The organism is Paenirhodobacter ferrireducens (genome assembly GCF_004022265.1).
Taxonomy (GTDB): domain Bacteria; phylum Pseudomonadota; class Alphaproteobacteria; order Rhodobacterales; family Rhodobacteraceae; genus Rhodobacter; species Rhodobacter ferrireducens.
This window is the reverse complement of record NZ_SAVB01000015.1, coordinates 54,635-109,092: the sequence shown is the minus strand read 5'-3', so window position 1 is coordinate 109,092 and position 54,458 is coordinate 54,635. Positions and strand designations below refer to the sequence as shown.

General features: G+C 69.3%; 55 protein-coding genes and 1 tRNA gene (2 of these 56 running past the window's edge). 23 read left to right on the top strand and 33 right to left on the bottom strand.

The features are described 5' to 3' along the window. Positions 1-45: the end of an NADP-dependent malic enzyme gene (locus tag EOW65_RS11965; RefSeq protein WP_128149716.1), read on the top strand. It extends 2,223 nt beyond the left edge of the window; 45 of the gene's 2,268 nt are visible here — the last part of the coding sequence; its start codon lies beyond the left edge, outside the window; the stop codon is at positions 43-45. A gap of 69 nt (positions 46-114) precedes the next feature. Beyond that, positions 115-1,002: a ribokinase gene (locus EOW65_RS11960; protein ID WP_128149714.1), complete on the top strand. Its 888-nt coding sequence runs from the start codon at positions 115-117 to the stop codon at positions 1,000-1,002. Here the strand turns inward: EOW65_RS11960 and phoB are convergent. The 11 genes from phoB to tsaD all read right to left on the bottom strand — a co-directional run bounded on the left by phoB (position 987) and on the right by tsaD (position 10,935). After that, positions 987-1,679, bottom strand: coding sequence for a phosphate regulon transcriptional regulator PhoB (gene phoB / locus EOW65_RS11955; RefSeq protein WP_128149712.1), 693 nt, complete (start codon positions 1,677-1,679; stop codon positions 987-989). The genes EOW65_RS11960 and phoB overlap by 16 nt on opposite strands. 3 nt (positions 1,680-1,682) lie before the next feature. After that, positions 1,683-2,390 carry a phosphate signaling complex protein PhoU gene (phoU, locus tag EOW65_RS11950; protein WP_128149710.1) on the bottom strand — a complete coding sequence of 236 codons (708 nt, stop codon included), beginning with the start codon at positions 2,388-2,390 and terminating at the stop codon, positions 1,683-1,685. An 11-nt stretch (positions 2,391-2,401) separates the two neighbouring features. Further along, positions 2,402-3,199 (bottom strand): phosphate ABC transporter ATP-binding protein PstB, encoded by a 798-nt coding sequence (pstB, locus tag EOW65_RS11945; protein WP_121530916.1) that lies wholly within the window; start codon positions 3,197-3,199, stop codon positions 2,402-2,404. A gap of 12 nt (positions 3,200-3,211) precedes the next feature. Next, positions 3,212-4,558: a phosphate ABC transporter permease PstA gene (gene pstA, locus EOW65_RS11940; RefSeq protein ID WP_128149708.1), complete on the bottom strand. Its 1,347-nt coding sequence runs from the start codon at positions 4,556-4,558 to the stop codon at positions 3,212-3,214. Beyond that, entirely contained in the window at positions 4,555-6,015 is a 1,461-nt protein-coding gene (gene pstC, locus EOW65_RS11935) for a phosphate ABC transporter permease subunit PstC (RefSeq protein ID WP_128149706.1), read from the bottom strand. Before pstC ends, pstA begins: the two co-directional genes overlap by 4 nt. Before the next feature lie 64 nt (positions 6,016-6,079). After that, complete coding sequence (locus EOW65_RS11930; RefSeq protein ID WP_128149704.1) at positions 6,080-7,132, bottom strand: substrate-binding domain-containing protein; 1,053 nt, start codon at positions 7,130-7,132, stop codon at positions 6,080-6,082. A 123-nt stretch (positions 7,133-7,255) separates the two neighbouring features. Further along, positions 7,256-7,939, bottom strand: a complete 684-nt coding sequence (locus EOW65_RS11925; RefSeq protein WP_128149702.1) for a CbiX/SirB N-terminal domain-containing protein — start codon at positions 7,937-7,939, stop codon at positions 7,256-7,258. Positions 7,940-8,197: 258 nt separating this feature from the next. Beyond that, positions 8,198-8,617 (bottom strand): EVE domain-containing protein, encoded by a 420-nt coding sequence (locus EOW65_RS11920; RefSeq protein ID WP_128149700.1) that lies wholly within the window; start codon positions 8,615-8,617, stop codon positions 8,198-8,200. Continuing rightward, entirely contained in the window at positions 8,617-8,886 is a 270-nt protein-coding gene (locus tag EOW65_RS11915) for a YciI family protein (RefSeq protein ID WP_128149698.1), read from the bottom strand. Before EOW65_RS11915 ends, EOW65_RS11920 begins: the two co-directional genes overlap by 1 nt. A gap of 1 nt (position 8,887) precedes the next feature. Then, a complete protein-coding gene (locus EOW65_RS11910; protein ID WP_128149696.1) occupies positions 8,888-9,844 on the bottom strand; it encodes an NAD(P)H-dependent glycerol-3-phosphate dehydrogenase in 957 nt (318 codons plus the stop codon). Then, positions 9,841-10,935, bottom strand: a complete 1,095-nt coding sequence (gene tsaD, locus EOW65_RS11905) for a tRNA (adenosine(37)-N6)-threonylcarbamoyltransferase complex transferase subunit TsaD (protein ID WP_128149694.1) — start codon at positions 10,933-10,935, stop codon at positions 9,841-9,843. Before tsaD ends, EOW65_RS11910 begins: the two co-directional genes overlap by 4 nt. A gap of 72 nt (positions 10,936-11,007) precedes the next feature. Here tsaD and EOW65_RS11900 point away from each other — a divergent pair, with 72 nt between their 5' ends. From EOW65_RS11900 to EOW65_RS11840, 13 genes are all read left to right on the top strand, one after another. After that, on the top strand, positions 11,008-11,745 hold the full coding sequence (locus EOW65_RS11900) for a uroporphyrinogen-III synthase (RefSeq protein WP_128149692.1): 738 nt from the start codon (positions 11,008-11,010) through the stop codon (positions 11,743-11,745). A 78-nt stretch (positions 11,746-11,823) separates the two neighbouring features. Then, complete coding sequence (locus tag EOW65_RS11895) at positions 11,824-13,029, top strand: COG4223 family protein (protein ID WP_128149690.1); 1,206 nt, start codon at positions 11,824-11,826, stop codon at positions 13,027-13,029. A 10-nt stretch (positions 13,030-13,039) separates the two neighbouring features. Further along, on the top strand, positions 13,040-14,485 hold the full coding sequence (locus tag EOW65_RS11890) for a heme biosynthesis protein HemY (RefSeq protein WP_128149688.1): 1,446 nt from the start codon (positions 13,040-13,042) through the stop codon (positions 14,483-14,485). A gap of 47 nt (positions 14,486-14,532) precedes the next feature. After that, positions 14,533-14,608 (top strand) — tRNA-Thr (locus EOW65_RS11885). Between the two features lie 266 nt (positions 14,609-14,874). After that, the gene (atpD, locus tag EOW65_RS11880; protein ID WP_164880081.1) at positions 14,875-16,281 is read left to right on the top strand and encodes a F0F1 ATP synthase subunit beta; all 1,407 of its coding nucleotides are present in this window, start codon (positions 14,875-14,877) and stop codon (positions 16,279-16,281) included. Beyond that, entirely contained in the window at positions 16,278-16,724 is a 447-nt protein-coding gene (locus tag EOW65_RS11875) for a F0F1 ATP synthase subunit epsilon (protein ID WP_128149684.1), read from the top strand. Before atpD ends, EOW65_RS11875 begins: the two co-directional genes overlap by 4 nt. Further along, positions 16,721-17,002: an AtpZ/AtpI family protein gene (locus tag EOW65_RS11870; protein ID WP_128149682.1), complete on the top strand. Its 282-nt coding sequence runs from the start codon at positions 16,721-16,723 to the stop codon at positions 17,000-17,002. The genes EOW65_RS11875 and EOW65_RS11870 overlap by 4 nt, the downstream gene beginning before the upstream one ends. Continuing rightward, positions 16,999-17,271: an N-ATPase subunit AtpR gene (locus EOW65_RS11865; RefSeq protein WP_128149680.1), complete on the top strand. Its 273-nt coding sequence runs from the start codon at positions 16,999-17,001 to the stop codon at positions 17,269-17,271. The genes EOW65_RS11870 and EOW65_RS11865 overlap by 4 nt, the downstream gene beginning before the upstream one ends. Next, the gene (locus tag EOW65_RS11860; RefSeq protein ID WP_128149678.1) at positions 17,268-17,969 is read left to right on the top strand and encodes a F0F1 ATP synthase subunit A; all 702 of its coding nucleotides are present in this window, start codon (positions 17,268-17,270) and stop codon (positions 17,967-17,969) included. The genes EOW65_RS11865 and EOW65_RS11860 overlap by 4 nt, the downstream gene beginning before the upstream one ends. Continuing rightward, positions 17,966-18,211 (top strand): F0F1 ATP synthase subunit C, encoded by a 246-nt coding sequence (locus EOW65_RS11855; RefSeq protein ID WP_113898359.1) that lies wholly within the window; start codon positions 17,966-17,968, stop codon positions 18,209-18,211. The genes EOW65_RS11860 and EOW65_RS11855 overlap by 4 nt, the downstream gene beginning before the upstream one ends. A gap of 1 nt (position 18,212) precedes the next feature. Next, positions 18,213-18,929 carry an ATP synthase F0 subunit B gene (locus EOW65_RS11850; protein WP_128149676.1) on the top strand — a complete coding sequence of 239 codons (717 nt, stop codon included), beginning with the start codon at positions 18,213-18,215 and terminating at the stop codon, positions 18,927-18,929. Next, the gene (locus tag EOW65_RS11845; RefSeq protein ID WP_128149674.1) at positions 18,926-20,431 is read left to right on the top strand and encodes a F0F1 ATP synthase subunit alpha; all 1,506 of its coding nucleotides are present in this window, start codon (positions 18,926-18,928) and stop codon (positions 20,429-20,431) included. Before EOW65_RS11850 ends, EOW65_RS11845 begins: the two co-directional genes overlap by 4 nt. Next, entirely contained in the window at positions 20,428-21,261 is an 834-nt protein-coding gene (locus tag EOW65_RS11840; RefSeq protein WP_128149672.1) for a F0F1 ATP synthase subunit gamma, read from the top strand. The genes EOW65_RS11845 and EOW65_RS11840 overlap by 4 nt, the downstream gene beginning before the upstream one ends. 51 nt (positions 21,262-21,312) lie before the next feature. Here the strand turns inward: EOW65_RS11840 and EOW65_RS11835 are convergent, their stop codons facing one another. After that, positions 21,313-21,486, bottom strand: a complete 174-nt coding sequence (locus tag EOW65_RS11835; RefSeq protein ID WP_121530877.1) for a DUF1328 domain-containing protein — start codon at positions 21,484-21,486, stop codon at positions 21,313-21,315. A gap of 173 nt (positions 21,487-21,659) precedes the next feature. Between EOW65_RS11835 and EOW65_RS11830 the strand changes: the two genes are divergently transcribed. Further along, on the top strand, positions 21,660-21,863 hold the full coding sequence (locus EOW65_RS11830) for a PLD nuclease N-terminal domain-containing protein (RefSeq protein WP_164880080.1): 204 nt from the start codon (positions 21,660-21,662) through the stop codon (positions 21,861-21,863). Between the two features lie 66 nt (positions 21,864-21,929). On the opposite strand, the gene EOW65_RS11825 is transcribed toward EOW65_RS11830, so the two are convergent. From EOW65_RS11825 to EOW65_RS11810, 4 genes are all read right to left on the bottom strand, one after another. Beyond that, the gene (locus EOW65_RS11825; RefSeq protein ID WP_128149670.1) at positions 21,930-23,144 is read right to left on the bottom strand and encodes a phospholipase D-like domain-containing protein; all 1,215 of its coding nucleotides are present in this window, start codon (positions 23,142-23,144) and stop codon (positions 21,930-21,932) included. Positions 23,145-23,215: 71 nt separating this feature from the next. Continuing rightward, positions 23,216-24,982: a sensor histidine kinase gene (locus EOW65_RS11820; protein WP_128149668.1), complete on the bottom strand. Its 1,767-nt coding sequence runs from the start codon at positions 24,980-24,982 to the stop codon at positions 23,216-23,218. Next, a complete protein-coding gene (locus tag EOW65_RS11815; protein WP_128149666.1) occupies positions 24,979-25,554 on the bottom strand; it encodes an RNA polymerase sigma factor in 576 nt (191 codons plus the stop codon). Before EOW65_RS11815 ends, EOW65_RS11820 begins: the two co-directional genes overlap by 4 nt. Then, positions 25,551-25,697, bottom strand: coding sequence for a NepR family anti-sigma factor (locus EOW65_RS11810; protein WP_113898661.1), 147 nt, complete (start codon positions 25,695-25,697; stop codon positions 25,551-25,553). The genes EOW65_RS11815 and EOW65_RS11810 overlap by 4 nt, the downstream gene beginning before the upstream one ends. Positions 25,698-25,795: 98 nt before the next feature. Between EOW65_RS11810 and EOW65_RS11805 the strand changes: the two genes are divergently transcribed. Continuing rightward, positions 25,796-26,593 (top strand): response regulator, encoded by a 798-nt coding sequence (locus EOW65_RS11805; protein ID WP_128149664.1) that lies wholly within the window; start codon positions 25,796-25,798, stop codon positions 26,591-26,593. A gap of 83 nt (positions 26,594-26,676) precedes the next feature. Here EOW65_RS11805 and EOW65_RS11800 read toward each other — a convergent pair whose 3' ends face one another. Further along, on the bottom strand, positions 26,677-27,516 hold the full coding sequence (locus tag EOW65_RS11800; protein WP_128149662.1) for a universal stress protein: 840 nt from the start codon (positions 27,514-27,516) through the stop codon (positions 26,677-26,679). Positions 27,517-27,641: 125 nt separating this feature from the next. Here EOW65_RS11800 and EOW65_RS11795 point away from each other — a divergent pair, with 125 nt between their 5' ends. Next, entirely contained in the window at positions 27,642-28,505 is an 864-nt protein-coding gene (locus EOW65_RS11795) for a YihY/virulence factor BrkB family protein (protein ID WP_128149660.1), read from the top strand. On the opposite strand, the gene EOW65_RS11790 is transcribed toward EOW65_RS11795, so the two are convergent. Continuing rightward, on the bottom strand, positions 28,490-29,698 hold the full coding sequence (locus tag EOW65_RS11790) for an acyl-CoA dehydrogenase (RefSeq protein ID WP_121530861.1): 1,209 nt from the start codon (positions 29,696-29,698) through the stop codon (positions 28,490-28,492). The genes EOW65_RS11795 and EOW65_RS11790 overlap by 16 nt on opposite strands. 92 nt (positions 29,699-29,790) lie before the next feature. On the opposite strand from EOW65_RS11790, the gene EOW65_RS11785 reads away from it, so the two are divergent. After that, on the top strand, positions 29,791-30,681 hold the full coding sequence (locus EOW65_RS11785) for a LysR family transcriptional regulator (RefSeq protein WP_113898372.1): 891 nt from the start codon (positions 29,791-29,793) through the stop codon (positions 30,679-30,681). On the opposite strand, the gene EOW65_RS11780 is transcribed toward EOW65_RS11785, so the two are convergent. From EOW65_RS11780 to EOW65_RS11760, 5 genes are all read right to left on the bottom strand, one after another. After that, positions 30,675-34,292, bottom strand: coding sequence for a translocation/assembly module TamB domain-containing protein (locus EOW65_RS11780; protein WP_128149658.1), 3,618 nt, complete (start codon positions 34,290-34,292; stop codon positions 30,675-30,677). The genes EOW65_RS11785 and EOW65_RS11780 overlap by 7 nt on opposite strands. Beyond that, on the bottom strand, positions 34,292-36,070 hold the full coding sequence (locus tag EOW65_RS11775; RefSeq protein ID WP_240664653.1) for an autotransporter assembly complex protein TamA: 1,779 nt from the start codon (positions 36,068-36,070) through the stop codon (positions 34,292-34,294). Before EOW65_RS11775 ends, EOW65_RS11780 begins: the two co-directional genes overlap by 1 nt. Before the next feature lie 134 nt (positions 36,071-36,204). Beyond that, complete coding sequence (gene idi, locus EOW65_RS11770) at positions 36,205-36,735, bottom strand: isopentenyl-diphosphate Delta-isomerase (protein WP_128149654.1); 531 nt, start codon at positions 36,733-36,735, stop codon at positions 36,205-36,207. Between the two features lie 110 nt (positions 36,736-36,845). Further along, positions 36,846-37,349 carry a protein-export chaperone SecB gene (secB, locus tag EOW65_RS11765; protein ID WP_128149652.1) on the bottom strand — a complete coding sequence of 168 codons (504 nt, stop codon included), beginning with the start codon at positions 37,347-37,349 and terminating at the stop codon, positions 36,846-36,848. Positions 37,350-37,401: 52 nt separating this feature from the next. Further along, on the bottom strand, positions 37,402-37,902 hold the full coding sequence (locus tag EOW65_RS11760; protein WP_128149650.1) for an FxsA family protein: 501 nt from the start codon (positions 37,900-37,902) through the stop codon (positions 37,402-37,404). Between the two features lie 94 nt (positions 37,903-37,996). Between EOW65_RS11760 and EOW65_RS11755 the strand changes: the two genes are divergently transcribed. The 3 genes from EOW65_RS11755 to EOW65_RS11745 are packed head-to-tail and all read left to right on the top strand — an operon-like array spanning position 37,997 to position 40,128. Next, positions 37,997-38,656, top strand: coding sequence for a Tim44/TimA family putative adaptor protein (locus EOW65_RS11755; protein WP_128149648.1), 660 nt, complete (start codon positions 37,997-37,999; stop codon positions 38,654-38,656). Positions 38,657-38,659: 3 nt separating this feature from the next. Next, on the top strand, positions 38,660-39,532 hold the full coding sequence (gene mltA / locus EOW65_RS11750; protein WP_128149646.1) for a murein transglycosylase A: 873 nt from the start codon (positions 38,660-38,662) through the stop codon (positions 39,530-39,532). After that, positions 39,529-40,128: a Smr/MutS family protein gene (locus EOW65_RS11745; protein WP_128149644.1), complete on the top strand. Its 600-nt coding sequence runs from the start codon at positions 39,529-39,531 to the stop codon at positions 40,126-40,128. The genes mltA and EOW65_RS11745 overlap by 4 nt, the downstream gene beginning before the upstream one ends. Here EOW65_RS11745 and EOW65_RS11740 read toward each other — a convergent pair. Genes EOW65_RS11740 through hslV form a run of 3 tightly spaced genes read right to left on the bottom strand, consistent with a single transcriptional unit; the run spans position 40,125 to position 43,132 of the window. Then, positions 40,125-41,216: an alpha/beta hydrolase gene (locus EOW65_RS11740; protein WP_164880079.1), complete on the bottom strand. Its 1,092-nt coding sequence runs from the start codon at positions 41,214-41,216 to the stop codon at positions 40,125-40,127. The genes EOW65_RS11745 and EOW65_RS11740 overlap by 4 nt on opposite strands. A gap of 57 nt (positions 41,217-41,273) precedes the next feature. Then, positions 41,274-42,578, bottom strand: a complete 1,305-nt coding sequence (gene hslU / locus EOW65_RS11735; protein ID WP_128149640.1) for an ATP-dependent protease ATPase subunit HslU — start codon at positions 42,576-42,578, stop codon at positions 41,274-41,276. Further along, positions 42,575-43,132, bottom strand: a complete 558-nt coding sequence (gene hslV, locus EOW65_RS11730; protein WP_128149638.1) for an ATP-dependent protease subunit HslV — start codon at positions 43,130-43,132, stop codon at positions 42,575-42,577. Before hslV ends, hslU begins: the two co-directional genes overlap by 4 nt. 91 nt (positions 43,133-43,223) lie before the next feature. On the opposite strand from hslV, the gene EOW65_RS11725 reads away from it, so the two are divergent. Further along, positions 43,224-44,129 (top strand): hypothetical protein, encoded by a 906-nt coding sequence (locus EOW65_RS11725; protein ID WP_128149636.1) that lies wholly within the window; start codon positions 43,224-43,226, stop codon positions 44,127-44,129. Positions 44,130-44,176: 47 nt separating this feature from the next. Here EOW65_RS11725 and trxA read toward each other — a convergent pair whose 3' ends face one another. The 7 genes in view from trxA to EOW65_RS11690 are tightly spaced (at most 54 nt apart) and all read right to left on the bottom strand, a layout consistent with a single transcriptional unit that may run on beyond the window. Continuing rightward, a complete protein-coding gene (gene trxA / locus EOW65_RS11720; RefSeq protein ID WP_121530835.1) occupies positions 44,177-44,497 on the bottom strand; it encodes a thioredoxin in 321 nt (106 codons plus the stop codon). A gap of 54 nt (positions 44,498-44,551) precedes the next feature. Beyond that, positions 44,552-47,938 (bottom strand): double-strand break repair helicase AddA, encoded by a 3,387-nt coding sequence (gene addA / locus EOW65_RS11715; protein ID WP_128149634.1) that lies wholly within the window; start codon positions 47,936-47,938, stop codon positions 44,552-44,554. Beyond that, entirely contained in the window at positions 47,935-50,865 is a 2,931-nt protein-coding gene (addB, locus tag EOW65_RS11710; protein WP_128149632.1) for a double-strand break repair protein AddB, read from the bottom strand. Before addB ends, addA begins: the two co-directional genes overlap by 4 nt. After that, positions 50,858-51,544: a nucleotidyltransferase family protein gene (locus EOW65_RS11705; protein WP_128149630.1), complete on the bottom strand. Its 687-nt coding sequence runs from the start codon at positions 51,542-51,544 to the stop codon at positions 50,858-50,860. Before EOW65_RS11705 ends, addB begins: the two co-directional genes overlap by 8 nt. After that, the gene (locus tag EOW65_RS11700) at positions 51,541-52,521 is read right to left on the bottom strand and encodes an aminoglycoside phosphotransferase family protein (protein ID WP_128149628.1); all 981 of its coding nucleotides are present in this window, start codon (positions 52,519-52,521) and stop codon (positions 51,541-51,543) included. The genes EOW65_RS11705 and EOW65_RS11700 overlap by 4 nt, the downstream gene beginning before the upstream one ends. After that, positions 52,514-53,011: a tRNA (adenosine(37)-N6)-threonylcarbamoyltransferase complex ATPase subunit type 1 TsaE gene (gene tsaE, locus EOW65_RS11695; RefSeq protein ID WP_128149626.1), complete on the bottom strand. Its 498-nt coding sequence runs from the start codon at positions 53,009-53,011 to the stop codon at positions 52,514-52,516. Before tsaE ends, EOW65_RS11700 begins: the two co-directional genes overlap by 8 nt. Positions 53,012-53,051: 40 nt before the next feature. Beyond that, positions 53,052-54,458, bottom strand: partial view of a PAS-domain containing protein gene (locus tag EOW65_RS11690; protein WP_128149624.1) — the 3' portion only. 156 nt of this gene lie beyond the right edge of the window; 1,407 of the gene's 1,563 nt are visible here — the last part of the coding sequence; the start codon falls outside the window, past its right edge; its stop codon occupies positions 53,052-53,054.

Here is a 54,458-nt window from a genome sequence, read left to right as displayed (position 1 = left end):
AACATGGCCTCGATCGCCGCCTGCAAGCTCGGCCAGCGGCGCTGACCCCGACCCCGGGGGCGTCGCGCCCCCGGACCCCCGCGAGGTATTTCGACCAAGAAGAAAGGCCGCCGCGTGACCGTCTACACCTTGGGCTCGATCAATGCCGATCATCTCTACCGGCTGCCGCATCTGCCGGCGCTGGGAGAGACGCTGGCGGCGCTGTCCTATTCCGTCGGTCTTGGCGGCAAGGGCGCGAACCAGTCGGTGGCGCTGGCCCGCGCCGGGGCCACGGTGCGCCATATCGGCGCGGTCGGGGCCGACGGGCTGTGGATGGTGGCGCGGATGACCGAGGCGGGCGTCGATTGCGCGGCGGTGTCCGAGGTCGAAGGCGCCTCGGGCCATGCGATCATCGCGGTCGATGCGGCGGGCGAGAACGCGATCTTGCTGCATCCCGGCGCAAACCGGCAGATCGACGCCGCGATGGTGCGCGCGGCGCTCACCGAAGCCCGCGCGGGCGACATGCTGATCTTGCAAAACGAGACTTCGGCTCAGGTCGAGGCGGCACGGATCGGGCAGGAACAGGGTCTGTTCGTTGTCTATTCCGCCGCGCCCTTCGAGGCGGAGGCGGTCGAGGCGGTGCTGCCTTACCTGTCGCTTCTGATCATGAACGAGGTCGAGGCGGCACAGCTTTGCTCGGCGCTGTCGCTGACCTTCGAGGCGCTGGAGGTGCCGCATGTGGTGGTGACCCGCGGCGCGCGCGGGGCCGAGTGGCATGACCGGGCGGGGGCGGTGGTGCACCGCGCGCCGGCCTTTGCCGTGACGCCGGTCGACACCACCGCGGCGGGGGACACTTTTGCGGGCTATCTGGTCGCGGGGTTGGCTGAGGGGCTCGGCCCCGAGGCCGCGATGCGGCTCGCCTCGGGCGCTGCGGCGCTGAAGGTGACACGGGCGGGAACGGCCGATGCCATCCCCGCCCGCGATGAGGTCACGCGCTTTCTGGCCGCTCAGCCGAGCGAATAGCCGGTGCCGCGCACGGTGCGCACCGGATCCGCCCCGCCATTCGCCATCAGCGCCTTGCGCAGCCGTCCGACATGGACGTCGATGGTGCGGGTGTCGACGTAGATGTCGCGCCCCCAGACCCGGTCGAGCAGCTGATCACGGGTCCAGACCCGGCCGGGCTTTTCCATCAGGGTCGAGAGCAGCCGGAATTCGGTCGGGCCGAGTTTCAGCGGCGCGCCGTCGCGGAAGACGCGGTGCTCGGCGGCGTCGAGGATGATGTCCTCGAACTGCAGCCGCTCGCCCATCGTCGCCGGGCGGGTGCGGCGCAGCTGAGTGCGCAGCCGCGCCATCAGCTCAACGACCGAATAGGGTTTCACCACGTAATCATCGGCGCCGGTCTCGAGGCCGCGCACGCGGTCGGCCTCTTCCGAGCGGGCCGAAAGCATGATGATCGGGATCGAACGGGTCTCGGGGCTGGCTTTCACGCGCCGGCAGATCTCGATTCCCGAGACATTGGGCAGCATCCAGTCGAGCACGATCAGGTCGGGCTTTTCCTCCCGAACCATCAGCAGCGCCTCGTCGCCATTCACTGCCATGGCGACGCGGAATCCCTCGGCCTCGAGGTTGTATTGCAGAACCTCACGCTGGGCCGATTCATCCTCGACCACCAGCACACAGGGCTGTTGGGCGGGGCTCATGCGTCAGTCCTCCACCTTGTCCAGCGTCACGCTGTCCGACTTCGGCCGGTCCTCATCGGGCATCTCGCCGGTGACGAGATAGATCACCTGCTCGGCGATGCCGGTGGCAAGATCCCCCATCCGCTCGATGTTCTTGGCGATGAAATGCAGGTGCATGCAGGCGGTGATGTTGCGCGGATCTTCCAGCATGTAGGTCAGGAATTCGCGAAACAGCGCATTGTACATCTGGTCGACTTCGATATCGCGCGAGCGGACATCGGCGGCCAGCTTTTCATCGCGCTGGATATAGCTGTCGATGGCATCCTTCAGCATGCCTTCGACCGCCTGCGCCATGCGCCGGATCGCGCCGGCCGAGCCGCTGATCGTCGGCATCTGCGACAGCACCTGAGTGCGCTTGGCGATGTTCTTGGAATAATCGCCGACGCGTTCAAGGCTGCCCGAGATCTTGATCACCGAGAGCGCGACACGCAGGTCCGAGGCGGCCGGCGAGCGCAGCGCGATCAGACGCGCGGCCTCTTCGTTGATCTGCTCTTCGAGCTTGTCCACCGCCTTGTCGCGGCCGCGGACAGTCTCGGCAAGTTCCTCGTCGCGGGTTTCGAGGGCCTGAGCGGCGTCGAGAAGCTGTGCTTCGACAAGGCCGCCCATCTTCACGACCATCGCCTGAACGGCCTCGAGGTCGCGGTCGAAAGAGGAAACGATATGCTGGCTCATGTGTCTCTCCGTCAGCCGATCCGGCCGGTGATGTAGCTCTCGGTGCGGGGATCCTTCGGGTTGGTGAAGATCTGCCCGGTCTCGCCGTATTCGACGAGATTGCCGAGGTGGAAGAAGGCGGTGCGCTGGCTGACGCGCGCGGCCTGCTGCATCGAGTGGGTGACGATCACCACCGAAAAATTCTCGCGCAGCTCGTCGATCAGCTCCTCGACCTGCGCGGTGGCGATCGGGTCGAGGGCCGAGCAGGGCTCGTCCATCAGCAGCACTTCGGGCGAGGTTGCGACGGCGCGGGCGATGCACAGGCGCTGTTGCTGACCACCCGACAGGCCGGTGCCCGGCGCGTCGAGACGGTCCTTGACCTCGTTCCACAGCGCCGCCTTGCGCAGCGAGCTTTCGACGACCGCGTCGAGCTCGGCCTTGTTCTTGACGAGGCCGTGGATCTTCGGGCCGTAGGCGACGTTGTCATAGATGGATTTCGGGAAGGGGTTCGGTTTCTGGAACACCATCCCCACCCGGGCACGCAGCTGCACCGGGTCGACCTTCTTGTCATAGATGTCCTCGCCGTCGAGCAGGATCTCGCCCTCGACCCGGCAGATGTCGATGGTGTCGTTCATCCGGTTCAGGCAGCGCAGGAAGGTCGACTTGCCGCAGCCCGACGGCCCGATGAAGGCGGTGACCGTCTTGTCGAGGATGTCGATGTGCACATCCTTGATCGCGTGCGAGGCGCCATAATAGACCTGCACGTCATGTGCGGCGATCTTGATGTCCTTGGTCTCCACGGCTCTCTCCGTCAGTCGCATGTCGTTCATGGTGGTCACTCCTCACCAGCGCCGCTCGAACTTGCGGCGCAGAACGACCGCGAGCGAGTTCATCACGAGAAGGAAGACGAGCAGCACGATGATCGCCCCCGAGGCACGCTCGGTAAAGGCGGGATCGGCCCGCTGCGTCCAGCTGTAGATCTGCACCGGAATGGCCGAGGCAGGGTCGAAAAAGCCCTCGGGCGGGGCGGCGGGATAGTCGCGCACGAAGGCCACCATGCCGATCAGCAGAAGCGGTGCGGTCTCGCCGAGTGCCTGGGCAAGGCCGATGATCGCGCCGGTCAGGATGCCCGGCATGGCAAGCGGCAGCACGTGGTGGAAGATCGTCTGCGTCTTCGAGGCGCCGACGCCAAGGGCGGCGTCCTTGATCGAGGGCGGCACCGATTTCAGCGCGGCGCGGGCCGGGATGATGATCCGCGGCAGCGTCATCAGCGTCAGCACCAGACCGCCGACCACCGAGGAGGACTGCGGCAGGCCGCCGAAGTTGATGAAGGCGGCGAGGCCGAGGATGCCGAAGACGATCGAGGGCACAGCGGCGAGGTTGGCGATGTTCACCTCGATCAGGTCGGTGAAGCGGTTCTTCGGCGCGAATTCCTCGAGATAGATCGAGGCGGCGACGCCAATGGGCAGCGACAGCACCAGCACGATCAGCATCATGTAGGCCGAGCCGAGGATCGCGACACCAAGGCCCGCGGCCTCCGGGCGCAGTTCCGAGGCGTCGGGGCTGAAGATGAAGCCCGGGTTGAACTTCAGCGCCAACAGACCGGCGTCGCGCATTGCCTGGGCAAGCTCGAGCTGCACCGGCGAGACGTTGCTGTCGAGCTTGGCGCTCTCCATCGTCACGCGGCCCTTGAAGAAGCCGTCGATGCGGCCGTTCGCCAGCGCGTCGAAGCTGACGGTGGTGCCGATCAGATCAGGATTGGCCAGCACCAGATTGCGCAGCTGCGCCGGCGCTTCCTTCGAGATCATGCCGCCGACGTCCTTCGGTTTCATCCCGGCGGGAAGCAGCGCCTTTTCGGTCAGCTCGGCGGTCAGCGCGTCCTGCAGCAGCTTGCCATAGGCGATGGTCGTCACCTTGGCGATCGCGGCGGGGTCGCGGGTGCCCTCCTTGTCGAGCACGGCGGCATCAAGCGGCACCTGCATCGTCAGCACGCTCTGGCGGAAGGCGCCAAGGCCCGAGCCGAGCACCGAGCTGAGCAGCACGACGAGCGCGAGCAGGCCGAAACCGACCGCGGCGACGCCATACAGGCGGAAGCGCTTCTCGGCGGCATTGCGGCGCTTGGTGCGGGGATCGATGGCGTAAAGCGAGGGGCGGGCCTTCGCGGGCATGTTCGTGGCCTCGGCGGTCATTCGTATTGCTCCCGGTATTTGCGCACGATGACGAGCGCCAGGATGTTGAGCCCGAGCGTGAAGACGAAAAGCGTCAGGCCGAGCGCGAAGGAGACGAGGGTTTCGGGGCTGGCGAATTCGGTGTCGCCGGTCAGCTGGCTGACGATCTTCACGGTAACGGTGGTCATTGCCTCGAACGGGTTGAGCGACATCTTCGCCGCGGCGCCCGCGCCAAGCACCACGATCATCGTCTCGCCGATCGCGCGCGAGGCGGCCAGAAGGATCGCGCCGACGATGCCGGGAAGCGCGGCGGGCAGGATCACCTGTCGCACGGTCTCCGACTGCGTCGCGCCAAGGCCGTAGGAGCCGTCGCGCAGCGACTGCGGCACGGCGTTGATGATGTCGTCCGACAGCGACGAGACGAAGGGGATCAGCATGATGCCCATGACGAGGCCCGCGGTCATCACCGAGCTCGACGAGGTGCCGAGGCCGAGCGGCTGGGCGAACCAGTCGCGCAGCACCGGGCCCACGGTGATCAGGGCGAAGAGGCCGTAGACGATGGTCGGGATGCCGGCGAGCACTTCGAGCAGCGGCTTGGTCATCGCGCGCACCTTCTTGCTGGCATATTCGGCCAGGAAGATCGCGGCGAAGATACCCACCGGCACCGCGACGACCAGCGCGATCACCGAGATGTAGAGCGTCCCCCAGATCAGCGGCCAGATGCCGAGATCGGAGCCACCACCGAATTTCGGGTTCCAGGTGGTGCTCAGGAAGAACTTGCTGGCCGGATAGAGCCGGAAGAAGTGGATCGTCTCGAACACCAGCGACAGCACGATGCCGACGGTGGTCAGGATCGCGACGAGCGAGGCGGCGATCAGCAGCACCCGCACGAAGCCTTCGGAGACGTTGCGGGCGCGGAACTCGGGGCGGATGCGCGAGAGCGCATAGCCAAAGCCCGCGAGCGCCAGCGCCAGCACCGCGACGGTCAGCGCCAGATGGCCGCTGTGCGACAGATCGCGATAGGCCTTGGCGGCCTCGAACACGCCGGGCTTCACATTGGTGCCGACAGCGACGCCGACCTCGGCTAGACGGCTGCGCACGTCGGCCAGATCGGCGCGCATCGCGGCGATGTCGGTTTCGCCCAGTTTGCCCCGGGCGAGGATCAGGTCGATGCCCTCGGCGATGCGACGCACGTCGGTCATCACCAGGCTGGCCGAGCTGCCGTCGGGAATGTCGGTGGCCGAGATCATCGAGGTCACGCGGGTCTCGATCAGCAGCGGCTGCACCAGAAGCCACAGCAGCATCAGCAGAAGGGCGGGAACGGCAGTGAAAAGAAAGACGGTCTGGCCGTAATAGCCGGGAAGGGAATGCAGGCGCCGGATGTCACCCCCGGCCTTCGACAGTGCAAGCTGCCGACCGATGAGGAAGCCGGCGGCAGCAAGGGCGATCACGATCAGGGTAAGAAGGCCGATGCTCATGGGAAATTCCAGCTGAGAAGGGAAAGGTGGCGCCCGAAGGCGCCACCGAAGGTCTTGCGGAGGATCAGTTCAGCGGACCCATCGCGACGTCGTTCTTCACCATCTCCTGGGTCTTGGCCAGTTCCGGATCGGGAACCAGACCATAGGCCGCCAGCGGGCCGTTCGGGCCGGCCATGTCGTCCGAGACGAAGAAGTCGATGTATTCCTGCAGGCCCGGGACCACGCCGATATGCGCCTTCTTCACGTAGAAGTAGAGCGGACGCGAGACCGGGTAGTCGCCCTTGGCGATGGTCTCGACCGACGGCATCACGCCGTCCATCGTGGCGACGCGCAGCTTGTCGGTGTTGTTCTGGTAGAACGACAGGCCGAAGACGCCGATGGCGTTCTTGTTCGCGTCGATGCGCGACAGGGTTTCGGTGTAGTCGCCGTCGATGTCGACCGACACGCCGTCGGTGCGCAGCGTGTTGCACTGGGCGACAGCGGCCTTTTCCTTCGCCTTGTCGTCGCCTTCGGCGGCGGCGAGGAACAGGTCATAGGCGCCGGTGGCCTTGCAGCCGGCCTCGATCACCTTGGTGTCGAAGACTTCGCGGGTGCCGTGCTTGGTGCCCGGGATGAACATCAGGATGTCCTGCGCCGGGAAGTCGGCCTTGACGTCGGCCCAGGTCTTGGCGGTGTTGGCGACGACCTTGCCGTCCTTCGCCACGTTCGCACCGATCGCGCCGTAGATGTCGGCCGGGGTGAAGGCGAATTCGGCGCCGTTGATGTCGCTGGCGAAGACGATGCCGTCATAGCCGAAGCGGACTTCCATGATCTCGTTGACGCCGTTCGCCTTGCAGGTGTCGATGTCCGACTGCTTGATGCGGCTCGACGAGTTGGCGATGTCGATGGTGTTTTCGCCAACGCCTTCGCACAGCTTCTTGCGGCCGGCGCCCGAACCACCCGATTCCACGACCGGGGTCGGGAAGCTGAAGTTCTCGCCGAAGGCTTCGGCAACGATGGTCGCGTAGGGCAGCACGGTCGAGGAACCGGCCGACTGGATCTGGTCACGGGCGAGGGCACCCGAGGCCGAGGCAGCCACGATGGCCACGGCCGAGACGGTGAGTTTCACGGACTTCATGGAACACTCCTGATGAGTTCACTTGCGGGGCCGGTCGCGGCCTCGGGCTTCTCCTAGGGTCTGCCCGTGACGCTTATGCAAAACATATGTGACAGTTGCGTGACAAAGCCTGTCAGGCAAGTCTCATCGTGTCAGGGAACGGGCGATCAGCGCCGCTGCCTCGGGGTGTTCGCCGATCGCGGGCAGAAGCGGGCCGGTGAAGCCCGCGGCGGCCAGAGCCTCGGGAATGTCCTCGGCGACATGGCCGGCACGCTGGGCGAAGAAGGGCAGGCACAGGCCGGAAAGGCTTTCGGCCGCGACATCGGCCAGAAAGGGGGCCTCCTCGATGAAGGCGGTCCGGATGCGCCAGAAGCGGGTGAGGGGACGCAACCGCCGCGCCATCGCCTGCGCCGTATCCTTCGAGCGCCGCGCCACCTGCGAGCCATGCGCCACCAGGATCAGATCGGCACTTTCAGGCTCGATGCCTGCGCTTTTTGACGCTTCGGTGACAGTTTTCGCAATCAGGCCCGGCAGCTCCGGCTCGGTGCCGAAGGGCGGCAGGATCCGCGACGTCACCCCGGCGCGCGTCAGCCGGCGCGGCAGCTCGCGCCGGGTGAACCAGCCCTCGGCCATGAAGAACGGATAGATCTCGGGCGCGTCAAATCCGCTCAGCGCCGCCTCGAGCGCGCCCGGCAGCGCCAGCGTCGCGCCGCGGATCTGATGCGCTGGGCACAGCGCCTGCACCTGCGCGGCAATCGCCTTCAGCCCGGCATCAAGCGGGGCCGGGTCGGAGGGAGAACCATGAGAGACGAGGACGATCTGACGCATGACGGGCAAGCTAGCAGGCGGCGGCGAAACGGCAACGGGTGGGGTGTTCCCGGGGGCCGGTCCAGCAGGATTGAATCAAATTGAAACTGTTACATCGTTGAGGCGAATCGCCCGTCGACCTAACCCGGGCAGGACCGGCTGACAGGGCCGGTGGTCCGGACCGGGCCGGCAGGAGCAGACCTCCGGCCCGGGGCTTTCGCGGGCACATGCGGGGTGAAGGAAGGGCCGGCAGCCCCGGCCTTCACTTCGCGGCCGCACTCAGGGCTCGATGCCGCCGAGCGCGCAGACGATCCGCCATTCCTCCTCGGTCACCGGCTGCACCGAGAGCCGCATCGAGGTGACGAGCGACATCTCGGTCAGCCGCGGGTCGGCCTTCACCTCGGCCAGCGTCACCGGCCGGGCAAGTGGCTTCACCGCGCGGATGTCGACGCAGTCCCACCGCGGGTCCTCGGTGGTGCTGTCGTGATGCGCCTCGGCGCAGACCTCGGCGATGCCGACGATCTCCTTGCCGATGTTGGAATGGTAGAAGAAGCCGCGATCGCCGACCTTCATCTCCCGCATGTTGTTGCGGGCAAGGTAGTTGCGCACCCCGTCCCATTCCTCGCCGGCTGCGCCCTTCGCCACCAGCATCTCCCAGGAGAACTTGTTCGGCTCGGACTTGAACAGCCAGTATGCCATCAGCCGACGACCTTCTTCCATTCGGTGATCGAGACGCTGTCGAACAGGCCCGCCTTCGCATAGGGGTCGTTCGCCGCCCAGTCCTGCGCCGCAGCCAGGCTGTCGGCGTTCAGGATCACCAGCGAGCCGACCATCTGGCCGTCCTCGAGGAAGGGGCCGGCGACGAAGACGATGCCGGTTTCCTCGATATAGGCGAGGTGGGCGGCGCGATTGTCGAGGCGGGTCTGCAAGGCGCCGGGCTTGTCGCGGCAGATCACGGCATAGGGCATTTCATTCCTCCTTCAGGGGGCGGGACAGCAACGCCTGCGCGGCGTCGGAAACGGTGATGCGGTGTTCGCTCAGCGCCGCGACCATGGTCGCGATCGGCATCTCGACACCGCGCTTTTGGGCCAGAACAGAGACGGCTTTCGCGGTGGCGACGCCCTCGACGGTGGTGGTCGGGTCGAACTCTTCGCCGGCGCCAAGCGCCTGACCGAAGCGGAAGTTGCGCGACTGCGCCGAGGTGCAGGTGAGCACCAGATCGCCAAAGCCGGAAAGACCCGCCAGCGTCTCGGCCCGCGCGCCAAGGCGCAGCGCCAGCCGGCTCATCTCGGCAAAGCCGCGGGTCATCAGCGCGGCGCGGGCGGAATCGCCAAGCCCCGCGCCGATCACCACGCCGGCGGCAATGGCGATCACGTTCTTCAGCGCTCCGCCCAGTTCCGCGCCAAGCGGATCGGTGCTGCGGTAGAGCCGCAGAGTCGGGGTCGACAGCCGGGCCTGCAGTGCCTCGCAGTCCTCGGTGCAGGCAAGGGTGAGGGCCGTGGGCAGGCCGCGGGCAATGTCGGCGGCAAAGCTCGGCCCGGTCAGGATCGCGGCCGTCGCATCGGGGCAGGCGGCCGCGATCAGCCCGGTCGGGCCCCGGCCCGTCGTCAGGTCGATCCCCTTCGAGCAGGCGACGAGGGTCTTGCCGGCAAGGCGCGCGGCATGGGCCGTCAGAAAGCCGCCCATCTGCTGCATGGGCATTGCCAGAAGCAGCACCGGCGCCTGCGTCGCCGCCTCGATTTCCGCCGTGACAGAGACGTTTTCGGGCAGTTCGGCCATCGGCAGGCGGCGGTCATTGCGCCGGCTGGCCTGCATCTCGGCGACATGGGCGGCGTCGCGGGCCCAAAGCGTGACCGGGCCGTTCTGCGCCAGCGTCACCGCCAGCGCCGTGCCGAAAGCCCCCGCGCCCAGCACCGCAACCGTCATGCCTTCGCCCCCTTCTTGCCCGAGCCGAGCATCGCCGGGGCGGAACGGTCAAGCGGCCAGCGCGGCCGGGCCGACAGGTCCATCCCGTCCTGCGCGCCGGTCTCGAACCGCGCGATCCCGGCATAGGCGATCATCGCCGCGTTGTCGGTGCACAGCTTCAGGGGCGGCGCGGCGAAGGTTGCACCGACTTCGGCCGCCACCTGCTCGAGCCGCGCGCGGATGGTCGCATTCGCCGCCACCCCGCCCGCCACGGCAAAGGCCGGGTGTTCGGGGGCATGCGCCAGATACTCGCGCAGCGCGCGGCGCGATTTTTCCGCCAGCACATCGGTCACCGCGGCCTGGAATCCGGCGCACAGGTCGCGTCGCGCCTGCCGGCGCAGACCGCCGTGTTCGGCCACCTCGGCATCGCGGGCACGCAGAAGGGCGGTCTTCAGCCCGGAAAACGACATGTCGCAGCCTGGCCGGTCCAGCAGCGGACGCGGGAAGTGGACGGCCTTCGGATCGCCGCTCATCGCCTCGGCCTCGACCGCCGGGCCGCCCGGCTGCGGCAGGCCCAGAAGCTTTGCCGTCTTGTCGAAGGCCTCGCCCGGGGCGTCGTCGATCGTGCCGCCAAGGCGGGTGAACTCTTCGGGCCCGTGTGCGATCAGGAACTGGCAATGCCCGCCCGAGACGAGGAGCAGCAGATAGGGGAAGGCGAGCCCCTCGGTCAGCTGCGGCGTCAGCGCATGGCCCGCAAGATGGTTCACGCCGACGAGCGGCAGACCAGCGCCGGCGGCGATGCCCTTCGCGCACATCACCCCCGACATCACCCCGCCAATCAGCCCGGGCCCGGCCGTCACCGCCACCCCATCGAGATCGGCGAGCGTCACGCCGGCCTCGGCCAGCGCCTCCTCGACGCAGAGGTCGAGCTTCTCGGCATGGGCGCGGGCGGCGATCTCGGGCACCACGCCGCCATAGGGGGCGTGCAGCGCCGTCTGACCGGCGACGACCGAGGCGAGGATGCGCGGCCCGGTCTCTTCCATCCGCACCACGGCGGCGGCGGTGTCGTCGCAGCTCGACTCAAGTCCGAGGAAGGTGAGGGTGCGGGTCATGGCGCCTCGGTTGCACGGTGCTTTCTTCGCAGGTAACACCGGGGCACAGACCCTGCAATCCCGGGACGTGCCGTGACCGAGGCCAATTCCCCCCGCCCGCCCCTGCTGCTGACCCGCCCCCGCGCGGGATCGGAGCGGTTCGCGGCGCTGTTCCGCGCCCGCTTCGGGGCGGACTGGCCGGTGCTGATCTCGCCCTTGACCGAGACCCGCCCGACCGGGGCCGAGCTGCCCGCGGCCGAGGCGCTGATCTTCACCTCGGAGCAGGCGGTGGCGCCGGTCATTGCGGCCGGCCCCGCGGCGGGGCGGCGGGCCTATTGCGTCGGCGCGCGCACGGCCGGGGTGGCGCGGGCGGCGGGGTTCGAGGCGGTCGCGGGGCCGGGCGAGGCGCGGGGCCTTGCCGCATTGATCCTTGCGCAGCACCGCGGCGGGCGCTTGCTGCATGCGCGCGGCCGCGAGGTGGTGGCGCCGCTGGCCGACTGGCTGAATTCCGCCGGAACAGAGACGATCGAGGCGGTGGTCTACGCGCAGGAGGCGCTGCCGCTGTCCGAGGCCGCGCGCGATCTGCTGGCCCGGGCGCCGGTGGTTCTGGCCCCGGTGTTCTCGCCGCGCAGCGGACGCCTTCTGGCACAGGCGGTTTCTGGGGCGCGGGCGGCGCTGTGGCTGGCACCGATCTCTGCCGCGGCGGCCGAGGGTTGTGCCGGGATCGCCGCGCGGATCGAGGTTGCGCCGACCCCGGATGCCGCGGGGGTGCTGAGCGCGCTTGCGCGGCTTCTTGGCGCGGAGACGGCCGGGGCGGACAAGGCGGGTTGAGCCATGCCGACCGGGCCACTAGACTGCCGCTGACAAACGTTGGCCGCGCATCGTCGCGCCGGGACTGGAGGAGCTGCCGTGGCACATACCGAACACGAGAAATCCGAAACGGCCGAGGCCAACGTGGCACAGGACACCCCCGAGACGGTGGCGCCCGTCGAAGAGGCCGAGGTCGTCGAGGCGACGGTGGAAGAGCCCGCCACGCCCGCTGCGAGCGCGGCGAAATCCGAGCCCGCGCCTGTGGCACCGGCACCGCGCCGGGGCGGCTTCGTGCCGCTGTTCCTCGGCGGTGTGATCGCCGCGGCGCTGGGCGCCGGCGCGACGGTCTGGGCGCTGCCGAACCTGCCGCCGCAGCTTGCCGCGATGATCCCGATGGGGACCGACCGCACCGCCGCGCTCGAGGCCGAGATCGCTGCCTCGAATGCCAAGCTCGACACCCTGACGGCCGAGTTGAAGGCGCTGAAATCTGCCACCCCGCCGCCGCCTGACCTGTCGGGCGTGCAGGCAGCGCTGGACGAGACGGGTTCGGCCACGCGTGCGGCGCAGGAGACGCTGACCGCGCTCGAGGCGCGGGTGACGGCGCTGGAAAACCGCCCCGCGGCGCCCGTTGCGGGGAGCAGTGCGCCGGTCGATCTGAGCGGGATCCAGGCGCAGATCGACACGTTGCGTGCCGAAATGGCGACGGGTGGTCCGGCCGAGGCGGCTGCACGCGCGCAGATCGCGGCGGCGGTGGCCGAGGCACAGGCACAGATCGGCGCCGCGCGCGACGAGGCTGGCAAGCTGAGCGCCGGGGCCGAGGCTGCGGCGCAGCGCGCGGTGGCACAGGCCGCCGTCGCCCGCGTGGCTGCGGCCTTCGAAAGCGGCGCGCCGATGGCGCCGTCGCTCGCTGATGCGCAGGCCGCCGGCCTGACCGTTCCGGCTGTTCTTACGGGCGATGTGCCGACGCTTTCGGCGCTGCAGACCGCCTTCCCCGAGGCGGCGCGGGCGGGGCTTGCCGCCGCGCGCAAGGCGGCGCCGGGGCAGACGCTGGGCGCGCGGTTCAAGTCCTTCTTCATGGCGCAGACCGGGGCGCGGTCACTGGAACCGAAGACGGGCGAGGATGCCGATGCGGTGCTGTCGCGGGCGCAGGCGGCAGTCAATGCCGGCGATCTGGTCACCGCGATGACCGAGATTTCGGCGCTGCCGCAGGCGGGGCAGGCGGTGATGACCGGCTGGCTCACGCAGGCGCAAAAGCGGCTCGATGCGGCCCGTGCGGTGAGTGATCTCGCGAAGTCGGTGAAGTGAGGAGGGGGCGATGATCAGATCCTTCGTGAAAGTCGCGCTCTTCCTCGTTCTGGTGGCGGCCGTCGCCCTTGGCGCTGCGCATCTCTCCGACAGCGGCGAGGGCGTGCGGGTGATCGTGCTGGGCACCGAATACAGCTTCGGCCCGCTGCAGGCGGCGATCGGGCTTGTGGTGGTGCTGGCGGTGCTGTGGCTGGTGATGAAGCTGGTGGGCCTTCTGGTCGCCTTCCTGCGCTTCCTGAACGGCGACGAGACCGCGGTCAGCCGCTATTTCGACCGCAACCGCGAGCGCAAGGGCTATCGCGCGCTGGCCGAGGGGATGCTGGCCGTCGCCTCGGGCGAGGGGCGGCTTGCGCTGACCAAGGCGACAAAGGCGCAGCGGCTGCTGCAGCGGCCCGAACTGACGAACCTTCTGGCGGCGCAGGCGGCCGAAGTGGCGGGCGACCGGGTGAAGGCCACCCGCGCCTACAAGAAGCTGCTCGAGGATGACCGCACCCGCTTCGTCGGCATTCGCGGGCTGATGCGGCAGAAGCTGGCCGAGGGCGACACCGAGACGGCGCTGAAGCTCGCGCAGAAGGCCTATGCGCTGAAGCCTGCGCATGAAGAGGTGCAGGACACGCTGCTGAAGCTGCAGGCGGAAAAGGGCGACTGGAAGGGCGCGCGCGAGGTGCTGAGCGCGAAACGCGCGCAGGGCCAGCTGCCGAAGGATGTGCACCGCCGCCGCGACGCGGTGATGGCGCTGCAGGAGGCGAAGGGTGTTCTTGAAGAAGGCGCGACCGTCGAGGCCCGCGAGGCGGCGATTGCGGCGAACAGGGAATCGCCCGACCTGATCCCCGCCGCGGTGATGGCCGCGCGCGCCTATATCGAGGCCGGCAGCCCGAAGAACGCCGCGCGGGTGCTGCAAAAGGCCTGGGAGGCGCAGCCGCATCCGGACCTTGCCGCGGCCTATGCCGAGATCGCCCCCGACGAGACGCCGGCCGACCGGCTGCGCCGCTTCGAGAAGCTGTTGTCCCTGCGCCCCGACCACGAGGAAACGCGGCTTCTGCGCGCCGAGTTGCTGATCGCGGCCGAGGATTTCCCGGCGGCGCGGCGCGCGCTGGGTGATCTGGTCACGACCCATCCGACCGCGCGCGTGCTGACCATCATGGCGGCGATCGAGCGCGGCGAGGGCGCCGAGGATGCCGTCGTGCGCGGCTGGCTGACCCGGGCGCTGACCGCGCCGCGCGGGCCGCAATGGTGCTGCGACAAGTGCCAGAACATCCAGGCGGAATGGACGCCGATCTGCGACAATTGCGGCGGTTTCGACACGCTGAGCTGGCGCGAGCCGGCGCAGGCCGAGATGCCGCTGCCGCATGGCGCCGAGATGCTGCCGGTGATCGTCGGCAAACCGCAGGTGCGGCCCGGCGACATTCCCGATGCCGATCCGGCGCAGGCTTCTGGCGCGAAAGACGAAAATTAGGGCTACACATCGGCGCGCGGGCATGCTAGGTGCGCGCCACCCACCGTGCCGGTGTAGCTCAGCTGGTAGAGCACGTCATTCGTAATGATGGGGTCGGGGGTTCGAGTCCCTTCACCGGCACCACCATCCTTCCCGGGATGGTGGTTTTTTCTTGCCCGATCCCCTTGACGATCTGCCGCCCTGGCATCGGAAGCATGCGCCCATGCCCAGGGTGCGGGATGCAATGTCCCCGGCATCGTGATGTGCATCCGCGGATTTTCATCGTAAGATCAAGCGAATCACATTTTCCTGCGGTTGATTGCGGTCGGGCGCGGGGTCGACAAAAGGGAACCGACGATGGCGGGCATTTCCCCTTTCTTGCGAGATCTCCGGCCGGCGCGGGGCTGGCGATGAGTCAGGCGGTGGTCACGGCGGTGCGCGGCCCGGTGCTCGACCTGCGGGTCGAAGGCGAGCTGCCCGCAATCAATGACATCCTCGAGATCCCCGGTCCTGCCGGCACGGTGGTGGCCGAGGTGCAGGCCCATCTCGACGCCGAGCACGTGCGGGCGATCGCGCTGCAATCGACGCAGGGCGTGGCGCGGGGGGGCACGGCGCGGATCCCCGGCGGGCCGCTGTCGGTGCCGGTGGGCGAGGCGGTGCTCGGCCGGTTGCTGAACGTGCTCGGCGCCACCGGCGACAACGGCCCGGCGCTGCCCGCGGACGCGCCGCGCGCCCCCATTCACCGCGCCGCGCCGCCGCTTGCCGCGCAAAGCGCGCAGACCAAGGTGTTCTCGACAGGCATCAAGGTGCTCGATCTGCTGGCGCCGCTCGCGCAGGGCGGCAAGTCGGCGATGTTCGGCGGCGCGGGGGTGGGCAAGACCGTGCTGGTGATGGAGCTGATCCGCGCCATGGTCTCGGGCTATGACGGGATCTCGGTCTTCGCCGGCGTCGGCGAGCGGTCGCGCGAGGGGCACGAGATGCTGAACGAGATGCGCGATTCCGGCGTGCTCGATCAGACCGTGCTGGTCTATGGCCAGATGAACGAGCCGCCGGGCGCACGCTGGCGGGTGCCGCTGACCGCGCTGTCGATCGCCGAGCATTTCCGCGATGTCGAGGCGAAGAACGTCCTGCTGCTGATGGACAATGTCTTCCGCTTCGTTCAGGCGGGCTCGGAAGTGTCGGGGCTTCTGGGCCGGATGCCCTCGCGCGTGGGCTATCAACCGACGCTCGAGACCGAGGTGGCCGATCTGCAGGAACGCATCGCCTCGGTCGGGCAGGCCTCGGTCACCGCGATCGAGGCGGTCTATGTGCCGGCCGACGATTTCACCGATCCGGCCGTGGCCGCGATCTCGGCCCATGTCGACAGCACCGTGGTGCTGTCGCGCGCACTGGCCTCGGAAGGGATCTATCCGGCGATCGACCCGATCTCGACCACCTCGGTGCTGCTCGATCCGGGGGTGGTGGGGGTCGAACACGCCAGCGTTGCCGGCCGGCTGCGCGAGGTGATCGAGCATTATCAGGAGCTGCGCGACGTCATCGCGCTTCTGGGCGTCGAGGAGCTGGGCCGCGAGGAGCGCCTGCTGGTCGGCCGGGCGCGGCGGCTGCAACGCTTCCTGACCCAGCCGTTCTTCGTCGCTTCCGCCTATACCGGGATGGAGGGGCGCTCGGTGCCGATCGCCGAGACGGTGAAGGGCTGCAAGGCGATCCTTGACGGCGACTGCGACGACTGGGACGAGGGCTCGCTCTACATGATCGGCACGCTCGACGAGGCGCGCGCGCGCGAGGAAGCGCGCCGCGCCAAGGGGAAGGCCGCATGAGCGGGCTGCACCTCACCGTGACCACGCCGCTTGCCGTGGTGCTGGACGAGGGCGAGGTTGCCTCGATCCGGGCCGAGGACGAGAGCGGGGGGTTCGGCCTGATGCCCGGGCACGCCGATCTGCTGACCGTGCTGCGCCCCTCGGTGCTGCACTGGCGGCGGGCGGAGGGCAGCTGGCATCACGTCGCGCTGCGCGGCGGGGTGATGCGGGTCGCGGGCGATGCCGTGCGGGTTGCCTGCCGCGAGGCGGTGGCGGGCGACGATCTCGACCGGCTTGAGGCGCTGGTGGTCGAACAGGCCGCTGCGCAGGAAGATGCCGCCCGGCGCGCGCGCGGTGAACAGCTGCGCCTGCACACCGCGGCGATCCGCAACCTGATGCGCAAGCTGGGCCCCGGTGGCGGGCCCGAGCCCGAGTTCGACGAGATCGGGGAGGCGTTCCGATGACGGAGGATGCCGCCGATCCGAAACTGCGCCATGCCGTCGAGGAGGCGCGCAGCCGGCTCGAGGCCGGCCAGAAGGACCCAGAACCGCCGCTCGCGCGCCGTTTCGGCCAGATCGGCGTGCTCGGCTGGGTGATCGTCGGGCCGACGCTGGCGGGGCTGGCGCTTGGCCATTGGGTCGACGGGGGGCTGAACTCCGGCATCACGGTGAGCGCGGCGCTGACCATGCTGGGCGCGGGGCTTGGTCTTTATCTCGCTTTCAGATGGATGCATCAGCAATGAGCCAGAGCACGCAGATCCTTCTTTCGCTTGCGGCACTCGGGCTTGGCACCGGCGCGGGCTGGCTGCATTTTCGCACGCTGCGCGCGGTGTCGGACCGGCTTCTGGCGGGCGATCTGACCGCCGTGGCGCTGCAGGTCGGCCGCTTTGCGGTGCTCGGCCTCTTCCTCTTCCTGTGCGCCTGGGCGGGCGCGGCGCCGCTTGTCACCGGGGCGGCGGGGGTGCTGATCGGGCGGCGCGTCGCGCTGAAACGGATGGAGGCCGCGGCATGATCCAGTCACCGCTGTCGGGCGATATCCTGTTCTCGATCGGCCCGCTCGGCATCGACAAGGCGGTGGTCACCACCTGGGTGCTGATCGGCGCGCTCGGCTTCGGATCCTGGACGGTGACGCGGCGGCTGACCCTGCGCCCGGGCAAGGTGCAAGCGGTGGTCGAGCTGGTGGTCACCACGCTTGATGCGCAGATCCGCGCCACCATCGCGGGTGAGCCCGCGCGCTTCCGCCCGCTGATCGGCACGTTGCTGCTCTACATCCTGACAGCGAACTGGTCCTCGCTGATCCCCGGGGTCGAGCCGCCAACGGCGCGGCTGGAAACCGATGCGGCGCTCGCCCTGATCGTTTTCGTCGCCACCATCGGCTACGGTATCCGCGCGCAGGGGCTGGGTGGCTATCTCGCCAGTTTCGCGCGGCCAAGCTGGGTGATGATCCCGCTCAATCTGGTCGAGCAGGTGACGCGCAACTTCTCGCTGATGGTGCGCCTCTTCGGCAATGTGATGAGCGGGGTCTTCGTCATCGGCATCGTGCTGACGCTCGCGGGCCTGCTGGTGCCGATCCCGCTGATGGCGCTCGATCTGCTGACCGGCGCCGTGCAGGCCTACATCTTTGCCATCCTCGCCCTTGTCTTCATCGGCTCTGCCGTCGAGGGCGAAGGCGACAAGAATCCTCCCCGAAAACAGGAGAAAGACGCATGAACTGGGTCGAAATCGTCAGCATTCTTGGCGCTGCGCTTGCCGTGTCCTTCGGCGCGATCGGGCCGGCACTGGGCGAGGGCCGCGCCGTCGCCGCCGCGATGGAAGCGATCGCGCGTCAGCCCGAGGCGGCGGGGACGATCTCGCGCACGCTCTTCGTCGGCCTCGCGATGATCGAGACGATGGCGATCTATTGCCTCGTCATCGCGCTGCTTCTGCTCTTCGCCAACCCCTTCGTTCACTGACATGAGCTTCGACTGGGTCACATTCGGCTTCCAGCTGGTGAACGTTCTGGTTCTGCTGGCGATCTTGCAGCACTTCCTGTTCCGCCCGGTGGCCGAGATCATCGCCAAGCGTCAGGCGGAAACGCAGGAGGCGCTGCGCCGTGCCGAGGCCGCCGAACAGGACGCCGAAGCGGCCGAGCGCGCCGCCGAAGAGGCCCGCCATCAGACCGAGGCCGCGCGCCACGATGTGCTGACCGCGGCCCAGGACGAGGCCGAGGCACAGCGCAAGGCGATCCTCGATGCGGCGCGGGCCGAGGCGGCGTCACTGGTGCAAAAGGCCACGGCGCAGGCGCAGGCGACCGTCACCGGCGCGGCGGCCGAAACGCTGACGCGCGCGCGCGATCTGGCCGAGGTGATCGCGCGGCGCGCGCTGTCGGCGCAGCCTGACGGCGCGGGCTATGCCGCGCGGCTGGCGCAGGCCCTTGCGGCGCTGCCCGATGACCAGCGCGCGGCAATCCTGTCGGGCGCGAACCTGCGGCTTGCCGCCCCGGCGCCGCTGAGCGCCGCAGATCGGGCCGCGGCGCTGGCCACACTCGGCCTTGAAAGTGCGGGTTTCGAGCAGGATCAGAGCCTGATTGCCGGGCTCGAACTGCGCTCGGACACCGGGCTGGTGCACAACTCGCTGGCGCATGATCTCGACCGGATCGCGCGGGCCCTGACGGCGGAGGCGGCGGCATGAGCGACGCCCCCCTCGACGGGCTGAAGGCGAAGGTGGCCACGGCCGAGCTTGGCCCCGAGGCCGAGGAGATCGGCACCGTCACCCATATCGCCGATGGTCTGGCCGATATCTCGGGCCTGCCCGACGCGCAATTCGGCGAGATCCTGATCTTCGACACCGGCGCGCGCGGCTTCGTGCAGATGCTTGACACCGAGAGCGTCAAGGCGGCCTTTCTCGACCCGATGACCGGGGTCGAGGCGGGCTCGGTGGTGCGCCGCTCGGGGCAGCTTCTGTCGGTGCCGGTGGGCAAGGGGTTGCTGGGCCGCGTCGTCGATCCGCTCGGCCGGCCGCTCGACGGGCTCGGGCCGATCGTGGCCGAGGCGATGATGGAGACCGAACGTCCCGCCCCCGAGATCATCGAGCGCGATTTCGTCGCCGAGCCGGTCGAGACCGGGATCCTCGTCGTCGACGCGCTCTTCGCGGTTGGGCGCGGCCAGCGCGAACTGATCATCGGCGAGCGGCAGACCGGCAAGACCTCGATCGCCATCGACGCCATCGTGAACCAGAAGCGTTCCGACATCATCTCGGTCTATGTCGCGATCGGGCAGCGCAGCACCGCGGTGCGCCGGGTGATCGAGGCGGTGCGCGAGAAGGGCGCCTTCGAACGCACGATCTTCGTCGTCGCCCCCGCCACGGCCGAGCCCGGGCTGCGCTGGCTTGCGCCCTTTGCCGCGACGACGATGGCGGAATGGGTGCGCGACAGCGGCGGGCATGCGCTGATCGTTTATGATGATCTCACAAAACATGCCGCCGTGCACCGCGAGCTGGCGCTGCTGTCGCGCCAGCCGCCGGGGCGCGAGGCCTATCCGGGCGACATCTTCTATCTGCATTCGCGGCTGCTGGAACGCTCGGCGAAGCTGTCGAAGGAGAAGGGATCGGGCTCGCTCACCGCGCTGCCGATCGCCGAGATCGAGGCCGGGAACCTGTCTGCCTATATCCCGACCAATCTGATCTCGATCGCCGACGGGCAGATCGTCACCTCGGCGGCGCTGTTCGCTGGCAACCAGCGGCCGGCAGTCGATATCGGCCTGTCGGTCAGCCGGGTCGGCGGCAAGGCGCAATGGGGGGCGCTGAAGGCGGTTTCGGGCCGGGTTCGGCTCGATTACGCGCAATATCTGGAAATGAAGATGTTCTCGCGTTTTGGCGGGTTCGGCGATGCGGCGATGAAGGCGCGGTTGGCGCGGGGCGAGCGGATCGGCGCGCTGCTGACCCAGCCCCGGTTCGAGCCGCTGTCGACGCCCGCGCAGGTGGCGCTGCTCGCGGCGCTGGATGCGGGGGGGCTCGACACGATCGAGCCCGGGCAGATCGCCGCGGTGAAACAGGCGCTCGAGCCGCTGATCGCGGCCGAGCCGAGGCTCGCCGCCTTCCGCGAAAGCCCGGCGAAACTCGACGACGAGTTGCGCGCGGTGCTGGTCGCCTGCGTGAAATCGGCGGTCGGGCGGATCACCGGGGGGGCGACGTGAGCCGGCCCGAGGAGATCCGCGACCGGCTGGCGAATGTTCACCAGATCGGCTCGATCATCTCCACGCTGCGGGCGATTGCCGCCGCGCATCAGGCCGAGGCGAAGGCGCATCTGCAGGCGATCCGGGCGCAGGAGGCCGCCGTGGCCGAGGCGCTGTCGGCGGCGCTGGCGCTTGGCGGGCCGACTGGTGCCGGCGCGCCGGCACCTGGCATCACCATCGTCATCGGCGCGGCACAGGGGTTTTCGGGCACCTATGGCGAGCGCATGGCCGAGGCGGCGCAGGCCGCCGTGCAGGCGGGCGACCGGCTGATGGTGGTGGGCAGCCGCACGCTTGGGGCCCTTGCGGATCAGGGGCTTGCCCCTGACTGGAGTGCCGAGATGGCGCCGCATGCGCCCGAGGTGCCGCCGCTGGCGATCCGCATGGCCGACGCGCTGTTCGAACGGCTGGCCGAGGCGCCCGAGGCCTCGGTGCGGATGATCCACGCCGACCCCGACGACATTGGGGCGGGGCCGCAGCACCGCAGCCTGTTTCCCTTCGACACCAGCCGTTTCCCGCCCGATGCCCGGCCCGCGCCGATGCTGAACCTGCCGGCACAGAGCCTGATTGCGTCGCTGATCGAGGAATATGTCTTCACCGAGATCTGCGAGGGGCTGATGCTGGGCTTTGCGGCCGAGAACGCGGCGCGAGCCGAGGCGATGGGGCGCGCGCAGACCGCGGTGAAGCGCATCGCCGGCGATCTGCGGCAGGAGTTCCAGCGTTCGCGGCAAGATCAGATGACGACCGAGATCGTCGAGCTGGCCACCGCGGCCGAGGCCGTGGGCGAGGCCTGACACGAAAAGGGCCGCCCCGGGGCGGCCCTTTCGGCGTCGTCTCCCGCCCGGTCAGACCGGCGGTTGACCGCGCAGCGCGCGCGCCAGCATGGCGACGACGAAGAGGATCAGGAAGATCACGAACAGGATCTGCGCGATCCCGGCAGAGGCGCCGGCGATGCCGCCGAAACCGAGCGCCGCGGCGATCAGCGCGATGATCAGGAAGGTCAGTGCCCAGCCAAGCATGGTGTCTCTCCTTATGAATGGGGGATGCGGGCTGTCCCTACATCTTATGCCATCCCAACGTCCGGGGCCGGGCGGGGTTCCGATCCGGCGCCCGCAGAAATTTCTTGTTCCGGCGGGAACCCGAGCGGGACGGCGCGCGTTTCTCCCGCGGATTACAGGCGAGGACATCGGCGATGGGCAGCAACATGATGCATCTGAACGGGGTCTGGGGGCTGGTGATCCTGGCGCTCGATCTCTGGGCGCTGGTCTCCATCGTCACCTCTGGCCGCAGCACCGGGTCCAAGGTTCTCTGGGCGCTTCTGGTGATCCTGCTGCCGGTTCTGGGCTTTCTCGTCTGGCTCGTGGCGGGGCCGCGCGCCGCGTCGCGAAACGCCTGATCCGCCGCGTTTTCCCTTCCCTCGACTGGCCCCGCCGCCTCGGATGCGGGGCCTTTTTCTATGCGCTCAACTGCGCAGGCGGCTGTCGGGAAGCAGGACGCGGGCGCCGGTGACGCCGGTGCGGGCATTCTCCTGTGCCAGCTCGCGCCAGGCGGAAACCGCCCGCACAGGGTCGAAAAAGCCTTCACCAGCGGCCTCGGGCAGCCAGTGCCGCATCAGGGCGTTGCGCAGCCCGGCAACGTCATCGCCGCGACGCAGGTAAAGCCCGGCATGGGTTTCCACGCGCAACGCGCGCCGGCTCAGATCGGCCGAGCCGGCAATTGCCGCTTCCTCGTCAAACAGCGTGACATTGGCGCAGCCCCCGGGCGCAAGGCCGACGAAAAGCCGCGCGGCGAAGGCCCGCGCCAGGATCGCCAGCGCCTGACGCTGGCGCAGCCGGTCGAGCCAGCTGCGGCCCGCGGGCTCGGTTTCGGGGAGGATCAGGATCAGCCCCAGCTGCGGTGCGGCCGCGGCGCGTTGCGCGAAATTGCGGGCAAGGCCGAGGCAGTCGAAGCTCTGCGTCTCGAGATAGACGAGGCGCTGCGCGCGGCGCAGCAGCATGGAATGCGCGGTCTCGACCTCGTTGGCGAGGCGGCGCGGTGCGATTGGCCCGGCAAGGCCCGGGCGTGGGCAGGACAGCGTGCGCAGCAGCCGTTGCGCGGGGGGGACGGGGCCTACGCCCGCGGTGAAGGCGGCGAAGCCGTCGAGGTGGCGGCGTGCCTCGGCCACCACCGGGCCCTCGGCGCTCAGAAACAGGCGGCGCCCTGTCTGCGCGCCGGTCGGGGCGGCCGACAGGAACAGTCGCCGGTCGTCGACAAGCGCCAGGGCCTGGCGGTGGCCGCGCGGGAAGAGGCCGAAGGGCCAGCAGCCGCCTTCTGCGCGCGCGGCGGGGTGGGACAGGCGCGTCACCGTCAGCCGGCCGGCCAGGCCACCCGCCTCGGCCGCCTGTGTGATCGCGGCGAGGGCGGTTGCGGCTTCGGCACCCTCGGTCGCATCGAGTGCGATCGAGACCGAGACCCCGCGGCGCAGCAGGTGGTACAGCAGATCCGCCCAGCTCGGGCCAAACAGGCGCGCCCGGGCCGAGAGCAGCGGGCACGCCGGATCAATGCTCGCGAAGCTGGCGGCAAGGCTGCGGCGGGCATCAAGCACCGCGGCCTCGAAGGCGAGGCGCGCCTTGATGCCGTCCGTCTCCCAGCCGATCCGCCCACGGGCGTTGATGCCCGCCTGTCTGAGCCGTTCCATGATCTTTCCCGATCCGCAGCCGCGGAGTCCTGCGTGATGAACCGGGATCCCGCCGCCCGGTTCCCGGAAAATCAGCCTCGCGCCCGCTCCTCGTGGCGCAGCTCGGCCTCGTCGAGCGGGCGCAGGTCGAACTGCACGGTGAGCGCATAGCTGCCGGGCAACGTTTCGACCTGCATCTGCCCGCCGAGCTGCTGCACGAAGGCGCCAATGAGCTGCGAGCCGAGCCCCGTGCCCTCGGCCGCCTCCGGCGGCGTCGGCTCGGCGGCGGCGGCCACGGTGTTGCGCACGACCAGCTCGACACGTCCGGGGTTCGGCGTTTGCAGCGTCACGCTGAGCTTCGGCATGCCGGTGTCGGCCGAGGCGTATTTCATCGCGTTCGTCATCGCCTCGGTCACCAGCAGTGACAGCGGCACCGCCTGATCGGGGGTCAGGCGGATCGGCGCGATTCTGGTCGTCACCTCGATGCGCCGGCCCGGGCCGGTGGCGAGGCGGGTGATCTGGCGCACGATGTCGGGGATCAACTCGTTCGCGCTGATGTCCGACAGGCCCGAGGTCTGGTAGAGACCACGGTGGATGGTGGCGAGGCTGATCACCCGCTCCTGCAGCGAGCGCATCAGCCCCTTCGCCTCGGGGGAATGCGCCTTGCGCATCTGCATGTTGATGATCGAGGCGATGAGCTGCAGGTTGTTCTTTACCCGGTGGTGGACCTCGCGCAGCAGCACCTCCTTGTGATGGATCATGTCCTCGAGCTCGGCCTCGTCATGCAGGATCGTCTCGGTCATCTTTTCGTAGGTCTCGGCGAGATTGCGGATCTCCTGCGGCGCGCCCTCGACCTCGAGATTGTCGACGATGCGGCTGCCCGAGGCGAAGCTTGCGAGCGCCCGCGACAGTCTCTGCACATGCCCGATCACCAGTTTCTGCATCGCGAAATAGGCGACGAAGAGCGAGGCCGCCCACATCAGCGCCGGAAACAGCACCGGCGGGAAGCGGGTGACGGAGCCGAAGGCCGTGTCGGCGGGCCAGGAGCCGAGCGCATAGAGCAGGTCGGGCACCAGCTCCACAACGGAATAGACCCGCGCATTGCCGCGCCGCGATTCGGCGGTGAAGGTGGTGGCGCGGTTGCGTGCCAGCTGTTGCAGCGAATGGTCGACGGGCAGGCGGTTCGGCGCCTCCTCGATCCCGGCCGAGGAGGTCAGGATGTTGCCGGTGCTGTCGAAGGTTATGATCACCAGCGGCCGTTCGCTTGCAGGGGCCTGGGCGTCCTCGGCCGAGGCCAGTTCGCTATGCGGCAGCGACAGCGAGATCACGCCGAGCCGGTTGCCCGCGCTGTCGGTGACCGGCTGGGCGATGCGCAGGATCGACGCCTTCGAGATCGGCCCGTCGGGATAGACCGCGAAGGAGGGCTCCGGCTCGGCGATCATCCGGTCAAACAGCGGGTTGCCGGAAAAGTCGAAGCTCTGACCGGTGGAGGCGCAGCTCATGTGCCCGTCGAGCGGAATGAAGGCTGCGAGCGAGAGGTGACCGTCGGCCTTGGCCACCCGGCGCATCAGCGCCGAACAGGCGGCCGGGTCGGCGATCAGCGGCGGCACCAGATCGCTCAGCAGCCGTGCCTCGGCCTGTGCCTGCTGGATCAGCCGGGTCTCGCCCGACACCGCGCGCAGTGTCTCGCCCATCAGCGCCGCCTCGGAGCGCGCCCGGGCCTCGCGCATCATCGACAGCGACTGCACGATCGCGATCAGCAGCAGCGGCGACAGCGCGATGGCGAGCAGGAGCGCGAGCCGGACCCCAAGCCGGCCAAAGGCATTGCGGCCCCCGGGGTCGCCCTCGCCGTCGCTCATGCGGCCGCAATCCCCGATTGCCCGATCACCCCGAGCGCTGCCTTGTCGGCCGCGACGAGGATATCCTCGCCCTTTTCGAGGTGCAGCAGCTCGGCCAGCCGGGCGCGGGCCCGGTTTGCGCGGCTTTTCACCGTGCCGACGGCGACGCCCATCATCTGAGCCGCCTCCTCATAGGCAAAGCCCGAGGCGCCGACGAGCACCAGCACCTCGCGGTGTTCGGGAGAGAGCTGGTCGAAGGCACGCAGGAAGTCGTTCATCGCGAGGCGGCCGTCATGCGCGGGCTTCTCGCACAGGCGGGCTGCATGCAGGCCATCGGGGTCGGGCAGCTCGCGCCGGCGTTTGCGCAGGTCGGAATAGAAGGTGTTGCGCAGGATGGTGAAGAGCCAGGCGCGCAGATTGCTGCCGGGCCGGAACTTGTCGATGTTGCTCCAGGCCTTGACGATCGTGTCCTGGACAAGGTCGTCGGCTCTGGCGGAATTGCGGGTCAGCGACATCGCGAAAGCGCGCAGCGCCGGCAGGTGCCCGGGCAGCTCGTCGCGCGGATCTCCCGGCGGGGTGGAGGGCGCCGTCATGTACCGCCCGCCTTTTCCCTGAGTTGTGCCAGCAGGATCTTGAACCGGTCGGGCACCTCTTCCTTCAGCGCGTCTTCGTAGACCCGCTTCAGGTTTTCGTTGATCTGATCCCGGATGCTGGCCTTCGACGTATCGTCAGCCATGTCTTTGTACATTTTCTTCGGATCCCCGTAGCGTCTCATGGAACCGAACTCGGTGCCAGACGTTTGGTTCCCGAAAAAACGGAAAGAGGGAGCTTTTCATGCCCACCGATCTTGCGGGGACCATCGGCGCGAACCTGCCCTACCTGCGCCGCTATGCGCGGGCCCTCACCGGCAGCCAGGATACGGGCGACCGCTTCGCCGCCGCGACGCTCGAAGCGATTCTCGCCGATCCGGCGCCCCTCGACGGCGCGGGCGATCCGAAGCTGGCGCTGTTTCACGCCTTCCACCTCGTCTGGGCCTCGGCCGGGGCGCCACTGGGCGAGCCCGACAGCCGGCTGTCGGCGCGGGCGCAAGATCACATGGCGAGGCTGACACCCAACACCCGCGAGGCGCTGTTGCTGAACGCGATCGAGGGGTTTCGCCCCGAGGAGATCGGCACGATCCTGCAACTCGGCGCCGAGGAGGCGGTCGGGCTGATCGACATCGCGCTGCGCGAGATGGAGGCCTCGGTCGCGGGCAAGGTGATGGTCATCGAGGATGAGGCGATCATCGCGATGGACATCCAGGGCATCGTCGAGGAGATGGGCCACCGAGTGAGCGGCAGCGCCGCCACCCGGCGCAGCGCGGTGGCGCTCGCCGCGCGCGAAAGGCCGGACCTGATCCTCGCCGATATCCAGCTTGCCGACAATTCCTCGGGGATCGACGCGGTGAACGACATCCTCGAGCAGTTCGAGGACCTGCCGGTCGTCTTCATCACCGCCTTCCCCGAACGGCTGCTGACCGGCGCGCGCCCCGAACCCGCTTTCCTGATTACCAAGCCCTATACCGAGGCTCAGCTGCGCTCGGCGGTAAGTCAGGCGATGTTCTTCGCTTCGACCGAGACCCTGTCCGCCTGAGGCACGCAGACCCCGCCCCGGCATCTGCCGGGCCCCGGTCTTGCGGATTTGTGCCGCACCAGGGTCTGATGACGGATGCCGGCTCAGCGCACCAGCAGCACCGGCACCTTGCACGAGCGGATCATCGCCGTGGTGGTCGAGCCGATGATCAGCGAGCGGATGCGCGAATGGCCATAGGCGCCCATCACCAGCATGTCGAAGCCGGCGCTGTCGACCAGATTGCCAAGCGCCACGTCGGGCACGCCGCCCACGGTCAGCGTCTCGGTCGCGATGCCGCCGCCGCGCAGCAGCGCTGCCGCATCGGTCAGCCGGCGCTCGGTCTCGGCGGTCTTCACGCCGACGGCGACGACGGTGATCTGAAGATCAGGGAACAGCGGCGAGCGGGCGATATAGTCGATCGCCTTCAGCGACGAGGCGCCGCCGTCATGCGCGACCAGCACCTTCTTGATCGGCCGGAAGGCGCGCGAGGCGACCAGAACCGGATGCGTCGCCGTGCGCACGATCCGTTCGAGATTCGAGCCGAGGTGCTCGATGGCGAAATCGGCGGCCTCGCCGCGCTTGCCGATCAGCACCATCTCGGCGCCCATCTCGTGGCGGGCAAGCGTGTCGAGCAGATCGCCGTGCACAAGCTCGCTCGAAACCGCCTGCAGGCCGCTCTTGGTCAGCATATGGCGCGCATCCTCGAGGATGGCGATGCCGCGATGGGTGACGAGGCGGGCGCGTTGTTCGTCCACCGCGGCCAGCTCGGCCTGCAGCGCCGAGCGCGTGCCCAGCCCTTCGGACGGGGTGGGCGTGCCGCGCCGGCCGAGAACGTGCAAAAGCTCGACCGAGGCGTCCATGCGCTTGGCCACCCAGGCAGTGTGGTCGCACACGCTGGCCGAATAGATCGAGCCGTCGACGAAGGCGATGATCCGTTTGCTCATGACAACCTCGAAGCGCCGGAGGAACCTTTCGATATCGCTAGCCTTTTCGCGGGCGAACGGAAAGGGCCTTGCAGTCGCAGTTGCGTGTGCCGGCATGGTTGCGCCGCCCGGCCCCTTGAGGGAAGGTGGCGAAAAAGGGTTTTCGCGTGCGCGGCATCTGGACATTTCTTCTGGCGCTGGCCGGCCGGCTGGCCGACACCAAGATCACGCTGATCGCGGCGGGCGTCGCCTTCTATGCAATGCTGGCGGTGTTTCCCGGCATCTCGGCGACGATCGCGGTCTGGAGCGCCTTTTCCGATCCGATGGTGATCGAATCCTATCTGCAGGTGGCCGATGATTTCATTCCGCCCGAGGCCTACGAGATCCTGAACACGCAGATCATGGCGCTGCTCAGCGGGCCGCGCGACGGCATCGGGCTGTCGACGCTGATCTCGGTTGCCGTCGCGCTGTGGTCGGCGCGGGCGGGTGTCGGCGCGCTGATCGAGGGGCTGAACGTGATCCACGGCACCCATTCGCGCACTACGCTGCTCAGCTATCTCTTCGGCTATGTGATGACGCTGGCGCTGGTCGGGGTGATGCTCGCCGCGCTCGCGACGATCGTCGTGGTGCCGATCGCGGTGAACTTCCTGCCGTTTCACGCGCTCACGGCCTGGCTGCTGTCGGGGCTGCCCTGGGGCGGGATGCTGCTTCTGATGCTGACCGCGCTCGGCATCCTCTACCGCTACGGGCCGAACACCCGCGGCGGGCGCGACCCGATCCTGACCTTCGGCGCGATCCTCGCCGCGCTGGTCTGGGCCGGGGCCTCGCTGGCGCTGACCTACTACCTTGCGAACTTCGGCAGCTACAACAAGATCTACGGCTCCATCGGCGCGGTGATCGCGCTGATGATGTGGCTCTATCTCAGCGTGTTCTCGGTTCTGCTGGGGGCGGCCCTGAACGCGGAACTGGCCGCGTGCAGGGCGCGCCGCGCCACTCAGAAGAACGCCTGAAGCCCGGTGATCGCACGGCCGAGGATCAGCGCGTGCACGTCATGCGTGCCCTCGTAGGTGTTCACCGTTTCAAGGTTCACCATGTGGCGGATCACCTGGAACTCGCCCGAGATGCCGTTGCCGCCGTGCATGTCACGCGCCAGCCGCGCCGCATCCAGCGCCTTGCCGCAGTTGTTGCGCTTGATGATCGAGATCATCTCGGGCGCGGCATTCGCCTCGTCCATCAGTCGGCCGACGCGCAGGCAGCCCTGCAGGCCGAGGCTGATCTCGGTCAGCATGTTGGCGAGCTTGAGCTGATACAGCTGGGTCTGTGCCAGCGGCTTGTTGAACTGCTTGCGGTCGAGCCCGTATTGCCGTGCGGCATGCAGGCAGAACTCGGCGGCGCCCATCACACCCCAGGCGATGCCATAGCGGGCGCGGTTGAGGCAGCCGAACGGGCCCTTCAGCCCCTCGACGCCGGGCAGCAGCGCGTCTTCGCCGACCTCGACATTGTCCATCACGATCTCGCCGGTGATCGAGGCGCGCAGGCTGAGCTTCTTGCCGATCTTCGGCGCGCTCAGACCCTTCATCCCCTTCTCGAGGACGAAGCCGCGGATCTTGCCGCCATGCGCCTCGGACTTCGCCCAGACGACGAAGACATCGGCGATCGGGCTGTTCGAGATCCACATCTTCGAGCCGTTCAGCACGTAGCCGCCGGCGGTCTTCTTCGCCACGGTCTTCATCGAGGACGGGTCCGAGCCCGCATCCGGCTCGGTCAGGCCGAAGCAGCCGATATATTCGCCCGAGGCGAGCTTCGGCAGGTATTTCATCCGCTGCTCTTCCGAGCCGTAGGCATAGATCGGATACATCACCAGCGAGCTCTGCACCGACATCATCGAGCGATAGCCCGAGTCGACCCGCTCGATCTCGCGCGCGACCAGACCATAGGCCACGTAGGAAGCGCCGATGCCGCCGTATTCCTCGGGCACGGTCACGCCCAGAAGGCCCATCTCGCCCATCTCGCGGAAGATCGCCGGATCGGTCTTCTCATTCTCGAAGGCCTCGATGGCGCGCGGCTGCAGCTTTTCCTGCGCATAGGCGCGGGCGGCGTCGCGCAGCATCCGTTCTTCTTCGGTGAGCTGCAGATCCAGGCGGAACGGGTCCTCCCAGTTGAAGCTGGAGAGGTCAGGGGCATCTTTCGGCTTCAGGGCCATCGGGGGTCCTCCATGTGTTTCATGCTTTATGGGCCTGTTTCCTGCGTGTTTCTACCGCTATTCTGGCGGCAGATCATGCACGGAGCACATACATGAGCCTGCCGCGCCGCTATATTCCCTCGGTCTCGCTGCTGTCTGCCTTCGAGGCGGTGTGCCGGCTTGGCTCGACCGCCGCCGCGGCGCGCGAGCTGAACCTGACGCAAGGGGCGGTGAGCCGGCTGGTGCAGAACCTCGAGGGGCAGCTTGGCGTCACGCTGTTTCGGCGCGAGGGGCGGCGGCTGCAGCCGACGGAGCCCGCGCTCGCCTATGCGCGCGACGTGCGCAAGGCGCTCGAGCTGATCGCGCGGGCCTCGCTCGGGCTGCGGGCCAATCCGGGGGGCGGGGTGCTGAACCTCGCCATCCTGCCCACCTTCGGCACGCGCTGGCTGGCGCCGCGGCTTGGCGCCTTTCTGGCCGCAAACCCGGGGATCACGCTCAATCTCGGCACCCGGATGCGGCCCTTCGATTTCGCCTCGGAGACCTTCGATGCGGCCATTCATTTCGGCGTGCGGCCGTGGCCGGGGGCCGAGCATCTGGCGCTCTTCGAGGAGCGGATCGTCGCCGCCTGCTCGCCCGAGTTCGCCCGCCAGCATCCGATGACGGTGCCGGCGGATCTGGAAAAACAGTCCCTGTTGCAGCTGGAATCGCGGCCGAACGCCTGGAATGCCTGGTTCGCGCATCACGGGCTCGAGGCGCCGCACACGCAGGGCATCATGTTCGACCAGTTCGCGCCGATGACCCAGGCGGCGGTGCATGGCGTCGGCATCGCGCTCCTGCCCGAGTTTCTCGCCCGCACCGAGATCGACGAGGGGCGGCTGGTGCGCACCCCCGGCGACGTGGTCGCGGGGGTGGGCACCTATTCGCTGGTCTGGCCGGCCGATGTCGCGCCCTCGCCGCCGCTGATCGCCTTTCGCGACTGGATCGCCTCGGTCGCGGCTCAGTAGTCCTTTTCGAAGTAAAGGCCGAGCGAGCTGTCGCCAGCCGAATCGACGCTGCCGCGCGCCGTCAGATGCGAGGTCACGTCGAGGTTCAGGTTGATCGCGGTCGAGCCCGAGCTTTCCACCTCGACGTCGGTATAGATGTTCTCGGACAGGTATTTGCCGGCGCGCAGCGTGGCATTGCCCGAGGCATCCGTGCCGATGTCGAGGTCATCGAGGCCGAAGCCCTGACGCAGCTTCGCCACGATCCCCTCGCCGCCCTTGCCGGCCAGCGAGGCGACGGCCGAGGCGAGCTGTGCCGCCTGCAGCGGTGACAGGTTGGTCAGGCCGCGGTTGAACAGCAGCCGTGCCAGCACCTCTTCCTCGGGCAGATCGGGCGAGGAGGAAATCTTCAGCTCGGGCGCCGAGGCATCACCCTCGAGCGTCAGGGTGATGGTGTAGTCATCCTGCTCGGTCACCGCGCTGAACAGGATCCAGGGCACCAGCGCCCCCTGCATCGCCACCTGCCCCTCGCTGAGCGTGAAGCGTTTCGCCAGCACGTCGAGCCGGCCGCGGATCAGGCTGAACTGGCCGATCGGCACAATGTTCGCGGTGGTCCCGGTCAGCCGCAGCGCGCCGCCCAGCTCGGCGTCAAGGCCCCGGCCACGCACGAAGATCTGCTTCGGCGCCGAGATCGTGACGTCGAGCGCATAGGGTCTGCTGCTGCCCGAACTGCCCGCGCTGTCCTGTTGCAGCAACCCGGCCCGGGCGCGGGTTGTGCGGGTGGCAGCGGTTTCGTGCAGATGCGTGATGTTGGGGATGGCGGCCGCGCCGCCAAGTCCGGTCGAGGGCACGCGCAGCTCGGTCTCGGCCAGTGTCAGCGCGCCCGAGATTTTTGCGCCGCCCGCCATCGGTCCGGCGATGCGCAACGCTCCCGAGACGCGGGTGTCATAAAGCTCTGGGTCGCGCAGATGGGCGCCGTTCAGCGTCAGTGCAAGGTCGGCCGCATAGGGCGCCGACAGTGTCACCGGCCCTTTCAGCGCGACTGTGCCGCCGCCCTTCAGCGCGCCGTCGAGTGCGAGCGCCACCCGCCCGCCCGACAGATCGGCGCGCAGCCCGATGTTTTGCAGCACCAGACCGAAGGTCGGCGCGGTCAGCCGCAGGTCGGTGCCGGTGATCCGGCCCGACAGCGCCTGCAGCCCGGGCGCGCCCTTCATCTGCAGATCGAAGCGCAGCGGCCCCTGCACCGAGCGCGGCGAGAGGAAGGGGTTCGCCAGCGCGGTCTCTGTGGTGCCGGCGATCTTCAGGTCGGCGTTGGCGAAATCGGCCGCGACCGAGCCGGTGACGGCCGCCTGTGTGCCGCCCGGTCCGGTGCCCTTGAGGTCGATCCCATAGCCCTTGCCGCTGTCGGTGACGGTGCCCGCAAGCGTGACCGGTCCGGCAAAGCCCGGTGCCAGCAGCGCCGCATTCGCCAGCCGTGCCGAGAGCGCGATGCGTTGCGCCGCACCCTCGGGGGTGCCGCTCGCCTTCGCGCTCAGCTGCGGCGTGGCGAGGTCGAGGCTTTTCAGCAGCGTCCGCCCGTCCTTCTGGTCGATCAGAAAGGTAATCCGGCTCTCGCCCGCGAGGATCCGGTCGATCTCGGCCCGGCCGGAGGCGAGGTTCTTCGCCACTGCCTCGGCGCTGATCTCGCGCGCGCCCTCGACATCCGAGACCCGTGCCGTGGCGTTCAGTGCGCCGCGATAGCCGCGGCCCAGCACCGAGAGGTCAGGCAGGGTGATCTTCGCGGTCAGATCGTTCTTGCCGGTCGAGAGCCTGCCCGAGGCGGTGGCATCAAGGCTGCCGGCACTGGCGTGGAAGCTGCGCAGCAGGAGCCCGGTCTCGTCGCGCTTGGCCGAGGCCTCGATCGCCGAGGTGCCGGCGAGCAGCGCATCCGCCTCGGCGACGCCGGTCTTGATGTCCTGCCCGGTCAGGGTCGTCTCGAGGTCGAAGGCGCCGGTGAGAAGGGTCATGCTGCCCTTGACCTTGCCCTCGGCCGCGCCCGACAGCGGCTGGCCGGCGAGCGCGGCAAAGTTCGACAATGCCGCGGCGCGGGCGTCGAGATCGGCGGTCACGTCGATCCCGCCTGACAGGTTGTCGAGGGTCAGAAGGCCCGAGAGCGACAGGTCGCGACCGATCACCTTCAGCGCCGGCAGGCGCAGCGGCTTGCCCCTTTGCCAGAAGAACACGGTGCGGCCGGTGACGAAGGGGCCGATCGCCGAGGCGAGCGCCGGGTCCGCCATCTCGATGCCGTTCGCGGTGAAGGTCAGCGTGCCGCCTGCGGTCGGGGTGCCGTCCGCGGTGCCGATCCGGCCGGATCCGGCCAGACGCAGGCTTTGCACCTTGGCGGTGGGCTCGGCGAGCGCCTCGAGCCGCGCGTCGAGTGTCCAGCCGTCCGAGGTGGCGCTGTCATAGGCCAGCGAGACGGTGCCCTTTTGCAGCATCGTCTGTCCGCCCGAGACCGGCAGAAGCACCGGCGCGCCCGAGGCAAGGCCGAGCTTTGCCGTCAGGTCGAAGCGCGCGGGCAGGCCCGAGGGCAGCAGGTCGAGCTGCCCCGACAGGCTGAGCGCCTCGCTGTCGACGCTGAGGCTGGTCAGGCTGAGCGCGCCGCTGGGCGCCCGCTCGCCCGCGACCGAGATCGCGCTCTGGGTGCCGAAGAAGTCGTGGTATTCGGGCGGCAGCAGCGGCGTGATGTCGCCGCCGAGAAGCGCGCGGAAGCCCTGCACCGGGGCACTGCCCGCGGGCGCGCCCTTCGGCACCGATGCGGTTAGCGTCACCTTGCCGGTCAGCCGCGGCGCGCCCTCGGTGCTGAGCACGGTGTCGGCGCTGAACGCATCGAGCGTGCCCGAGCCGGCGACGGCTAGCGTCAGTGCCGGGGTGCCGGGCAGGCCCGCCAGTTTCGACACGATCCCGTCCTTGCCCTCGTCGACCAGCAGGTCGATCGAAAGCGCGCGGCTGGCATTCGCAAAGCTGCCGTTGAACGAGACCTTGCCCTTCGGCCCGCCGCTGCGGGTGATGTCGAGTTTCGCGCTGCCCTCGCCGCCCGCAAGCGACATCGCGCCGTTCACCGCCAGCGTGACCTCCTCGCCCAGAACCGGGGCGCCGAGCACCACCTTTTGCGCCTTGAGCGCGCCGATCTCGACCGAGACCGGCAGCTCGGGCAGCGCGAAGGGCTTGGCCTCGGGGCTGGGCGCGCTGCTCGCGGCGGCGACCGGCAGGCGGGGCAGGTCGATCTCGTCGGCGGAAAGCTCGCCGATCTTGATCCGCCCGGTCAGGATCGCGGTGCGGTCCCAGGCGAGGGCGCCGTTGCGGATGGTCAGCCAGACCCCCTCGTCATCGGCGATGGTCAGCGTGTCGAAGGTGGCGCGCGAGGACAGCGCGCCCTTGAACCCCTCGAGCCGGATGGTGCGGCCCGCGCCCGAGAGATTGTCTTCGATCAGCCCGGTCAGATAGGAGCGGTCGCGCTCGGTCTGCTCGGCGGTGGGCTCGGCCGGTGCGCTGGCGGGGGCCTGCACCGTGGCCGGTGCGTCGGGAAGCGTCACGTCCTGCGCGGCGGCGGCGAGCGGGGTGAGAAGCAGGAGGAGAAGAGCCAGAATGCGCATCAGAAGGCCTGCCCGATCCCGAGATAGATCTGCGCCCCGTCGCCGGTGCTGCCGCTGACCGGCGCCGCGATGTCGAGCCGGATCGGCCCGATCGGGGTGTTGTAGCGCAGCCCGAGGCCCGCGCCCGACTGCCATTCGCCACCGCTGAAATAGTCACCGGCGCTGATGAAGCCCGCGTCGTAGAAGGCGACGAGGCCGATCGTGTCGGTGATGCCGGCGCGCAGCTCGCCCGAGACGCCGAGGAAGCGGGTGCCGCCGGTGCGCAGCGTGCCGCCCTCGAGCTCGTCGACGCCGAGCGATTCATAGGGCTGGCCGCGCACCGTGCCGCCGCCTCCCGAATAGAACAGATAGTCGCGCGGCGTCGTGGCCAGGCTTGGCCCGAAGACGCCGCCGATCTGCGCGCGGCCGGCAAGCACGAAGCGGTTGTCGGTGCCAAAGCCCTTGTAGGCGCGGAAGTCACCCTTCAGCTGTGCGCCCGATCCGGTGTCGCCAAGCCCGACGAAGGGGGTCAGCGTCACCATGCCGTAATAGCCCTTCGTGGCATTCGCGGCGACGTCGCGGTTGTCCCAGGTGAGGGTGTTCGGGAAGGCGACCTGGCGGAAGATCGTCCGGCCGGAATTGTCGTTCACCTCTGACCACTGGTATTCGACCGCGCTTTCGCCGGTCAGCCGGTCGTTGAAGATATGCGACAGGCCGAAGCCGAGGGTAAAGGCGCGCTCGTCGTAATCCTCCTCGTAGGTCTTGGTGATTTCCGAGACGACGAAGGCCGAGGTGTCGGGGGTGAAGGTGGCGGGCCGGTCGAGCCGGGCGCCAAGGGTGTAATCGGTGCCGCCGGTCGCACCGCCGACGCCCGCGATCTCGGCGTCGATGCGCAGCTTCTCGCCGCCGCCGAAAAGGTTGCGGTGCAGCCAGTAGCCGTTCAGCGTCAGCCCGTCGGAACTTGCAATCTCGGCGCCGGCGCCCATCCGGCGCAGCTTTTCCTCGACCACGGCCAGTTCGACATCAAGGCTGTTGTCGGGGCCGAGCTTGTCGGCCTCGGTCAGGGTGACCGAGCTGAAGATGCCGGTGCGGCGCAGCCGGGTGCGGACCTTGTCCATCTTCTCGGGCGCGTATTTCTCGCCGGCGGGGAAGCCGGCGATCTCGACCAGACGCTTGCTGCGCAGCCGCTTGTTGCCCGAGGTATGCAGGTCGCCGAAATGCACCACCGGGCCGGGGGCGAGGGTGACATCGGCGGCCAGCGTGTTGGCGCGGTGATCGGCGATGATCTTCTGCCCGGCGACGGCGGCCTTGGCGTGGCCGGCCTCGCGCCAGCCGGCGACGCCTGCGGTCGCCGCCTCGACGATCAGGCCCGAGCGGGCGGTGGCGCCGATCCTGTAGTCCTTCGGCAGCTGGGTGCCGGGGGCGACCGGGGCGATCGCCGCCTGCGAGAAGACGAAGCGCGGGCCGGGCTCGATCGTCAGCTCGATCTGGCCGATCCGGGCCGGCGCGTCCATCGGCGCGATTGCCGCCGCCTCGTGCCCGTCGATGCGGATCGAGATCGTGCCGGAGTAATAGCCCTGATCGTAGAGCACCCCCAGAAGGCGGGCGTAATCGGCCCGTGCTGAGGCAAAAAGATCCTGTGCGTTCGGGGACTTGGCCGCCCCCGCCTCGCGCGAGAGCGAGGCATTCTGCAATGTCGTGCGCAGCGCCTCGTCGGCACCCGGTGTGATGAAACTGACCAGATCCGCGGCATGGGCCGGCCCGGCCAGAACCGAGGCCGCGAGAATGGCGGAAAACACGAATTGCGGACGACGCACAGAAACACTCCCATCACAGTGTTTCCAAGATGCAGGATTGGCCGTCGAATGCCCAGAGCCGGCACTGCGATCGCGCGGGTTTTTCCGGCCCTCGGCGGAAAATTGACCGCGGGTGCTCAGCCGCGGGTCAGCGCGCCGAAGATCCGGTCCATATGTTCGGCGAGGTAGATCGCCAGCCATTTCGAGAACCGCTCGGGGTGGCGGCGGGCCTCGGCGGCAAGGTCATAAAGCCCGATCCAGCGCACCTCGGCCACCTCCTCGGGGTCCGGGGTGATCGTCATGCCGGGGCGGGCATAGGCGAGGTAGATGTCCACCACCTCGTGCTCGATCAGCCCGTTGCCGACCTCGGCGCGGTATTCCAGCCGGTCGGCATGGGCCGGATAGAGCCCGGTGATGCCCAGCTCCTCGTTCAGCCGGCGCAGGGCGCAGTGCTCGGGCCGCTCGTTCCACTGCGGATGGGTGCAGCAGGTGTTCGCCCATAGCCCGGGCGAGTGATATTTCGTCTCGGCGCGGCGCTGGATCAGCACCTTGTCGCCGTCGAGCACGAAGACAGACACCGCCGGATGGCGCAGCCCGCGACGGTGCACCTCCATCTTGTCCATGGGGATCAGCCGGTCGCCGACCCAGACGGGGATCTCGTCGCTCATCGCACTCCTGCGGGAAATGGAAACGCCGCCGCAGAATGCCCGCGGCGGCGCCTGATGTCATCGGGTCACGGTGCCGCTGAGGCAGCGTGCCGCGGCCCGGATGGATGGGTTCAGGACACGTGGGCGGGCGCTTCGGCCGCCTGCGCCTCTGCCCGGCGGGCCAGCTCGGCGCGGTAGAGCGCGACGAAATCGATCGGCTCGAGGTTGAAGGGCGGGAAGCCGCCGTCGCGGGTCACGTCCGAGACGATGCGCCGCACATAGGGGAACAGCTGACGCGGGCATTCGATCAGCAGGAAGGGGTGCATCTGCTCTTCCGGCACGCCTTCGATGTGGAAGATCCCGCCGTAATCAACCTCGAGCAGGTACAGCGGCGTGTTGTTCGCCTTGTTCGTGGCGGTGATCTTCAGCTTCACCATCACCTCGAACTGATGCTCGACCGAGCGCTTGCGGGCGTCGAGGCTGACCTGCACCTGCATCTCGGGCTGCACGTCATTGCTTTGCAGCCCCTTCAGCGCCACCGCGTTCTCGAAGGACATGTCGCGCACGAATTGCGCGAGGATGCTCATTTTCATCTGCGGCGCCTCGGGCGCGGCGCCGTTCGTCTGCTGGGTCATGTGTCCCTCCACTGTCTGTCTGCGCCGGGTGTAGCATCCCGGCCCGCGCGTCTCAATGGCGCGTCCAGCCCGAGGGGCCGCGCGGCGGCAGGTTCGTGGGGTCGATCTCGTGGAAATCGCCATCGATCACGCCGGGTCCGGTGTCGCGCCGGCCGAAATCCTGCGCGCCGAAGCCCTGCGTCGCCCCGCCCATCGAGAAGCTCGCCACCTGCACCCGCGTCGACAGCCAGCGCAGCACGGCGTCACGCACCTGCGGGATCAGCAGCAAGAGCCCGCAGGCATCGGTGAAGAAGCCGGGGGTCAGCAGCAGCGCGCCGGCAAAGAGGATCATCGCGCCATGGGCGAGCGGCGCCGTCGGATCGCCCAGTTCCGCCATCGAGCGGCGCAGGTCCGCCATCGCCCGTGCCCCCTGGCTGCGCACCAGCACCGTGCCGAGCATCGCCGTCAGCACCACGATCGCCAGCGTCGGCCACAGCCCGATCAGCCCGCCGACGCGGATGAACAGGGCAATCTCGATCACGGGCACGGCCAGGAAGGCCAGAAAGAACCACATACATCACTCCTTGGGCGCCGGTGGACTTGATCGCGCCCGTAGCCTACATAAGTGGGGAGTGCGAATTTACAAACCTGCCGCGAAACGGAACCTCATGTCGAACGCCGTCATTCAGCTTATCGTCCTCGCCGGGATCGCGATTTTCCTGATCCTGCGGCTGAAGAACGTGCTTGGCACCCGCGACGGGTTCGAAAAGCCGGTCGTGCCGCTCGAGGCGGCCGAACCGGCCGAACGCCGCGCCTTCGAGGTGATCGAGGGCGGCCCCGATCGCGACATCATCGACCATGTGCCCGAGGGTTCGGACGCCGCTGTGGCGCTGGCGCAGATGAAGCGGCTTGAGCCCGCCTTCAGCGTGGCCGAGTTCCTGAAAGGTGCGCGCGGCGCCTATGAGATGATCGTGATGGCCTTCGAGACCGGCGATCTGGAGAAGGTGCGCCCCTTCCTGTCGCCTGACGTCTTCGACGCCTTCAATGCGGCGGTGCAGGACCGTGCCGCCCGCGGGCTCGAGGTGCAGGCGGAATTCGTCGGGTTGCGCGAGCTTGTGCTGAGCGAGGCGAGTTTCGACCCTGCCACGCAGGAGGCCGAAATCACCGTGCGCTTCGGCGGCGAGCTGATCTCGGTGGCGCGCGATGCTGCCGGCACCGTGGTCGAGGGCGATGCCCGCGCGCCGCGCAAGCAGCGCGATCTGTGGACCTTTGCGCGCAAGATGGGCAGTGCCGACCCGAACTGGCAGCTTGTGGCGACGGGCGGCTGAGCCATGCGCCCGCTCGACTGGGCAGAGATTCCCGGCTGGGACGAAGACGATCACGCCGCCGCACGGGCGGCGTTTTGCGTGACGGGCGATGCGCCCGAAGGCGATGCCCGCGCCTGGTTCGAGGCGGCTTTCGAGCCGGTCGAGGTGACCGATCCGGGGGCTGCGCATTTCACCGGCTATTACGAACCCGAACTGCCCGCGTCGCGGTCGCGCTCGGCCCGCTTTCCGGCACCGCTTTACGCGCTGCCCGCCGGGTTCGACTTTTCCCGCCCCTGGGCGAGCCGGGCCGAGATCGCCGCGGGCGATCTGCTGGCGGGCTATGAGATCGCCTTCGTCGACAGCGCGATCGAGGCGTTCCTCGCACAGGTGCAGGGCTCGGTGCGGTTGCGGCTTGCCGAAGGCGGTACGCTGCGCCTCGGCTTTGCCGGCAAGAACGGCCAGCCCTATCGCTCGATCGGGGCCGAGCTGGTGGCGCGCGGCGTGGCGCCGGTGGCCGAGATGACGCCCGACCGGATCCGCCGCTGGTGCGCGCAGAACCCGGCGGCGGTGCAGGATCTGCTGAACACCAACCCGTCCTTCGTGTTCTTCCGCCGTCTCGACCTGCCCGAGGGCACCGGCCCGATCGGCGCCATGGGCCAGCCGGTGACCGCCGGGCGCAGCCTTGCCGTCGACCCGGAGGTGATCCCGCTTGGCAGCCCGGTCTGGGTCGATTGTCCGGGTTTCGGCCGGCGGCTGATGGTGGCGCAGGACACCGGCTCGGCGATCCGCGGCGCGGGCCGGGGCGATCTGTTCCTCGGCTCCGGGGCCGAGGCCGGGCGGCAGGCCGGGGCGATCAACGCCCGCGGGCGGATGATCTGGCTGCGGAGGCGTGGATGAAACGGCGCCGCAAGCTGAGTTCGGAAGAGCGCGAGCTGTGGGACAAGGTCGCGGCCTCGGCCCGGGCGATGCACCCGAAACACCCGAAACCGGCTGAAACAGAGCCTGTTTTGCCGCCGGACCCCGTCTTGGTGCCGCAAAAGCCGCCGCGCTTCGAGGCGAAGGCCTTCCGCCTGGGCCAGACCGCCGCGCCGCCGCGGCACGGCCATGATCTTGCCCCCAGCATCGGCGAGCATCTGGCGCGCCAGCCGGTGGTGATGGACCGCAAGGCGCATCGCGCGATGACCCGCGGCAAGCTCGAGCCCGAGGCGCGGCTTGACCTGCACGGGATGACGCTGGCTGAGGCGCATCCGGAACTCATCCATTTCGTGCTCAGCTCTGCCGACCGCGGCTGCCGGCTGATCCTGGTCATCACCGGCAAGGGCAAGCGTGGCCTCGACGAGGGGCCGATCCCGCAGCGCATGGGTGTGCTGCGCCACCAGGTGCCGCACTGGCTGCGGCTGCCGCCCCTGGGCGCGGTGGTGATGCAGGTGAGCGAGGCGCATCTGAAGCACGGCGGCTCGGGCGCCTACTACGTCTATCTGCGCCGCCGCTAGCCGCCGATCGCCTCGACCGGCGTCAGGATCACCTGCTTGGCGTCCTGCACCGTCATCACCACTCCGGCAAGGAAGGTGGAATTGGCCGATTGCGCGCCCTCGAGGATCTTCGCGAGACGGCTGGAGCTGCGCAGAAGCTGGATCAGCGCCGGCGAATTGCCGATGTTGAAATGCCCCTCGCGGGTGTTGAAGGCGCCGGTTTCCACCACCGTCACCTTCAGGTCGGCCAGCCGGTCGACGCTTGTCATGTTGCCAAGCCGGGCGCGCTCGCCGCTCAGCCGCGAGGACAGCAGCAGCGCCTTGTCCTTTTGCGAGGTGAAGATGATGAAGGGCTGCGGCAGTCGGCCGATGCGCTTCGCTTCGGCACGGAACACGTCGACGTCGATGTCGGGCGAGATCAGCACCACGCCCGAAATCCGCGCCATCGTCTCGGTATCGCGGGAAATCGCCACCTGACGCAGGGTTTCCATGCTGAGCGCGGCCCCCATTGAATGGGCGACGATGACGATGTGACGGGCGCCGGCAAGGCGCAGATCACGCAAGAGCGTCTCGAACCCGTCGCGGGCGAACAGCGCCGAGTCGTGGTCATAGGCATAGCCCATCACCTGCCCGCGCGAGGGCCAGGAGTAGTGCACCAGCACCCCGGGCAGGTCGAAATCCGCGCCGAGCTGGGCAAAGCGGTAAAGCCCTTCGGCGAAGTTCGTGTTGTAGCCATGTACGAAAACGATCGCCTCGTTGCCATTCTGGGCCAGGGCGCGATGCAGGTCGGTGCGGAAGGTGGCGGGGGTCGGATAGATCTTTGATCCGGCGACGAGGAAATCGCGTTTCGGGTCGGGTTTGCGCCCGGCTTCGGACACCTGCAGCTCACCTATGCGGCGCTCGGGAGGCACCGCGACGTCGAAGCGCGCAAGCGTCAGCGTCGGGCTGCGGGCAAAACCGAAATCCTGCCCGCTTTGCAAATCCTGGCCTCGGGTCGAGCCGACGAAGATCGGCCGCGCCGGCGCGGTGGGATCGGGTGCATAGGCGATTTCGGCGCGCGGCGCGCAGCCGGCAAGGGCGATGAGCAGGGCGAGGACGATCTTGCGCACGGGGCCTCCTTGGCTGCGCGCAAGATAGCAGATGCCGCCCGTTTCGCCAGCCGGACGTCAGAGCACGTAGCGGCTGAGATCGGTCGAGCGGGAGAGGTCGCCCAGATGCTTCTCGACGAAGGCCGCGTCCACCACCACGCTCTCGCCGCCGCGGTCGGGGGCGGAGAAGGACAGCTCCTCGAACACCCGTTCCATCACCGTGTAGAGCCGCCGCGCGCCGATGTTCTCGATCGTGCGGTTGACCTCGGCGGCGATCCGGGCCAGCGCCGCGATGCCCTCGGGGGTGAAGCTGACGGTGACCTCCTCGGTGGCCATCAGCGCGGTGTATTGCCGGGTCAGGGCGTTGTCGGTCTCGGTCAGGATGCGGGTGAAATCGTCTTCGGTCAGCGCCCGCAGCTCGACCCGGATCGGCAGCCGGCCCTGCAGTTCGGGCAGCAGGTCCGACGGCTTGGCGATGTGGAAGGCGCCCGAGGCGATGAACAGGATATGGTCGGTCTTCACCGGGCCGTATTTCGTCGAGACGGTGGTGCCCTCGATCAGCGGCAGCAGGTCGCGCTGCACGCCCTCGCGCGAGACATCGGCGCCGCGGGTCTCGGCGCGGGCGGCGACCTTGTCGATCTCGTCGATGAAGACGATGCCCGACTGCTGCACCGCCTCGAGCGCCGCGGCCTTCACCGCCTCGTCGTCCAGAAGCTTGTCGGCCTCTTCCTGGATCAGCACCTCATAGCTTTCCGCGACGGTCATCTTGCGCCGGGTGCGCCGGGCACCGCCGAAGGCCTTGAACAGGTCCTGCAGACCCTGCATCTGCGTTTCCATGCCCGCACCGCCCAGGCCCATCATCGGCATCGCCGGGGCGGCATCGGCCACCTCCAGCTCGATCACCTTGTCGTCGAGCTCGCCCTTCTTCAGCTTCTGGCGGAACAGATCGCGCGTGCCCTCGCGTGCGTCGTGGCCAGCGAGCGCCTCGATCACCCGGTCCTCGGCCGCCTTGTGGGCGCGGGCCTTGACCTCCTCGCGCATCCGCTCGCGGGTCTCGGTCACGGCGACATCGGTCAGGTCGCGGATGATCTGCTCGACATCGCGGCCGACATAGCCGACCTCGGTGAATTTCGTCGCCTCGACCTTGAGGAAGGGCGCCTTCGCAAGCTTGGCCAGGCGGCGCGAGATCTCGGTCTTGCCGACGCCGGTCGGCCCGATCATCAGGATGTTCTTCGGATAGACCTCCTCGCGCAGCTCGGGCGCAAGGTGGCTGCGCCGCCAGCGGTTGCGCAGGGCGACGGCGACGGCGCGCTTGGCGTCCGACTGGCCGATGATGAAACGATCAAGTTCCGAGACGATCTCGCGCGGGGTCAGGTCGGTCATTTCGCGATGCTCTCCACCGTCAGGTTGCCGTTCGTGTAGACGCAGATGTCGGCCGCGATCGCCATCGCCTTGCGGGCGATCGTTTCGGCGTCGAGATCGCTGTCGATCAGGGCGCGCGCGGCGGCAAGCGCGTAATTCCCGCCCGAGCCGATGGCGGCGATGTCATGTTCGGGTTCCAGCACGTCGCCTGCGCCGGTGATGACGTAAAGGTCGGCACCGTCGGTGACGATCAGCATCGCCTCGAGGTTGCGCAGGTACTTGTCCATGCGCCAGTCCTTCGCAAGCTCGACGCAGGCGCGGGCCAGCTGTCCGGGCGCGGCCTCGAGCTTCTTCTCCAGCCGCTCGAGCAGGGTGAAGGCATCGGCGGTCGAGCCGGCAAAGCCCGCCACCACGTCGCGCCCGCCCGGCGAGAGGCGACGCACCTTGCGCGCCGTGCCCTTGATTACCGTCTGGCCAAGGCTGACCTGCCCGTCGCCCGCCACCACCACGCGTCCGCCCTTGCGCACGCCGATGATCGTCGTGCCGTGCCAGCCGGGGAATTTGTCTTCCGCCATGTCACCCTCCGTTTGCGCTGCCAGATATGAGGGCGCGGGCGCCGCGCTGCAACCCTTGCCCGCAGCGCGGCGCCCGCGTAGCCTGCGGCCCATGTGTGCGAGTGAAACCCTGACCCTCTATCTTGACGCCCCCGCGCTGCAGCGGGTCGAGGCCGGCACGCACAACTTCTTCGGCAAGGTGATCGCGGCGGTGACGGGCGCCGGCTGGCAGGTGTCGCTTGCCGAAAGCACGCTGGCCAATCGCCTCGTGGCGTCGGCACGTCCGGGCTATGCGCTTTACCACATGGAAGAGCCGACGCATGAGCGCGCGCTGACCTGCCGGCGCAGCTATGTCGGCGCCTTCTGGCAGATCGAGGCGATGGCGGAGCGCTGGCACTGGCCGGTGGCACGGGCGGCCTTCGACCCCGAGACGGTCGATGCGCGGCAGGCGGAGACCTTCTTCCGGAACTGGAAAAACAGGCTCTGGCCCGGCGGGTGCGACACCTCCGACCGCGGCCATATCTTCGTGCCGCTGCAGGGGCGGCTGCTTGACCACCGCCGTTTCCAGTCGATGAGCCCGCTTGCGATGCTCGAGACGCTGCTGGCGCGCACCGACCGGCCGGTCATCGCCACATTGCACCCGAACGAGATCTATCCCGACGACGAGATCGCGGCGCTCGCGGCGCTCGCCGCACGGCAGCCGCGGCTGAGCGTGCAAAAGGGCGGCTCGGCCGAGGTGCTGGCGGGGGCCGCGATGGTCGCCTGCGAGAACAGCACGATGGCCTTCGAGGGGTATTTCCTGGAAAAGCCCGCGCTGCTTTTCGCGCAGATCGACTTCCATCACATCGCGGCGAGCGTGCCGCGCGACGGGATCGAGGCGGCCTTCGCGCCCCGGACCGCGCCCGACTATCGTCGCTATCTCTACTGGTTCCTGCAGCTGCGCGCGATCAATGCCGGGCGGGACGACAGCGGCGACCGCATCCTGGCCGCGCTGCGCCGCAACGGCTGGCCGATCTGAAAAGGGCGCCCGAAGGCGCCCTTTTTGTCAAACTGGTCCAGCGGCGATCAGAGCGCCGACTCGATCCACGACTTCAGCGCGGCCTTCGGCGCGGCGCCGACCTTGTTCGAGACGACCTGGCCGTTCTTGAACAGGAACAGCGCCGGGATGCCGCGCACGCCCAAAACGGCCGGGCTGTCGGGGTTCTCGTCGACGTTGACCTTGGCGATCTTCACCTTGCCTTCGAACTCGGCCGCGATCTCTTCGAGCGACGGGCCGATCATGCGGCACGGGCCGCACCATTCAGCCCAGAAGTCGACGACGACGGGGATGTCGGAATTGCGCACTTCCTGATCGAAAGTGGCGTCGGTGACGGCAACAGTGGTCATGGGGTTCTCCTGAGGGTCTGGTTGCGGGGAAGGTAGGCCCCGCCCCCCGAAGCGTCAAGACGCGGGGGCTGTGCGCAATGCCGCATCCATCTGTGCGTCGTCAAGCCGTGTCAGCGTGGCGCTGCGGGTCCAGACCAGCAGGCATTCGATGCGTCGCCCGGGATAGATTTGCCTCAGCGCCGCGCGATAGGCGGCGAGCTGGCGGACAAGGCCAAGCGGCACCTCCCCGGCGCTGCCGGGCAACACCGCGTTCGACTTGTAATCGAGCACGCTGACCAGATCGGGCGTCACCCGCAGCCGGTCGATGGTGCCGTGGATGCGCTGGTTCTCGAGTTCGGGCAGGGTCGCGGTGATCTCCACCTCGGCGAGCGTGTCCGGGCCGAGAAAGCCCATCTCGTCGAGCCGGTCGAGCACCGGGGTGACGAGGGGCAGAAGTGCCTCGGCCTCCGTCGCGTCGGTGCGGTCCGGTCCGGTGGCCAGCAGGTCGCGCGCGACCGCGGGCCAGTCCTCGCGCGGCCGCTCGGGCAGGTGTTCAAGGAGCAGGTGCAGCTGTCGGCCGCGGCGCTTGCTTTCCTCCTCGGTGGCGAAGTCGGTCTCGCCCGGCAGCGCCTTCGCCCCGCCGAGGTCCGAGGGCGAGAGCGTCGCCGCCGGCCGTTCGCCCCGCGGCGCCCGGTTGCGGATCCAGTCGGGCAGGGCGGTGGCATCGGAGTGCGCCGCGGGCGTGGGGGCGGCAGGGGCGGGCCAGTCGCCATGCGCAAGGCGCGCGACGGGGCCAAGCGCCTGCGCCGGCGCCGAATGCGCCGAGACAGGCTCTGTTCCGGCCCGTTCGAGCCCTGCCTGCACCAGCGTGTACCAGCTGTCCTCGCCTTCGCCGACATCGCCTGCGGCCGCCACGATCAACCATTTCTCGGCCCGCGTCAGCGCCACATACAGCAGCCGCATCCGTTCCTCGCGCGCCCGCGCAATCGCCGCCTCGTGCAAGCCGCGCAGCACCGGCGGCATCTCGGCCGTCGGCCCCTTCCAATAGGCCGTGCCCTCGGGCGTGGTGTAGACATCGGAGCCGTTCGGCGGGCGCGGTTTCGCGGTGTCGGGCAAGATCACGATCGGCGCCTCGAGCCCCTTGGCGCCATGCACGGTCATCACCCGGACGGTGCGGCCCTCGTTCTCGAGCTGCCGCTTGACCTCGATCTCCTCGGCGCCAAGCCAGCCGAGGAAGCCGGTGAGGCTCGGGATTTCCGTGCTCTCATAGGCCAGCGCCTGCGAGATCAGCTCGTCGATGCCGTCCTCCGCCTCGACGCCAAGCCGCGCGATCAGCCGTTCGCGCGCGCCATGACGGTTCAGCAACCGCTCGATCACGTCATAGGGGCGCAGGAAATCGGCCTGATCGAGTAGGTCCTGCAGGATGTCGAGCGTTTCGGGGTGGGTGGTGTCGCGCCGCAGCGCCTGCCACAGATAGCCCTTGCGGGGCTGAGCAAGCGCGTAAAGCTCGCGCTCGCTCCAGCCGAAGATCGGCGAGCGCAGCGCCTCGGCGAGCGACAGGTCATCCTCGGGCGTGGCCAGAAAGGCCAGAACAGAGCCGATATCCTTCACCGCAAGTTCCGCACCAAGCTTGAGCCGGTCGGCGCCGGCGACGGCAAGCCCCGCCGCCTTGCAGGCGCGGATGATCTCGGCAAAGAGCGGGCCGCGGCGCTGCACCAGCACCAGGAAGTCGCCCTCGTGCACCGGACGCGCGCCCGCGCCCTCGGGGATCTGCACACCGCGCGCGATCATCGCGGCGATCTCGGCGGCGATGGTGCGGGCCAGAACGACCTGCGCATCCTCGGCGCCGGGCAGATCGACCGGGGCCTCCCAATCGTCCTCGCTCTCGTCCTTCGACTGTTCGATCACCGGCCAGAGGTCGACGCGGCCGGGCAGGCCGGTCTTGAAGGCGATATGCTCGGGCACGCCCCCCAGCCCGCCGGCCGCCTCGCCCGCGAAGGTCAGGTCGACCAGCCGCAGGATCGCCGGCGAAGAGCGGAAGGAGTGCTGCAGCTCGCTCACCTGCAAGGGCCGCTCGATCGCCGCGAATTTCGCCGAAAAATGGCTCTGCATCGCCTCGAAACGGTGCAGGTCCGCGCCCTGGAAGGAATAGATCGACTGCTTGCGGTCGCCCACCACGAAGATCGTGCGGGTTTCCTGCCGGGCGCCCTCGCCGGCGGTGAATTCGTCGGCCAACCGCTCGATCACGGCCCATTGCCCGGGGCTGGTGTCCTGCGCCTCGTCGACGAGGATATGGTCGATGCCGCCATCGAGACGGAACAGCACCCATTGCGCCACCGAGCCGCGCGACAGAAGCTGTGCCGCGCGGTCGATCAGGTCGTCGAAGTCGAGCCAGCCGCCGAGCGTCTTGCGCGCCCGATAGCGCGGCAGGAACACCCGGGCGAAGCGGTGGAGCGCCAGGCTGCGCGCGACATTGGCCAGCGCGAATTCGGCACCGCGGGCCTCGGCCACGCGCTCCATCAGGGCGCGGAAGGCGTCGGTCAGCTCTTCGCCCAGCTCCTTGACCGCGCCCTTGGTCAGCAGGCTGGCGGTCTTCGCCTCGGCGATGCGCAGGCCGTCCTTGCTGTAGAGGAACTGTCCGTAAAGCGGGGGAAGGGCCGCGGGCCCCGGGGCGCGCCAGTCGATCGCGGCCAGCCCCTCGGCAAGTTTCTTCATCGTCGCGCTTTGCCCGCGCAAGACCGGCAGCACCGCCTCGATCAGCGCCGCCTCGCTGCCGTTGAAGGCGATCCCGGGCAGATCGTCGGGGCCGAAACCGGCGGGCTGGCCCAGCCCCTCGAGCAGCGCGGCGCGGTCCGGATCGCGCTGGAAAGCGACCCTGTTCTTGCGAATCTCGTCGATGATCTCGCCCAGATCCTCGCCGGCGTGGAAGGCCACGAGGTCATCCAGAACCGCCCGCTCCGGTCCCGCCGCGATCTCTTCCAGCACATCGGCGCGCAGCTCGGCCGCGCTGCGGTCGTCAAGCTCGGTGAAGCCGTGCGGCACACCGGCCTCAAGCGGGAAGCGGCGCAGAAGCGCACCGCAGAAGGAATGGATCGTCTGGATCTTCAGCCCGCCCGGGGTCTCGATCGCCTGCGCGAAGAGACGCCGCGCCTGCGCCAGACGCTCGTCGGTGATCGGCCCCGCCTCGCCCAGCCGGTCAAGCTCGCCGCGCAGCGCGCCGTCTTCCAGCATCGCCCAGGCCCCGAGCCGCTTCAGCAGCCGGTTCTGCATCTCGCTCGCCGCGGCCTTGGTATAGGTCAGGCACAGCACCTTCTGCGGCTCGGTCCCGCCCAGAAGCAGCCGCGCCACGCGGTCGGTCAGCACCTTGGTCTTGCCCGAGCCGGCATTCGCCGACAGCCAGGTCGAGGCGGCGGGATCGGCGGCGCGGATCTGCCGCTCGGTCGCCAGATCGGGTCTGTTCATGCCAGATCCTCCGGTTCGGCCCGGTCGCTCAGCTGCCATTCGCCAAAGCGCGAGAGCTGGTCATAGTCGCTGACATCGCGCGTCGAGCGCAGCGCGCGGCGCGCGGTATAGCCGGTCTTGGGGTCGAGGTAACGCGCGATCAGCCGGGTGAATTTCTCCCAGCTCTCGGCGACCTCCTCGCGCGGGATGGCCAGATCGCGGGTCTCGCCCTCGCCGCCGAGGCGGATATAGGTCATCGCCGCCACCTCGCGCGGGCCAAGCGCGGTGAAGGCGCCGCGCTCGATCATCGCGGCTTCCAGCAGCAATTGCTTGTCGTAATAGCGCACTTCCTTGTCGGTGGGCGGCAGGCCGGACTTGTAGTCGAACAGATGCGCGCGCCCGTCGGTGCAGATGTCGATGCGGTCGGGTTTCGCGGTCAGGACGAAGCCCAGGTCGGGCAGGGCCTGGGTGCCGCGGGTTTCGATCACCACGGGCGTGCCCTCGGCCTGACGGCGGGCCTCGTCCTCGACCAAGCGGCGGGCGATGCGGCGGATCCGGGCAAGCCAGAGCCGCTGCGCGCTTGGCCAGGGGATCTCGGCGGCCAGAACCTCTTCGGCGATGGCAAGGAGCCGCGCCTCGGCGTCCTCGAGGCTTTCGACCTCGGGGCGGGTCTTCAGGAAACGCTCGACGATCAGGTGCAGCACCTGGCCGCGCAGCCGCGGGTCGGGTTCGGGGCGCAGCGGATCGAGCGGGCGCAGCCGCAGGATGCGCCCGGCGTAAACCGCGTAAGGGTCGCGGATCAGGGTCTTGATCGCGGTCACCGGCAGCTCGCGCGGGCGGACCTCGGCGGGCGGGCGGGGCGCGGGGCGGGGCGCGGGCGGCAGGCTCAGCCGCGGCGCCTCGGCCGCCTCGGCCAGCCGCAGCCAGGCGCTGCCGCGTGCCCGCATCGCCGCCAGCGCCTCGGGGCCATGGCCGTCGGGAAGGCCACCAAGCAGGTTCGTCAGCCGGTTCAGCCAGCGCGAGGGCACGGTTTCCGCATCGGCATCGCGGCGGGAGCGCGACAGAACCACCTGCCGCGCGCCGATCGCCTGCTGGAAGTCATGCGCCGACAGCCCGATCTGCCGTTCGGGCAGCGGCAGGCCGGCATCGAGCCGCATCTTGCGGCTGAGCCAGGGGTCGGGGGCCGGCGCCTCGGGCCAGCTGCCCTCGTTCAGCCCGCCCAGAAGGACGAGCCCCGCGCCCTGCACGCGGGCCTCGAGCGCGCCGAGGAAAGTGATGCCAGGATGCACGGTCAGCGGGTTGCGCACCTGCCCCGCGCGCAAGAGCGTGTCGACCAGATCTGCGTAATCGGCGGGGCCATAGCTGCCGCCATGCTCGGCCTCGGCGGCAAGCTCGGTGAAGACCCGCAGGCATTCCTGCCCGGCATCGAGCTGCCAGAAGCCGCTCGCCTCGGGCGAGCCGTCCGGGCCGGCGGCCAGCGTGGCCACCAGCGCCAGATGCGTCTCGATGCAGGCCGAAAGCGGCTGAACCGGGGCGTCCTCGAAGCGTGGCAGAAGGGCGGCCAGCCAGTCAGCCCAGGCCTGTTTCGCCGCATCCCCCCCGGCCCAACGGGTCAGCGCCGCGGCATCGGGGAAGGCCGGGCCATGGCGGCGCAGCCAGAGTTCAAGCTCGCGGGTGAAGCGCAGGTGATGGCCGCGCATCGTGGCGCCGGCGCCGGTCAGCGGATGCTTGAGCAGCACCAGAAGCGGCTCGATCATCAGCGTGCGGCCGCGCAACCGCGCGACATGGCGCAGCAGCCGGCCGGGGGCCGACAGGTGCAGCGGCGCGCCGGCGCTGTCATCGGGCAGGATGCCCCAGCGGTCGAGCGTGGCGGCGACGCGGCGGGTCAGCATCCGGTTCGGGGTGATCAGCGTGGCGGGCTCGCCCCGCTCGGCGGCCTCGCGCAGGATCAGCGCAAGCGCCAGCGCCTCGTGTCGCGGATCGGGTGCCTCGATCAGCGAGAGCCCCTCGCAGGCCGGGCGCAGGTCACCCAGCTGCGCGCCCTCGTTCAGCCATTGGTCGGTGACCGGCGCGGGCCGCAGCGCGAGCGAGACAAGCGCATTGCGGTGCCCGGTGTCGGGCTCGGCATCGGTCCAGCGCTGCACCTCGGCCGGGCTGCGGTGAAGCCGGTCGAGCAGCGCGCGGAAGCGGAACTGCGGATGATCCTCGATCGGCATCTTGCCGGAACAGAGACTGTTCCAGGCCGGCTCGGGCATCTGGAAATCGAAGCCCGGCAGCACGATCAGCCCGTTCGGCAGCGCCGCCACCGCCTCGATGAAGAGCGCCGTCGCCCCGTGCGAGCCGGTCGAGCCGGCGACGACGATCCGCTCGTCCGTGGGCGTGTCGTGCCAGCGCGCGGCCAGTGCCTCGACGATGCGGCGCTGGCGGGCCTCGATGTCGGGGGCGCTGTCCGCCTCGAAGAAGCGGGCGACGATGCGGATGAACTCGAGGCTGAACTGCCAGTGCTCGGCGTGGCTGTCGCGGATGTCGAGCGCCTCGAGCGCCTCGGGTGGCACGCCCTCGCCCTGCATCTCGGACATCAGCGTGGCAAGGCTGTCGGTCAGGCTGAAAAGACCCGCGCCGGCCTCGAAAGCAGGCAGGCGCGAGACCAGGCCTGCCACCAGTTGCGCCAGTTCCAGCCGGCGGCGCAGCGGCGAGACGTTGGCCGGGATGCCGGCGACGGGCTCGCGCCGCAGGTCGGAGATCAGCGCGAGGCGGGGCAGGAAGCGGGCGCCGGTGCGGTCGAATTCCTCGCGCACGCGGCGCATCATCCGGCCCGAGTTCAGATAAAGCCGCAGCCGCGCCATCGCCTCGGGCGGTTCGGCCTGCATCCGGGCGATCAGGCCGGTGACAAGCTCGCGCGCGAAGTCGACACCCGGCGGCAGGGCGAAGAGCGGTGCCTCAGCCATCGGCGGCACCCAGCATCGCCTCGGCGAGCGGGATGCTTTCCGGCCGGCCGACGTCGCACCAGCCGCCCGGATGCACCACGCCGAAGGCGCGGCCCTCGTCCAGAAGCCGGTCCCAGAGCCGGTTGAGCGAGAAGACCTCGTCCGAAATCGTCACTATTCCGGCCGGATTCAGGATCTGCGCCCCGGTGTAGACATAGCCGGGCCCGCGCCGGATCCGGCCGTCGGGGGAAAGCGAGAAGTCACCCGTGCCACTGTGGCCGGTGGCGCGTTCGACCGGCACGAGGGCGAGAAGCGCCCCCATCCGGGCGGGGGCCCATCCGGCGCGCAGCGTGGCGAGCGGGTTCGGCCCGGTCCAGATCGCGTCGGTGTTCAGGGTGAAGACGGGGCCGGGGCCAAGCAGCGGCAGCGCCTTGCGCAGCCCGCCGCCGGTTTCGAGGATGCGCTCGCTCTCGTCCGAGATCTGCACCTCGCTGCCGGCAAGATGTGTCGCGACCTGCTCGCCAAGGTAATGGGTGTTTGCGACGATCCGGGCGACGCCCGCCGCGCGGGCGATGTCGAGCGCGTGGTCGAGCAGCGGCCGGCCAGCCACCTCGACCAGCGGCTTCGGCCGGCTGCGGGTCAGCTCTCCCATCCGGGTGCCGAAGCCCGCGGCGAAGAGCATCAGGGTGTCGGGGCTCATGCGGCCTCCTGCTTCAGCCGGGCGATGAGCGCGGCATCGGGGGCGGGGAAGGCTGCGGTGACCGTCGCCGCCAGATCGGCGAGCGCCGGATGGGCGAGGTTGTGCATCAGGTTGGCCCAGTTGCGCGGCATCAGATCGAGGTAATGCGGCTTGCCATAGAGCTTTGCGAGGCGGGCGAAGACGCCCTGGATGCGCAGCGCCCGCTGTGCGCCGAGAAGGGCGTAGGCCCGGTCGAAATCGGCCGGATCGAGCCCGCGGGCCGCGGCATAGCGCGCCCTTTCGCGCGCCGCGACCGCGGGCGAGACGGTGCGGCGCACGTCCTGCAGCGCCGAGACGAGGTCATAGGCCGGGTGCGCGGCGACGGCATCCTGAAAGTCGAGCAGGCCAAGCCGTGCCGTGCCGGTCCGCTCGGGCAGCCAGAGCGCATTCTCGGCGTGGAAATCGCGCAGGCACAGCACCGGGGGCACGGGCGACAGCCCCGCGTAAAGCGCGGCGATCTGGCCCGGCACCGCCTCGGCGGCGGTCTGCGACAGGGTCGGATAGTGTTCGACGGTCAGCTCGACCAGCTCGGCCAGGGCCGACCCGTCGAGCGGCGCGACGAATTCCGGCGCGGGCAGGCGGTGCAGGTCGAGCAGGAAATCGGTGACGAAGGCATAGATCTCGCCCTCGCGCGGCGGATCGTCGTGCAGCAGCCGCGACAGCAGGTCGTCGCCCAGATCCTCGAGCAGCATCAGCCCCGCCGCCGCGTCCTCGGCGAAGATCTCGGGGGCGGAAAAGCCGGCCTCGCGCAGCCAGCGGCCGATGCGGGAAAAGCGGCTGATCTCGTCCGCCGCGGGCGAGATCATCAGCACGGCGCGGCCACCCGAAGGGCGGGCAAGGCGTTCGTAGCGGCGGGCCGAGGCGTCGCCGGCGAGCGGGCGGCGGGTGGCGTCGGCCCAGCCGGCCGCGGCGAGGAAGGCGTCGATTTTCTCAGGCATCGGGCCAGCTTTCCAAGGGCTGCAGGCGGGCACGCCAGGCGGCATCGCCCGAGATTTCGACCGCGCGCGCCGCGCCGCCCGCGCGCAGCGAAAAGCGCAGGGTGAGCGCACCCGGGGGGGTCAGATCGCCGAGCCGGTCGGGCCATTCGACGAGGCAGATCGCGGTCTCGAAGGCCTCGTCGAGGCCGAGCTCGATCGCCTCGTCGGGGTGGGTCAGCCGGTAGAGGTCGGCGTGCCAGATCTCGGGCGCGGCGTCGTAGCTTTGCACCAGGGTGAAGGTCGGCGAGGGGATGTCCTCGTGCCGGCCAAGGGCCGCGAGCCGGGCCGAGATCAGGGCGCGGGCGAAATGCGTCTTGCCGGCGCCGATCTGCCCCTCGAGCAGCAGCACGTCGCCCGCGCGCAGCAGCGGGGCCAGGGTTTCGCCCAGCCGGGCGGTGGCCTCGGCATCGGGCAGGTCAAGCGTGAAGAGGGGGGGCGTCTCGGTCGGCATGGGCGCACTCTACCGCGCCCCGGCCGCGCCGCAACCCGTATCAGCCCGAGGACTGCGGCAGAGCGCTGAGGGGCACCGCGGCGGGGGTGAAGCCGGCCAGCATCGCCCCGCCCTGGATCGGCACGAAGCGGCAGCGCAGCGGGGTGCCGTCGGGCAGGGGCACCTCCCCCTCGATCGTCAGGCGTTCCGCTGAGCGCAGGCAGAAGGCGCGGGCCTGCGGCCAGAGCATGCTGGCGCCGCAGATTTCCTGCCAGCGCCGGGTCGCATCGAGGATGGTGACGCGGCCGAGCGTGGTGCCGGGCTCGACCTGCCACAGTGCGTCATAGGCGCGGTTCGACAGCGCAAGCTCGCCCGAGGCCCGGAACACCGCGACGGCCTCGGGCATCAGGTCGAGCACCTCCTGGCTCAGTTCGAGCTCGGCGCGGAAGCGGCGTGTGAGCGAGACCTCGGCCGAGATATCCTCGACCAGGAAGGCGACGGCGCCATCGGGGTGAGGGCGGCCGGTGACGCGATAGGTCTGGCCGCCGGGCAGGTTCCAGGTCTCGGTGTGAAAGCCCGCCGCGGCAGCTTTTTCCAGCGCGGTCATCTGCAGCCGCCAGCTGCGATAGTCCTTCGGTTCGGGCATCATCCGCGACTCGCGCAGCCGGTCGAGCAGGGCATAGAGCGTGGGCCGCGCCGAGAGGAAATCGGGGCTGAGCTGGGTCAGGTCGATCAGCGCCGGGTTGAACAGCTGCAGCCGGCGTTCGCGGTCGAAGATCGCGAGCCCGATCGGCAGGCCGGCGAAGGTCTTCGTCAGGGTCTGCACGAAGTCGCGCAGCGCGGTCTCGGCGCGTATCGTGGCATCGGCGGGCTGGGCGTAATGCAGCGCGCCGTCGGTCAGCACGAAACTGTGGCAGTCGAACCAGAGCGCGCCGGCCGCGCGGGCAATGCGCAGCCGGCGCGGCGTGGTCGGTGGCGCCGCCTCGTGCGGGAACAGTCGCGGCAGCGGCCAGACGAGACAGTCCTCGCCGTCGCCGAAGGCGTCCGACAGCAGCAGATAGGCCCGGTTCGCCCAGCATACGGCGCCTTGCCCATCCTCGCGCCAGACCGGCGCCGGCAGCGAGTCGAAGGCCTGACGCAGCAATGCAAGCTCGTCCTCGAGCGCGCGTTGCGACAGCCCGTCGACCAGCACGCCACGGCCCTCGGCCGCCGGGTCGATCAGGGTGATGCGGGCGAGCCCGCCGATGTGCTCGGCCAGCAGGTGCAGCGGTGGGCGCGGGTCCGCCTCGGGCACCGAGATCAGTTCGAGACGGCCCTGTTCGGCAAGCGAGCCCATGGCACGGGCGAAGCCCTCGAACCGCGGCGCAAGGAAGGCGCACAGCCGGTCCCAGTCGTTGCCGCTGGTCGGGGTCGCGGCGAGAAGGCTGCGGGCCGGGCCGGTGGCATCGACGAGGTGGCGGTCGTCGAA

What these genes read in the sequence shown, in the direction of transcription:
- EOW65_RS11850 (WP_128149676.1), top strand. Translation starts at nt 18,213, where the DNA reads ATGAGCTTCGACTGGGTCACATTCGGCTTCCAGCTGGTGAACGTTCTG.
- EOW65_RS11855 (WP_113898359.1), top strand. Translation starts at nt 17,966, where the DNA reads ATGAACTGGGTCGAAATCGTCAGCATTCTTGGCGCTGCGCTTGCCGTG.
- EOW65_RS11920 (WP_128149700.1), bottom strand. Translation starts at nt 8,617, where the DNA reads ATGGCATACTGGCTGTTCAAGTCCGAGCCGAACAAGTTCTCCTGGGAG.
- EOW65_RS11865 (WP_128149680.1), top strand. Translation starts at nt 16,999, where the DNA reads ATGAGCCAGAGCACGCAGATCCTTCTTTCGCTTGCGGCACTCGGGCTT.
- EOW65_RS11845 (WP_128149674.1), top strand. Translation starts at nt 18,926, where the DNA reads ATGAGCGACGCCCCCCTCGACGGGCTGAAGGCGAAGGTGGCCACGGCC.
- EOW65_RS11805 (WP_128149664.1), top strand. Translation starts at nt 25,796, where the DNA reads ATGCCCACCGATCTTGCGGGGACCATCGGCGCGAACCTGCCCTACCTG.
- hslV (WP_128149638.1), bottom strand. Translation starts at nt 43,132, where the DNA reads ATGGCGGAAGACAAATTCCCCGGCTGGCACGGCACGACGATCATCGGC.
- pstB (WP_121530916.1), bottom strand. Translation starts at nt 3,199, where the DNA reads ATGAACGACATGCGACTGACGGAGAGAGCCGTGGAGACCAAGGACATC.
- EOW65_RS11755 (WP_128149648.1), top strand. Translation starts at nt 37,997, where the DNA reads ATGTCGAACGCCGTCATTCAGCTTATCGTCCTCGCCGGGATCGCGATT.
- EOW65_RS11910 (WP_128149696.1), bottom strand. Translation starts at nt 9,844, where the DNA reads ATGACGGTTGCGGTGCTGGGCGCGGGGGCTTTCGGCACGGCGCTGGCG.
- EOW65_RS11915 (WP_128149698.1), bottom strand. Translation starts at nt 8,886, where the DNA reads ATGCCCTATGCCGTGATCTGCCGCGACAAGCCCGGCGCCTTGCAGACC.
- EOW65_RS11830 (WP_164880080.1), top strand. Translation starts at nt 21,660, where the DNA reads ATGGGCAGCAACATGATGCATCTGAACGGGGTCTGGGGGCTGGTGATC.
- trxA (WP_121530835.1), bottom strand. Translation starts at nt 44,497, where the DNA reads ATGACCACTGTTGCCGTCACCGACGCCACTTTCGATCAGGAAGTGCGC.
- atpD (WP_164880081.1), top strand. Translation starts at nt 14,875, where the DNA reads ATGAGTCAGGCGGTGGTCACGGCGGTGCGCGGCCCGGTGCTCGACCTG.
- EOW65_RS11820 (WP_128149668.1), bottom strand. Translation starts at nt 24,982, where the DNA reads ATGAGCGACGGCGAGGGCGACCCCGGGGGCCGCAATGCCTTTGGCCGG.
- addA (WP_128149634.1), bottom strand. Translation starts at nt 47,938, where the DNA reads ATGAACAGACCCGATCTGGCGACCGAGCGGCAGATCCGCGCCGCCGAT.
- EOW65_RS11860 (WP_128149678.1), top strand. Translation starts at nt 17,268, where the DNA reads ATGATCCAGTCACCGCTGTCGGGCGATATCCTGTTCTCGATCGGCCCG.
- secB (WP_128149652.1), bottom strand. Translation starts at nt 37,349, where the DNA reads ATGACCCAGCAGACGAACGGCGCCGCGCCCGAGGCGCCGCAGATGAAA.
- EOW65_RS11790 (WP_121530861.1), bottom strand. Translation starts at nt 29,698, where the DNA reads ATGGCCCTGAAGCCGAAAGATGCCCCTGACCTCTCCAGCTTCAACTGG.
- EOW65_RS11875 (WP_128149684.1), top strand. Translation starts at nt 16,278, where the DNA reads ATGAGCGGGCTGCACCTCACCGTGACCACGCCGCTTGCCGTGGTGCTG.
- EOW65_RS11815 (WP_128149666.1), bottom strand. Translation starts at nt 25,554, where the DNA reads ATGACGGCGCCCTCCACCCCGCCGGGAGATCCGCGCGACGAGCTGCCC.
- EOW65_RS11835 (WP_121530877.1), bottom strand. Translation starts at nt 21,486, where the DNA reads ATGCTTGGCTGGGCACTGACCTTCCTGATCATCGCGCTGATCGCCGCG.
- hslU (WP_128149640.1), bottom strand. Translation starts at nt 42,578, where the DNA reads ATGACCGACCTGACCCCGCGCGAGATCGTCTCGGAACTTGATCGTTTC.
- EOW65_RS11780 (WP_128149658.1), bottom strand. Translation starts at nt 34,292, where the DNA reads ATGCGCATTCTGGCTCTTCTCCTCCTGCTTCTCACCCCGCTCGCCGCC.
- mltA (WP_128149646.1), top strand. Translation starts at nt 38,660, where the DNA reads ATGCGCCCGCTCGACTGGGCAGAGATTCCCGGCTGGGACGAAGACGAT.
- phoU (WP_128149710.1), bottom strand. Translation starts at nt 2,390, where the DNA reads ATGAGCCAGCATATCGTTTCCTCTTTCGACCGCGACCTCGAGGCCGTT.
- EOW65_RS11725 (WP_128149636.1), top strand. Translation starts at nt 43,224, where the DNA reads ATGTGTGCGAGTGAAACCCTGACCCTCTATCTTGACGCCCCCGCGCTG.
- pstA (WP_128149708.1), bottom strand. Translation starts at nt 4,558, where the DNA reads ATGACCGCCGAGGCCACGAACATGCCCGCGAAGGCCCGCCCCTCGCTT.
- tsaE (WP_128149626.1), bottom strand. Translation starts at nt 53,011, where the DNA reads ATGCCGACCGAGACGCCCCCCCTCTTCACGCTTGACCTGCCCGATGCC.
- EOW65_RS11930 (WP_128149704.1), bottom strand. Translation starts at nt 7,132, where the DNA reads ATGAAGTCCGTGAAACTCACCGTCTCGGCCGTGGCCATCGTGGCTGCC.
- idi (WP_128149654.1), bottom strand. Translation starts at nt 36,735, where the DNA reads ATGAGCGACGAGATCCCCGTCTGGGTCGGCGACCGGCTGATCCCCATG.
- phoB (WP_128149712.1), bottom strand. Translation starts at nt 1,679, where the DNA reads ATGAGCCCCGCCCAACAGCCCTGTGTGCTGGTGGTCGAGGATGAATCG.
- pstC (WP_128149706.1), bottom strand. Translation starts at nt 6,015, where the DNA reads ATGAGCATCGGCCTTCTTACCCTGATCGTGATCGCCCTTGCTGCCGCC.
- EOW65_RS11870 (WP_128149682.1), top strand. Translation starts at nt 16,721, where the DNA reads ATGACGGAGGATGCCGCCGATCCGAAACTGCGCCATGCCGTCGAGGAG.
- EOW65_RS11800 (WP_128149662.1), bottom strand. Translation starts at nt 27,516, where the DNA reads ATGAGCAAACGGATCATCGCCTTCGTCGACGGCTCGATCTATTCGGCC.
- EOW65_RS11825 (WP_128149670.1), bottom strand. Translation starts at nt 23,144, where the DNA reads ATGGAACGGCTCAGACAGGCGGGCATCAACGCCCGTGGGCGGATCGGC.
- EOW65_RS11925 (WP_128149702.1), bottom strand. Translation starts at nt 7,939, where the DNA reads ATGCGTCAGATCGTCCTCGTCTCTCATGGTTCTCCCTCCGACCCGGCC.
- EOW65_RS11745 (WP_128149644.1), top strand. Translation starts at nt 39,529, where the DNA reads ATGAAACGGCGCCGCAAGCTGAGTTCGGAAGAGCGCGAGCTGTGGGAC.
- addB (WP_128149632.1), bottom strand. Translation starts at nt 50,865, where the DNA reads ATGGCTGAGGCACCGCTCTTCGCCCTGCCGCCGGGTGTCGACTTCGCG.
- EOW65_RS11705 (WP_128149630.1), bottom strand. Translation starts at nt 51,544, where the DNA reads ATGAGCCCCGACACCCTGATGCTCTTCGCCGCGGGCTTCGGCACCCGG.
- tsaD (WP_128149694.1), bottom strand. Translation starts at nt 10,935, where the DNA reads ATGACCCGCACCCTCACCTTCCTCGGACTTGAGTCGAGCTGCGACGAC.
- EOW65_RS11890 (WP_128149688.1), top strand. Translation starts at nt 13,040, where the DNA reads ATGATCAGATCCTTCGTGAAAGTCGCGCTCTTCCTCGTTCTGGTGGCG.
- EOW65_RS11760 (WP_128149650.1), bottom strand. Translation starts at nt 37,902, where the DNA reads ATGTGGTTCTTTCTGGCCTTCCTGGCCGTGCCCGTGATCGAGATTGCC.
- EOW65_RS11785 (WP_113898372.1), top strand. Translation starts at nt 29,791, where the DNA reads ATGAGCCTGCCGCGCCGCTATATTCCCTCGGTCTCGCTGCTGTCTGCC.
- EOW65_RS11810 (WP_113898661.1), bottom strand. Translation starts at nt 25,697, where the DNA reads ATGGCTGACGATACGTCGAAGGCCAGCATCCGGGATCAGATCAACGAA.
- EOW65_RS11700 (WP_128149628.1), bottom strand. Translation starts at nt 52,521, where the DNA reads ATGCCTGAGAAAATCGACGCCTTCCTCGCCGCGGCCGGCTGGGCCGAC.